This is a genomic window from Saccharothrix tamanrassetensis, from assembly GCF_014203665.1.
In the GTDB taxonomy this organism is placed as follows: domain Bacteria; phylum Actinomycetota; class Actinomycetes; order Mycobacteriales; family Pseudonocardiaceae; genus Actinosynnema; species Actinosynnema tamanrassetense.
In genome coordinates, this window is the sequence record NZ_JACHJN010000003.1 from 169,598 (window position 1) to 227,069 (window position 57,472).

A 57,472-nucleotide genomic window follows, 5' to 3' on the forward strand; every position below is an offset into this window, starting at 1 on the left:
TTGTCGCAGTTGGAGATGCACACGATCGCGTCGGCCTGGTGGGCGTTCACCATGTACTCGACCGAGTCGGCGATGATCTCGCGGGACGGCAGCGAGTACAGCATCCCGCTGTGCCCCATGGCGATGCCGTCGTCCACCGCGATGGTGTGGAACTCGCGCGGCACGCCGCCCGCTTCGCGAATCGCCTCCGCCACGATGTCGCCGAGGTCGCGCAGGTGCACGTGACCCGGCACGAACTGCGTGTAGGAGTTGGCGATGGCCACGATCGGCTTGCCGAAGTCGCTGTCGGTCATGCCGGTCGCGCGCCACAGCGCGCGGGCCCCGGCGGCGTTGCGGCCGTGGGTCGTGGTGCGGGAACGGAGCGGTGGCACGGCTCCTCCAGAGTCTGTTCAGAACAAGGCTGTGTCGCGAGGAGGCGCGGGGGTGGGCGCCGGAGTCCGGGAGCGGTGCCCCAGAGGCTACTCCCGCCGCAGCGCCGCCGTGACCAGCACGCCCGCCAGCGCGAGTGTGATGACGTGCACTGCGGTGCACCACAGGCAGATCTTGCCGATCAGCACGAACTCGGCCGCGATCAGCCACACCACGAACAGCACGCCGACGCCGACCGAGCCGAGCCGCAGCCAGTGCAGCCGCCGGTCGCGCCAGGCGACCGGCAGGCACAGCAGGGTGATGAACGCGAAGAAGGCCAGGCCCAGGACGGCGACCGGGATGCCGAGGAACTCGGACTGCTCGCTGGTGGTCACCGTGCCGCAGTCGACGACCTCGCCCTCCGCGCACAGCAGCGCGTCCGCCGAGAAGTGCGTCACGGTCAGGTAGGCCGACACCGCGAGGCCCGCGATGGACAGCGCGAGGCTGACCGGCGCGACCCAGCGGACCTGGGTGTTCGAAGTCACTCCGGTGACTCTACGGATTCGGGTGTTGCCTTCGGGTCAGGGACGCGGCCCCGGCTGATCGCGGACAGCGCGGGCAGGTGCCCGGCCCGGACGGCGGGCAGCCGGACCAGCGAACCGTCCGCCAGCACGGCGCTCAGCCAGCCCTTCGGCACCACCTTGATGGCCTTCACGTCGTCCCACGCCACGACCCGCTTGCCGAACGTGCCGCGGGCCACCAGCCGCGTCGGGTCGACCGTGGTCCGGTTGCGCACCACCCACCAGCCGAACCCGAGGGGCAGCAGGTAGACGGCCTGCAGGCCGGGTGCCCCCCACGCGAACGGGGTCGCGCAGATGGCGATGGCGGCCGCCGCGATGAGGGCGGGCGCGGGGATCCGGAACACGAGCTTGTCCACGTCACCGATGGTGCCACCGGTCCTCCGGGCGGGTGATGGCAGCCCCGTTCCAGTCGGCTCCGGCGTCCACGATCCGGGAGTGCCGTCCCGCACAGTTGACGCCCGTCGTAGTTGACGGTTAACGTCACGGCCATGCAGCGCAACCTCGTTCTCGTACTTCCCAGGCGCGTCGCCGCCTAGGCTTATCGAGCTTGCGTCGACGCGCGACCCTCGTCCCACCCGTTCGGGTTGGCGAGGGTTTTTTCGTGCCCGGACCGTGCATTCTCCTTTACCCACGAGGCAGACAGATGACCAGCGCAACTTCGCGACCGGCTCCCGGCGAGCCGCCGTCGCCCCGCCCTGGACCGCGGCCGAAACCGGCCCCGCCGAGCGGCGCCCCCATCCGCGTGACCGGCGCCCAGTCCCTCGTCCGCTCCCTCGAAGCGGTCGGCTGCGAGGTGGTCTTCGGCATCCCCGGCGGCACGATCCTGCCCGCGTACGACCCGCTCCTGGACTCCACGAAGGTGCGCCACATCCTGGTGCGCCACGAGCAGGGCGCGGGTCACGCCGCGACCGGCTACGCGCAGGCCACCGGCAAGGTCGGGGTGTGCATGGCGACCTCCGGCCCCGGCGCGACGAACCTGGTCACGCCGCTCGCGGACGCCAACATGGACTCGGTGCCGGTGGTGGCCATCACCGGCCAGCAGTCCCGGCCGCTGATCGGCACGGACGCGTTCCAGGAGGCCGACATCTGCGGCATCACCATGCCGATCACCAAGCACAACTTCCTGGTCACCGACGCCGCCGACATCCCGCGCGCGATCGCCGAGGCGTTCCACCTGGCGTCCACCGGCCGGCCCGGCCCGGTCCTGGTGGACATCCCCAAGGACGTGCTGCAGGAGATGACGTCCTACTCCTGGCCGCCGGAGCTGCGGCTGCCCGGCTACCGGCCGACCACCCGCCCGCACGGCAAGCAGGTGCGCGAGGCGGCGAAGCTGATCGCGGCGGCCAAGCGGCCGGTGCTCTACGTCGGCGGCGGGGTGATCAAGGCCGAGGCGTCGCCCGAGCTGCTGCGGCTGGCCGAGGACACAAACATCCCGGTCGTCACGACCCTGATGGCGCGTGGCGCGTTCCCCGACTCGCACCGCCAGCACCTGGGCATGCCCGGGATGCACGGCACGGTCTCCGCGGTCGCCGCGATGCAGAAGTCCGACCTGCTGGTCGCCCTGGGCGCGCGGTTCGACGACCGGGTGACCGGGCAGCTGTCCACGTTCGCGCCGGACGCGCTGGTCGTGCACGCCGACATCGACCCGGCGGAGATCTCCAAGAACCGGCGCGCGGACGTGCCGATCGTCGGCGACTGCAAGGAGATCATCACCGAGCTGATCGAGGCGGTCCGGGTCGAGCGGGAGAGCCGCTCCGTCGACCTCACCCCGTGGTGGGAGCAGCTGGACGCGCTGCGCTCCACGTTCCCGCTGGGCTACGACTGGCCGGACGACGGCACGCTGTCGCCGCAGTACGTGATCGAGCGGATCGGCGCGCTGACCCCGGCGGGCACCCTGTTCACCGCGGGCGTCGGGCAGCACCAGATGTGGGCGGCGCAGTTCGTGAAGTACGAGTCGCCGCGCACCTGGATCAACTCCGGCGGCCTGGGCACCATGGGCTACGCGGTGCCCGCCGCGATGGGCGCGAAGGCGGGCGTGCCGGACGTCCAGGTGTGGGCGATCGACGGCGACGGCTGCTTCCAGATGACCAACCAGGAACTGGCCACCTGCGCCATCGAGAACATCCCGATCAAGGTCGCGGTGATCAACAACGGCAACCTGGGCATGGTCCGCCAGTGGCAGACCCTGTTCTACGGGGAGCGGTACTCCAGCACCGACCTGGGCACGCACAAGCACCGCATCCCGGACTTCAAGCTGCTCGCCGAGGCGATGGGCTGCGCCGGCCTGCGCGCCGAGTCGAAGGACGAGGTCGACGAGGTCGTCCGGCAGGCGATGGAGATCAACGACCGCCCGGTGGTCGTCGACTTCGTGGTCGGCAAGGACGCCCAGGTGTGGCCGATGGTCGCGGCGGGCACCGGCAACAGCGAGATCATGGCCGCGCGGGGCATCCGCCCGCTGTTCGACGAGGACGAGTGAGCATGGGCGCCCGCGGGCGGGGACCGCGGCCACCAGGACGGGTGACGGTCCCGGGCAGCCGGACCGGCGAGGATCGAAACGACGAGGACGAGTGATGACGAGGCACACCCTGAGCGTTCTGGTCGAGGACAAACCCGGTGTCCTCGCACGGGTGGCGGGCCTGTTCTCCCGCCGCGGCTTCAACATCGAGTCGCTCGCCGTCGGCCGCACCGAGCACCCCGACATCTCCCGGATGACCATCGTGGTGTCCGTGGAGGAACTGCCGCTGGAGCAGGTCACCAAGCAGCTCAACAAGCTGATCAACGTCATCAAGATCGTGGAGCTGGAGACGACCGCGTCGGTCCAGCGCCAGCTCCTCCTGGTGAAGGTGCGCGCCGACGCCACCGTCCGCAGCCAGGTTTTGGAGACGGTGCAGCTGTTCCGCGCGAAGGTCGTCGACGTCTCCCCGGAGGCGGTCACCGTCGAGGCCACCGGCACCTCCGAGAAGCTCGACGCGCTGCTGCGGATGCTGGAGCCCTACGGGCTCCGCGAGATCGTCCAGTCCGGCATGGTCGCCATCGGCCGTGGCGCCCGATCCATCACCGCGACCGCGGTGCGCTGAGAACACGGCTCCAGCGCCCGCCCGCGGGCCGGCGTGGAACGAAACTAGGAAGGGAAGTACCACCAGTGAGCGTCGAGATCTTCTACGACGACGATGCCGACCTGAGCGTCATCCAGGGGCGCAAGGTCGCGGTCATCGGCTACGGCAGCCAGGGCCACGCGCACGCGCTGAGCCTGCGCGACTCCGGCGTCGACGTCCGGATCGGCCTCCCCGAGGGCTCCAAGTCCCGGGCGAAGGCCGAGGAGGAGGGTCTGCCGGTCGGCACGCCCGCCGAGGTCTCCGCCGAGGCGGACCTGATCATGATCCTGGCGCCGGACACCGCGCAGCGGCACATCTACGCGCAGGACATCGCGCCGAACCTGAAGGACGGCGACGCGGTCTTCTTCGGCCACGGCTTCAACATCCGCTACGGCCTGATCACGGTTCCGTCCAACGTGGACGTCGCCATGGTCGCGCCGAAGGGCCCCGGCCACCTGGTGCGCCGGCAGTTCGTGGACGGCAAGGGCGTGCCCGCGCTGATCGCGGTCGAGCAGGACGCGACCGGCAACGCGCAGGCGCTCGCGCTGTCCTACGCCAAGGGCATCGGCGGCACCCGGGCGGGCGTCATCAAGACGACGTTCAAGGAGGAGACCGAGACCGACCTGTTCGGTGAGCAGGCGGTGCTCTGCGGTGGCGCGTCGGCGCTGGTGCAGGCGGGCTTCGAGGTGCTGACCGAGGCGGGCTACGCCCCCGAGGTGGCCTACTTCGAGTGCCTGCACGAGCTGAAGCTGATCGTCGACCTCATGTACGAGGGCGGCATCGCGCGGATGCGCTACTCCATCTCGGACACCGCCGAGTACGGCGACCTCACCCGCGGCCCGCGCGTCGTCACGCCCGCGGTCAAGGAGGAGATGCGCAAGATCCTGGGCGAGATCCAGGACGGCACCTTCGCCACCGAGTGGGTGAACGAGGACGACGCCGGCCGCGGCAACTACAAGAAGTTGCAGCAGGAGGGCGAGCAGCACCCGATCGAGGAGGTCGGCAAGAAGCTGCGCGGCCTGATGTCCTGGGTCGACCGGCCGATCACCGAGACCGCCTGAGTCCGGGCCCGAGTCCTGGCCCGGGTCTCCTCTCCCCGGACGGAGCCCGCGGTGTTCACCGACGCCGCGGGCTCCGGTATATCTAGGCGCCATGAGCGACAGCGCGCCGATCTACGACGACAAGGCCCACGTGCGGGGCAACCTCGACCTCACGGGCGCCGCCTGGATCCGCAGCGACGAAGGCGCCGAGGACGAGGAGGAGCACGTCGAGATCGCGTTCGTCGAGCACACCGACGGCGTGACCTACACGGCGATGCGCAACTCCGCCCACCCCGAGGGGCCGGTGCTGGTGTTCACCCCCGCCGAGTGGGAGGCGTTCATCCTGGGCGTCAAGGACGGGGAGTTCGACGAACCCTGGTAGGTCGACGAACCCCCTTTGTAGGGTCTCAGGCCCTGTGACCGATTCCCGGTTCTGAGGGCCACCGGATGGCCGATTGGACATCCGGTGGAGACGGCATCGTCGATTCAGCGCCCTGTCCACTCGATTGAGTGAACAGGGCGCGGAGCGCGTGTGGGCGGTCTGACGGTCCCTATGGTGAGGACACGGCAGGGCGACGACGGCGATCATGATGGGCGTCCCTGGCCGCGGGCGGACCGTTCCTGTTGTGTTTAAGGCCAGTGGGACGTCGAATCTCCCAGCGCGTAATCAGTCCTCCTGTCGCGCGTCGGCGTGGCCGGCGAGCCGGCTGGCCAGTGCTCGCACCAGGTCGCGGAGGGCGTCGGGTTGTTCAACGACGAACGGCCGATCGAGCGCGGCGAGCAGGGGTGGTATCCATTCGAGCCGTTGTGCCCGTATCCGGGCCCGCACCCAGGAAGTGCCGGGATCGATCTCCTCCAGCTGGGCGACCGACGGCGGGAGGACGGAGCGGATCTGTTCGGGCGTCGATCGAATCCGCACGGATACCTCGTGCTGGTACGGCGTCTCGGCGATCGCGGTCAGCACCCGCTGGGCCGGGTCGAATCCGACTGGTACGTCGAACGTTCCGACGTGCATCTCGACGGTCGTGATCCGGTCGACGCGGAACGTTCGCACCTGCCCGCTGGCGGAGTCGAAGCCGGTCACGTACCAACGCCCGGAGTGGGCCACGACCCCGTACGGATGGACGACGCGTTCGCTGGCACCGCCGTGGCCGGCGATGTAGCCAAGATCGACCGGGTGACGATCCCGCGCCGCCTCCGCGACGGTGAGCAGGACCTCGGCCTCCGCCGTGAGCGCCGATCGTGCGGGCGCGGTGAAGTCGGCGACCTCCAGCAGCGCGTCGAGCCGGCGGCCAAGAGCTTCGGGCAGCACTCGACGGACTTTCGCGACCGCGCTCTCGGCGGCCGCGGCCGAGGTGCTGAGCAACCCGGCGCGCCGGCCTGCGACCAGACCGAGCAGGACAGCGAGTGCCTCCTCGTCGGTGAGCATCAGCGGAGGCATCCGATAGCCCGGGGACAGGCTGTACCCGCCGTGCCGCCCGCGCACCGAGCGGACCGGGATGTCCAGGTCGAGGAGGTGACCGACGTAGCGGCGGACGGTGCGCTCGTCCACGTCGAGTCGCTCGGCGAGCTCGGCGACGGTCCGGGTACCTCCGCGCTGGAGGATCTCCAGCAAGGCCAGTACACGGGCGATTGGCCGAGTCACGCACAAGATCCTCCCAATACCGGGCGGATCCTGTCCACTATTGCCTCTAACGTGCCGGTGTCCCCTCGGAGGACGGGGTCAGAAGCGTCCTCCAGCGCAGAAAGGATCCACCGTGCAGCTTGTCTCTGTCCGCGTCATCACCAACGACGTCGCCCGTCTTGTCGAGTTCTACGAGCAGGTGACCGGCCTCGATGCGCGGCGGCCCGCCGAGCAGTTCGCCGAGCTCGTAGGTCCGTCGTGCACGTTGGCCATCGGCAGTGCCGAGACGATGGCGCTGTTCAGTGCCGGGGCGGCCGTACCCGAGTCGAACCGGACCGCGATCCTCGAATTCCTCGTCGAGGACGTCGACCGGGAGCACGAACGGCTGACGAGCCTGGCTGTCGCCCCCGAGATCGTGCAGAAGCCGACCACGATGCCGTGGGGAAACCGCTCCCTGCTGTTCCGGGATCCCGACGGCAACCTGGTCAACTTCTTCACCCCGCTTACCGACGAGGCCCGCGCGAGGCTCGCCCGCTGACCGGCTCTGTCAGCGGCCGGGCGATCGACGCCGAGGAAATGCCACGAGTCTGAGACTGATCATGGTGACAACGCGGTGAGACAACTGAGAAAGCCCAGCTCACACAAGATCGACATGTGATTCGACGGTGAGGACCTGCACCCGGTAGGTCATCCGCCGTTCCAGAACCGCCGGGCCTCACCGACCAGGCAGTCGCACGTGGCGTGCGTCAGGCCGCACCACCAGCAGGTCGGCTGCGGTTGGCTCAGCGGGGCGGGCGCGGTCGGCACGGCGCGTGCGGTCCACGTGTCCGGTGTGCCGGGCCGGACCCGCGGCGGCCGGCAGTTCACCCAGGTGACCGGGTGCAGCCGTCCGCAGCGCGGGCACTGCCGCACCCGGAAGCCGCCCGCCGGCGGGGTGGCGAGGAGTCCGGCCGCGGGCGGACCGCCCGGCGCCGGCAGGCGTTGTGCGGCCGTCGGCCGGGGTGTCGTCAGCGACAGGTCGATGCTGCCGCGCCCGCCCAGCGTGATCGTGCGTCCGTCCACCGTCGTGAACGGGTGGGGCGTGGCGAACAACCGGTCCCGCCGTCCCGCGAACGCCCCCAGCGAGTAGGTGCCGCGCGGGACCGTGAGCGAGACCTGGTCACCGATCCGCGCCGGCACCACCAGGCCGCTGCGGGTGCGCACGTCCTGCCCGGTCAGCACCAGGCCCACCGGATCGCCTTCGCGCAACCCGAGGGCGCGGGCCGACGCGGTGAGCCCCGGTCGCACCGACACGACGCTCTGCGCGCCGCCCGCCCGCGCCGACGCGAGGGTCGCCAACCGCACCGCCGCGCCGTACTCGTCGAACGCCTGCACCGGAGCGCCCGCGCGGTCGAAGATCGCGTCGCGCCGGTCGTAGAGGTAGCGGGCCGCGAACACCGTGAGCGGGCCGATCGGGCCCAGCACCACGGACGCGGCGAGTTGCGCGAGCAGGGTGTAGCCCTCCCGGCGCTCCTCGGCGGTCGGATGGAACCGGTTGTAGGTCATACCTTTCCGATGCCGGTGGTGCCCCCGGCGATACAGGCCGGAGGGGTCACGGCGGAGCCGACTGGCCGGCGCTGGGGTTTCCCGCCGGCGACGTTCACCGGACTCGTCAGGACCACGCGCTGACCGCCGTTCCCGGACCGGGGTGGAGACCGCCCGCTGATCGCGCCGCCCGGCCGGCCCGCCACGCCCGGCATTTAGGACGCTCGTACCGGAAACCAGCAGGTGAGACAGGCCACCCGGCTGTCGGGACGCGCGCACCCGCCGGCTATGCTCGTCGACAACCCGGACACATCGCCGTGGCCGGCCGGCGCGGGTCTCGGCTGGCTCAGACGGCCCCGCGCTCCCCACCCGCCTTGCACACCACCGGGAGCACGTCCGTGACCAAGCCCGTTGTCCTGATCGCCGAGAAGCTCGCCCCGTCCGTTCTCGACGTCTTCGGCGAAGGCATCGAGGTGCGCCACGTGGACGGCACCGACCGCCCCGCGCTGCTCGAGGCCGTGGCCGACGCCGACGCGCTGCTGGTCCGCTCAGCGACCAAGGTGGACCGGGAGGTCTTCGCCGCCACCACCAAGCTCAAGGTCGTCGCCCGCGCGGGCGTGGGCCTGGACAACGTGGAGGTCCCGGCGGCCACCGAGCGCGGCGTGATGGTGGTGAACGCGCCGACGTCCAACATCGTCAGCGCCGCCGAGCACGCCGTCGCCCTGCTGCTGGCCACCGCCCGGCAGATCCCGGCCGCGCACGCCACCCTCCAGAACCACGAGTGGAAGCGCAGCAAGTTCAACGGCGTCGAGATCAACGGCAAGACCGTCGGCGTGGTCGGCCTGGGCAAGATCGGCCAGCTGTTCGCCGCGCGCCTGGCCGCGTTCGGCACCGAGCTGATCGCCTACGACCCGTACGTGAGCCGGCAGCGCGCCGCCCAGCTCGGCATCGAGCTGGTGACGCTGGAAGAGTTGCTGGAGCGCGCCGACGCGATCTCCATCCACCTGCCGAAGACCCCGGAGACCAAGGGCCTGATCGGTGCCGAGCAGCTCGCCAAGGCCAAGCGCGGCGTGATCATCGTGAACGCGGCGCGCGGCGGCTTGGTCGACGAGGAGGCGCTGGCCGAGGCGATCAAGGAGGGCCAGGTCGGCGGCGCGGGCATCGACGTGTTCAGCACCGAGCCCACCACCGAGAGCCCGCTGTTCGGCCTGCCGAACGTGGTCGTCACGCCGCACCTGGGCGCGTCCACCTCGGAAGCCCAGGACCGGGCGGGCACGGACGTCGCCAAGTCGGTGCTGCTCGCGCTCCAGGGCGAGTTCGTGCCGGACGCGGTGAACGTGCAGGGCGGCGGCGTGGTCGGCGAGGAGGTCCGCCCGTACCTGCCGCTGGTGCAGAAGCTCGGCACGGTCGTCGCGGCGCTGTCCGCCAAGGCGCCCACCAGCGTCACCGTCGAGGTGCGCGGCGAACTGTCCAACGAGGACGTGTCGGTGCTGCCGCTGGCCGCGCTGCGCGGCGTGTTCTCCAGCGTGGTGGAGGAGCAGGTCACCTTCGTCAACGCGCCGAGCCTGGCGGCCAGCCTCGGCGTGTCGGTCGATGTGACCAAGGAGCCGGAGAGCGCCAACCACCGCAGCCTGGTGACGGTGCGCGCGGTGCAGGCGGACGGCGCGGTCATCACCGTGTCGGGCACGCTCACCGGCCTGGACCAGGTGGAGAAGCTGGTCGGCATCAACGGCCGCAGCTTCGACCTGCGCGCCGAGGGCAACGTGCTGCTGCTGGAGTACCCGGACCGGCCCGGCGTGATGGGCACCGTCGGCACCCTGCTCGGCGAGGCCGGCGTGAACGTCGAAGCCGCGCAGATCAGCCAGACCAAGGACGGCGCGGACGCCTTCATGCTGCTCCGCGTGGACCGCCCGGTGGACACCGCCGTGCTGAACCCCATCGGCGCCTCCGTCGGCGCGCACACGGCCCGGGCTGTGTTTTTTGCCGCTGCTTCGCAGGCGGCGGGCTCGGCCGCCTGAAAGTCGGCAGGCCGACCCCGATTTCCGGCGATCGGAAAGCGTGATCGCCGGAAATCGGGGTCGGCCTGCCGACGCGGCCTCGCGTGGCGGGTACCAGGGGAGGTACTGGAGGCGGGGGAGTGTGGGGCGTGGGGCGGGGGCGAGTGTGAGGGGGCGGGTGTGGGGGGTGGGGGTGTGAGGGGGCGAGGGGGTCGAACTTACGTACGGTGATGGTGGGGGTGTGTTCGGGTCGTCCTGTGGTGTTGGGGCTGGTCGTGGCGGCGGGTGGGTTGACCGTTGATTGTCAAATCTGTGGGTGCCGTCACTCTTTCGGTCTAATTGATCGGGTGAGTGGACCGATTAGGTTCCACCCACGAGGTTGACCCGGTGCCGTAGAGGGCACGGCACCACGCGGGCAGCTCCACCCCCTACCGGACGCATGCGACGCTGCCTGCCGGGTCGTATCAGGCCTCGGTTGGGGCAAGTTGTGAGCCGATCTCGCGTTGTCGCCAGATCAGCCGTACCGGTGTTGGCCGCGATACTCGTCGCGGGCGCCACGGCAGGCACCGCGCAGGGCGCGGAAGATCCACTGGCGCCGTCCGTCGCCGCCGCGAACGGGCTGGACGCCAGGAACCTCCAGCTGAAGGTGGGCAAGCGGCTGTCCGCCGCGCAGGGCAAGGTCACCGCGTTCGTGGAGTTGGAGGCCAAGCCGGCCGTCGACACCTACGCCGAGAAGACCGGCCAGGGCGCGACGAAGCAGCAGGCCAAGGACGCCGCCAAGGCCACGAAGAACGACACCGCCAAGGTCGTCGACTCCGTGGTGACGGACCTCAGGGGCAAGGACTCCTCCACCAAGGAGGTCTACCGGACCACCAACGGCGTGCCCGGTGTGGTCGTCACGGCCGACGCCACGAAGGTGCGCGAACTCGCGCAGCGCGCGGACGTCAAGTCGGTGCGCACGGTGGTGCCGAAGTCGCGGCAGAACTCCTCCGCGGTGCAGCTGACGAACACGCTCAAGGCGTGGCAGCAGTACGGCAGGCTCGGTGACGACACCCGGATCGGCATCATCGACACGGGCATCGACTACACCCACGCCGACTTCGGCGGTCCGGGCACCATCGAGGCGTTCCGGGCGATCGACGAGACCAAGGTCGACGCCTCGTACTTCCCGACCGCCAAGGTCGTCGGCGGCTACGACTTCGTGGGCAACGCCTACGACGGCGCGAGCACCGACCCGGCGGTCAACACCCCGAAGCCGGACCCGAACCCGATCGACTGCAACGGCCACGGCTCGCACGTCGCCGGCACCTCCGCGGGCTTCGGCGTCAACGCCGACGGCTCCACCTTCAAGGGCGACTACACCAAGCTCACCCCGGAGACGCTCAACGCGATGCGCATCGGCCCCGGCACCGCGCCGAAGGCCCTGCTGTACGCGCTGAAGGTGTTCGGCTGCGACGGCTCGACCAACGTCACCGCGCAGGCCCTCGACTGGTCGCTCGACCCGGACGGCGACGGCGACTTCTCCGACCACCTCGACGTGGTGAACCTGTCGCTGGGCTCCGACTACGGCGCCCCGGACGACCCGGACTCGCTGTTCGTGCGCAAGGTCAACGCCTCCGGCGTGGTCACCGTGTTCGCCGCGGGCAACGGCGGCGACCTGTACGACATCGGCGGCGCGCCGGGCAGCACCCCCGAGTCGCTGACCGTGGCGTCCACCCGCGACGCGTACGTGCTGCGCGACGCGGCCGAGGTGACCGCCCCGGCCACCGCGGCGGGCCGGAAGTCCGGCCAGTACAGCCAGAACTACGACTACGAGGGCAAGTCCGTCACCGGCCTGGTCGTGCCGTTGGGCGACCCGGCCAACAAGGACGGCTGCCAGCCGCTGTCGGCCGCCGACTCGGCCGCCGTCGCCGGCAAGATCGCCTGGCTGGAGTGGGACGACAACGACGCCAGTCGGCGTTGCGGTTCCGGTGGCCGGGCGAACAACGTGACCGCCGCCGGTGCCGTGGGCGCGGTGTTCAGCTCCACCCTCGAGCACTTCAGCGCGGGCATCGCGGGCAACGCGGCCATCCCGGTCATCCAGCTCACCGGCGGGGCGACCGCCTCGGTGCGCCCGGCGCTGGCCGCCGGCACGCTGACCGTGCGCCTCGCGGGCGACCTGCGCACCGTGCTGCCCACCTACGACCAGGCGATCACCGACACGCCCAGCTCGTTCACCTCGCGCGGCGTGCGCGGCCCGGTCGTGAAGCCGGACGTGGCCGCCCCCGGTGACACCATCGCCTCCGCCCAGGTCGGCTCGGGCAACAAGACGTCGGTCAGCAGCGGCACCTCGATGGCGGCCCCGCACACCTCGGGCATCGCCGCGCTGGTCCGCCAGGCCCACCCGGACTGGACGCCGGAAGAGGTCAAGGCCGCGATCATGAACAGCGCGTCCGCCGACGTGAAGGCCGACGGCAAGACCTACGCGCCCAACCGCGTCGGTGCCGGCCGGATCGACGGCAGGGCGGCCCTGGACAACCAGGTGCTGGCCTACGTGCAGGACGACCCGGGCGCGGTCAGCGCCTCGTTCGGCGTGGTCGAGGTGACCAAGCCGGTGGCGCTGTCCAAGACGATCAAGGTGGTCAACAAGTCCACGAAGTGGGTCGACTACACCGTCGACTACCAGGCCCTGACCACCATCCCGGGCGTGCGCTACGAGCTCTCGCAGAGCACGGTGCGGCTCAGCCCGCGCGGCGTGGCGAAGGTCAAGGTCACGCTGAAGATCGACAAGCCGGGCGACCTGCGCAAGACGGTCGACCCGACGGTCGAGGCGACCCACCTGGACCTGCCGCGCCAGTTCCTGGCCGACGCGTCGGGCCGGGTCGTGTTCACGCCCAAGAGCGGCTCCGCGGTCGCCCTGCGGGTGCCGGTGTACTCGGCGCCGAAGCCGGCCGCCGACATCAACACGCCGGACCGGGTGACCTTCCGCGGCGACGCGGCCCAGTCGGTGCTCAACCTCAGCGGCCGGGGCGTCAACCAGGGTGCGTACAAGTCGCTGGTCAGCGTGCTGGAGTTGCAGCAGTCCTCGCCGAAGCTGCGCGAGTGCCGCCGCAACGTGACGACGAACTGCACGCTCAACGACACCGCCAAGGGCGGCGACCTGCGGTACGTGGGCGTCACGTCCACCGCGCCGCTGGCCAAGGCCCAGGGCGAGCCGGAGAAGGCGCTGCTCGCGTTCGGCATCGCCACCTGGGGCAACTGGTACAACCTCGGCAACAACACGATCCCGTTCGTCGACATCGACACCACGGGTGACGGCGTGCCGGACTACGAGGTCTACGCGAACAAGCTGACCGACACCGACTTGCTGGTGGCCGTCACGGTGAACCTGGCCAACGGCCAGACCGTGGACGTCCAGGCGGTCAACGGCCAGTTCGGCGACGTGGACACCAACGTGTTCGACACCAACGTGGTCGTCCTGCCGGTGCTGCTCAGCGCGCTCGACATCGACCCGGCGGCGGACACGCGGCGCATCTCGTACACGACCGGTGTGTCGGGCTTCTACGTCGCGCCCGGCGCGTCGAACGGCCTGATCGACTCCATCGACACGCCGTCGTCGTTCGACCCGCTCAAGCCGGGCCTGTGGGTGCAGGGCGGCGGCGACGCCGCGCTGTCCTACCAGGCCCGACCGGGCACCGCGCTGGTGGTCAACCGGGACGCCGCGGCCCTGGCCGCGGACGGCTCGGACAGCCTGCTGGTGCTCAACCACCACAACGCCACCGGCGACAGGGCCGACGTGGTCAAGGTGAAGGCGGGCAGGAGCGGCCGCTCGGCGGACTGACGCCACGGCGGTTCACCACTCTGGCCGGTCGGGGGTTGCCCCGGCCGGCCAGCTCCGTTAAGCGGAACGGGTGACGGCCGAACGGGGGTACTGAACCGTTCGGGTGTCCCGCAGACCGGGACAACTGGCCACTGAAGTGTGTTCCGGGTGCGGTGAACGGGTCCGCGACCGGTAGCCTTTCGCAAAGGAAACTAGTCCCGCGCAATGGGACTGATACCTGGGAGGTGTGTGGATGCGGCTCGCAGTGATCCCAGGAGACGGGATCGGGCCCGAGGTCGTCGCCGAGGCCCTGAAGGTGCTCGGTGAGGTCGTTCCAGCGGCTGAGATCACCCGCTATGACCTCGGCGCGGCGCGCTGGCACGCCACAGGTGAGCTCTTGCCGGAGTCGGTGCTGGGCGAACTGCGCCAGCACGACGCCATCCTGCTCGGCGCCGTGGGTGACCCCTCGGTGCCCAGCGGCATCCTGGAGCGCGGCCTTCTGCTCCGCCTGAGGTTCGAACTGGACCACCACGTCAACCTGCGCCCGGCGCGGTTGTACCCCGGTGTGCGCAGCCCGATCTCGGATCCGCCGGAGATCGACATGGTGGTCGTGCGGGAGGGCACCGAAGGGCTGTACGCCGGCAACGGCGGCCTGCTGCGCAAGGACACCCCGCACGAGATCGCGACCGAGGTCTCGATCAACACCTCGTTCGGGGTGGAGCGGGTGGTCCGCGACGCGTTCGCGCGGGCGGCCAACCGGCCCCGCAAGCACCTGACGCTGGTGCACAAGACCAACGTGCTCACCCACGCCGGGTCGCTGTGGTCGCGGGTGGTGGAGGAGGTCTCGCTCCAGCACCCGGACGTGACGGTGGCCTACCAGCACGTGGACGCGGCGACGATCCACCTGGTGACCGACCCGGCACGGTACGACGTGATCGTCACCGACAACCTGTTCGGCGACATCCTGACGGACCTGGCCGCCGCGGTGACCGGCGGCATCGGGCTGGCCGCGTCCGGGAACCTGGACGTGACCCGGCGCAACCCGAGCATGTTCGAGCCGGTGCACGGCAGCGCGCCCGACATCGCCGGCCAGGGGATCGCCGATCCCACGGCGGCGGTGCTGTCGGTGGCGCTGATGCTGGACCACCTGGGCGAGCACGAGCCCGCCCGGCGGATCGAGGCTTCGGTGGCGTTCGACCTCGCCACCCGGGACCACGCCTCGCCCGGTGCCACCTACGCGGTGGGCGACCGGTTGGCGGCGCTGGTGAGCTCGAACGTCCGGACCGGCTGACAGGTCGGAGCACTCGTCGGAGGCCGTCTCGCTCGCGAGGCGGCCTCCGACGCGTTCCGGGGTTGTCCTTCGGGGCGCGCGGGGGCTGGACCGGGTGCCGGCGGCGGTGTGGAGGGTGAGCAGAGCCACGAAGGTGGCTTTGGGTTTGCCCGGCACGTAGGGTCACCATCGCCACCCGCGGGGGAAGTCCGGTCTGAGTCCGGCGCTGACCCGCAACGGTAGGTCCCGATCCCAGGGGCGAGCCCGATCACCCGCAGGCGGCGGAAGTTGCTCCACTCCTGCCGTGGTCTGCGGGACGGATGCGCCGGTCCCCCGGGCTGCGTGCCGCACGGCCACCCGTCCGAGAGGTGACCGGTGACCAAACGGCTGTGCGCCGGGCTGGCTGTGCTCCTGGGTCTTTCCGTTGTGTGCGGCGTGGCGCTCGGGCCGGTGAGCGTTCCGTTCGGGGACGTCCTGCGGCTGCTGAAGGCGGCCGTCACCGGGGGAGTCCTCCAGCCCGTCGATGCCGGGCCGTATCGGATCGTGTGGGACATCCGGTTGCCGCGGGTGCTGCTGGCCGCGGTGGTCGGGGCCGGGCTGGCGGTGGTCGGGGTGGCCATCCAGGCGATGGTGCGCAACGCGCTGGCCGACCCGTACGTGCTGGGGATCTCCTCCGGGGCGAGCGTGGGGGCCACGGCGGTGGCCACGATGGGGCTGTTCGCCTCGTTGGGGATCTACGCGCTGTCCACGGCCGCGTTCCTGTCGGCGTTGGCCGCGATGGGGCTGGTGTACCTGGCCGCGAGCCGGGGCGGGTTGACGCCGCTCCGGTTGGTGCTGACCGGGACCGCGATGGCGTACGGCTTCTCCGCGGTGGCGATGCTCCTGGTCTTCCAGTCGCCGCGGGGCGAAGCGGCCAGGGCGGCGATGTTCTGGCTCCTCGGCAGCCTGGGCGGGGTCACCTGGGCGTCGTTGCCGGTGGCCGCGGTCACCGTCGTGGCGGGCACGGTCTGGTTGCAGACCAGGGCCAAGCAGCTGAACGCGATGTCCATGGGGGACGAGACCGCGACGACGCTGGGCGTGGACGTCGCCCGGCTGCGCAAGGCCCTGTTCGTGGCGACCGCCGCGATGACCGGTGTCCTGGTCGCGGTCAGCGGCGCGGTCGGGTTCGTCGGGTTGATGCTGCCGCACCTGGTCCGCCTGCTGGTGGGCGCCGACCACCGGAAGGTGCTGGCCGTCGCGCCGCTGGCCGGGGCCTGTTTCCTGATCTGGGTCGATGTGGCGGCCCGGTTGCTGGCCGCGCCGGAGGAACTGCCGCTGGGGGTCATCACGGCGGCGTTGGGCGTGCCGTGCTTCGTCTTCCTCATGCGTGGGCGCGGCTACGTGTTCGGGGGCAGGTGATGGACGTCGAGCTCCAGGACGTGACCGTGCGGAAGATCCTGCACGGGATCACGCTGGCGGTCGGCAGCGGCGAGGTGCACGGGATCGTCGGGCCCAACGGCAGCGGCAAGTCGACGACCCTGCGGTGCGTGTACCGGGCGCTGGAACCGTCCGGCGGCGTGGTGCGGCTGGCCGGCAGACCGCTGGCCGGCCTGCCGGTGCGCGAGAGTGCGCGCGCCATGGCCGCGCTGACCCAGGACAGCCACGTGGAGTTCGACTTCACGGTGGCCGAGGTCGTGGCGATGGGGCGGCTGCCGCACCAGACCGGGTTCGACCGGGAGACCGCCGAGGACCGCGGGATCTGCGCGGACGCACTGTCCCGGATGGACGCCTCCTACTTGGCCGGTCGCAGCTTCCTGAGCCTCTCCGGCGGTGAGCGGCAGCGGGTGCTGATCGCCCGCGCCCTCGCCCAGCGACCGGAGGTGCTGGTGCTGGACGAACCCACCAACCACCTGGACATCAACCACCAGATCGCAGTCCTCCGGCTGGTGCGCGGCCTGGGGATCACCGTGTTGACGGTGCTGCACGACCTGAACCTCGCCGCCGCGTACTGCGATCGCATCCACGTGCTGGACGCGGGACGGGTGGTGGCCGCGGGGAAGCCGGCGGACGTGCTCACCCCGCAGGTGCTCGAAGAAGTGTTCCGGGTGCGGGCGCACGTCGTGCCCCACCCGACCAGCGGCGTACCGCAACTGTTGTTCGAACACCAGGAGGTCAACCCGTGAGAAGGCTCGTCGCCCTCGCCCTCGTCCTGTCCACGACCGGCTGCGGCGCGACCATCGCGCAGGAGGAGTCGGCGGGCCGGGCGGTGACGGTGCAGAACTGCGGGCAGCAGGTCACCTACGACAAGGTGCCGAGCAAGGTCGTCACGAACGACACGGGCATCGCGGAGCTGATGTTCGCGCTGGGGCTGGCCGACCGGATGGCCGGCTACGTCATCGGGACCAGCCAGCAGGGCGACGTGGCGAGTTCGCCGTGGAAGGCCGACTTCGCGAAGGTGCCGAAACTGGCGGAGGAGATCAACAAGGAGGTCGTGCAGGGCGCCGGGGCGGACCTGGTCTTCGCGGGGTGGAACTACGGGTTCTCGGAGAGCACGGGGTTCACGCCGGAGGCGTTGAAGGGCATGGGGGTCGCCACCTACCAGCTGACCGAGGCGTGCCTGAACGGGGTGGGGAAGCAGCGCGGGATCATGCCGCCGCTGGAGGCGCTCTACACCGACCTGCGCAACCTCGGGACCATCTTCGGGGTTTCGGAGAAGGCCGAGGAGTTGATCGCCGGGTACCGGGAGCAGGTGGCCGGCGCGGAGGAGTTGATGCGGGGCAAGGCCCGGCCGAAGGTCTTCCTGTACGACAGCGGGTTGGACCAGCCCTTCACCGCCGCCCGCAACGCCGCCGCGCAGGACGTCATCGGGAAGGCCGGTGGTGACAACGTCTTCGGGGACCTGGACGACAGCTGGACCACGGTGGGGTGGGAGGCCGTGGTGGCGCGCAACCCGGAAGTCATCGTGATCAACGACTACGCGGACGGGGACGCGAGCACGCCGGAGCAGAAGCGGGCGTTCCTGGAGTCGTACCCGCCGCTGCGCGAAGTCCCCGCCGTGAAGGACAAGCGGTTCTTCGTGCTGCCCTACGCGGCGCTGGTCGAGAGCCCGCGCAACCCCGCCGCCATCGAGTCCTTCGCGCGGTTCCTGGCGTCCGGCTGAGCGTTCGCGAGCGTTGCCGGGCGCTCAGAGTGTGGGACAACCCGTCCGTGGCTTGGTCGGCGCGGACGGGCTGTGGCAGTATCGGGCTCGTGGCTCTCCACGCCGTGATCATTATTTCCGAGCGCGCCGGGTAGTGCATCCCAAGCACCCGGCGCGCCGACCTCTCGCATCCTGCGGGGGGTCTTTTTGTTTTCCGAGTTCTTCTAGGAGACCCTCGTGACCACCCTCGGCGATACCTTCCACGTCTACGACACGACCTTGCGGGACGGTGCCCAGCGCGAGGGCATCTCCTACTCGGTGACCGACAAGCTGGCTGTCGCACGGCTGTTGGACGGGTTGGGCGTGGGGTTCATCGAGGGCGGGTGGCCGGGGGCGTTGCCCAAGGACACGGAGTTCTTCGCACGGGCCGCGGCGGGCGACCTGACGTTGAAGCACGCGCAGCTGGTGGCGTTCGGGTCCACCCGCAAGGCCGGTGTGAAGGTCGCGGAGGACGCGCAGGTCAGGGCGTTGCTGGCGTCCCAGGCGCCGGTCGTGACGCTGGTCGCCAAGTCCGACCGCCGGCACATCGAGCGGGCGCTGCGGACCGACGTGGCGGAGAACTGCGCCATGGTCCGGGACACCGTCCGGTTCCTGGTGGACGAAGGCCGCCGGGTGTTCCTCGACGCCGAGCACTTCTTCGACGGCTTCGCGTTCGACCCGGACACCGCGCTGCGCACCCTGGAGTCCGCTGTGGAGGGTGGGGCGGACGTCGTCGTCCTCTGCGACACCAACGGCGGCCGGCTCCCCCTGGGACTGGCCGAGACCGTGGCCGACGTGGTGGCCCGCACGGGCTTCCGGGTCGGTATCCACTGCCAGGACGACACGTCCTGCGCGGTGGCCAACACCGTCGCGGCGGTGCAGGCGGGGGCCACCCACGTCCAGTGCACCGCGAACGGCTACGGCGAGCGAGCGGGCAACGCGGACCTGTTCGCCGTCGTCGGGAACCTCGTGACCAAACTCGGCCTGGCGGTGCTACCGCACGAATCGCTGGCCGAGCTCACCCGCGTCTCCCATGCGCTTGCCGAGATCGCGAACATCGCACCCGACTCCCACCAGGCCTACGTCGGGTCGTCGGCCTTCGCCCACAAGGCGGGGCTGCACGCGAGCGCGATCAAGGTCGATCCGGAGCTGTACAACCACATCGATCCGGACACCGTCGGCAACGACATGCGGGTGCTGGTCACCGAGATGGCGGGTCGGGCCAGCCTCGAGCTCAAGGGACGTGAGCTCGGGATTGACCTGGCCCGCCGGCCCGACGCGCTGACCAGCGCGGTGCGGAAGGTCAAGGAGCTGGAGGCGGGCGGCTGGTCGTTCGAGGCGGCCGACGCCTCGCTGGAGCTGCTGCTGAAGGACGAGCTGTCCGAGTCGGACACCCCGCCGTTCACCCTGGAGTCCTACCGGGTCGTGCTCGACCACACCCGGGACGGCGCGATCGTGTCCGAGGCCACGGTGAAGGTGCACGTGGCCGGTGAACGGGTGATCGCCACCGCCGAGGGCAACGGGCCGGTGCACGCGCTGGACGCGGCGTTGCGCAAGGCGTTGCTGCCGCACCTGTCCTGGTTGGACAGTGTGCACCTGAACGACTACAAGGTGCGCATCCTGACCGATCAGCACGGCACCGACGCCGTCACCCGCGTGCTGGTGGAGTCCACCGACGGCGAGCGCGAGTGGACCACCGTCGGTGTGCACGGGAACATCGTCGAAGCCAGTTGGCTGGCGCTGTGCGACGCCTTGGTGCACAAGGCGTCGCGGGCCGCCGCTACGCCGTCACGAGGGTGAGCCGCTCGGCCGCCAGGATGCGGCTGAGCGGGTAGAAGTAGGACGAGCACGAGCCGGACCCGGAGCCGCCGATCAGGTGGCCCTGGGCCTGGCCGCCGGCCACCACCGGCACCCAGTCCTCGCCGGGGTGCACGCACAGGCTCGTCCGGGTCAGACCGGTCACCGTGCCGCCGGGGAACGTGATCGAGGCGTTCTTGGCCTGGATGACGCCGCAGCGGGTGCCGCCGACCCGGCTGATCCCGCACACCGACGACCCGACCGTGCCCTCCAGGGATCCGGTGACGGCGGTCGGGTGGCCGGCCACCCGGGGCAGCTGGTCCCACTTGTCGGGGTCGGACAGCCGCACCACGGCGTAGGTGGCCCGGATGGCGACCACCGGCCCGATCCCCGGCAGGGTGGGGTTGGCGCGGGCGCACGCGACCGACACGAGCAGGTGGCCGGCGGTGTTGAAGCCGTTGACGCAGCGGGCGCCGGCGCTCTGGTTCAACGGGGTGCCGGCTTCCAGCGGGATCGCCGCGGCGGCCGGGGTCGCCGTGGCGACGAGCAGCAGGAGTACCACGAGCAGGGTTCGCATGGTTCGACGCTAGGCACGGCGGGTGCGTCCGCAAGCCGCCGGTTAGGGTGATTGTCGTGCGCATTGCCCGTATCGCCCAGCCGGATGGCCTCGCTTTCGCCGCGATCGAAGGCGACGGCGACGACCTGACCGCGGTCGAGATCGCCGACGACCCGTTCGCGAACCCGACCTTCACCGGGCGCAGGTGGCCGCTGGCCGACGTCCGGCTGCTGGCCCCGTTCCTGCCGCCCAAGATCATCGGCATCGGCCGCAACTACGCCGAGCACGCCGCCGAACTCGGCAACGAGGTGCCCGCGAACCCGTTGATGTTCCTCAAGCCGAACACGGCGGTGATCGGTCCGAACGCGGAGATCAAGCTCCCCGAGGTGTCCGAGCGGGTCGACTTCGAGGGCGAGCTGGCCGTCGTCGTCGGCGTGGGCGGCCGGGACATCCCGGCGTCGCGGGCCCGGCAGTCGGTCCTCGGCTACACGATCGCCAACGACGTGACGGCGCGGGACCTGCAGCAGGCGGACGGTCAGTGGACGCGGGCCAAGGGGTTCGACACGTTCTGCCCGCTGGGGCCGTGGGTGGAGACCTCGTTCGACCCGTCCGACGTGGCCATCCGCACGGAGGTCGACGGCGAGGTCAGGCAGGACGCGCGGACCTCGTTGCTGATCCACGACATCGGCGAGCTGATCGAGTACATCTCGGGCGTCATGACGTTGCGGCCGTTGGACGTCATCCTGACCGGGACGCCCGCCGGGGTGGGGCCGCTGACGGCCGGCCAGGCGGTCTCGGTGACGGTGGAAGGGCTCGGCACGCTGACCAACACGGTCGCGAAGCGGTAGCACCGGCACGCGCCGGGGCGGCTCCCGGCTCGGGAGTCGCCCCGGTCCTCCGCCGGGCCTGGTCGCCCGGCGTCAGCCGCGCTCGATCCTCTCCGGGGCGCGACGGGCGAAGTCGGGCGCGTGTTCCGGCCGCAGCCCGATCGCGACCAGGTAGGCCGGAACGGTCTGGAGCCACGGGAAGCGCTGCATCAGGGCCACCGGCTTCGGCATCCGACCGGTGGTGCCGGCGGACGCGCCCTCCAGCGTGGGCTTGAGGAACGAGTCCTGGATGCGGCGCTGGAACGCCTGCGTGACCACGGTCGGGAACCAGCGCCTGCGGCGGACCTTCGCCAGCACGTCGGACGTGATCAGGCCGCGGCGGGCGGGTGCGGCGACGATCGCGGCCGCGGCCACCGCGTCCTGCACGGCCAGGTTGATGCCGACGCCGCCGATCGGGGACATGGCGTGGGCGGCGTCACCGATGCACAGCACGCCCTCGCCGTGCCACCGCCGGAGGCGGTCGAGCTTCACGTCGAGCAGCTTCACCTCGTCCAGCGACCCCAGGCCCGCCATGCGGTCCTCCAGCCACGGCACCAGCTCCACCACGCGGGCGCGGAACGCCTCGATGCCCTCGGCGCGGAGCTGGGCGTCGGTCCCCTTCCGGATCAGGAAGGCGCACTGGAAGTAGTCGCCGCGCGGGATCATGGCCAGCGCGGTGCCCCGCGCGAACCGGCCGAAGCCCCCGTTGGGCTCGTCCTCGTGACGGGCGATCCGGAACCACCAGACGTCCATCGGCGCGCCGAACGCGTGGACGGGCAGGCCGGCTTCCTCGCGCACCAGGGAACTGCGCCCGTCGGCGGCCACCACCAGGTCGGCACCGAGCTCGGTTTCCCCTTCGGGCGTGCGGTAGCGCAGGCCGGTGACCCGGTCGCCCGACTTGAGCAGGCCGGTGAACTCGGCGTTCATCCGGAGCGTGAACGTCGGCTCCCGCCTGCCCGCGTCGGCCAGCAGGTCCAGGAAGTCCCACTGCGGCACGAACGCGATGTGCTTGTGCGGGCCGGGCAGCCGGGACAGGTCGGCCATCGTCGCCAGGCCGCCGTCGGTCAGCACCTGCACCTTGTCCACCAGCTGGTGCGGCACCTCCGCGAACGACGGCCCCAGCCCCAGTTCGTCCAGCAGCGTCAGCGTGGACGCGTGCACCGTGTCGCCCCGGAAGTCGCGCAGGAAGTCGCCGTGCTTCTCCAGCACCGTCACCCCGACGCCCGCACGGGCGAGCAGCAACGCGAACACCATGCCCGCCGGACCTCCGCCGACGACCGCGACCGCGGTCCTCTCCATGATCCCCACCTCGTTTTCAACGGTAGTTGAATAACATCAGGATGCTCCTGTCGGCGACCCCGGTCAAGGCGGATACGCTGATCGGGTCATGAGCGCATCCGCAGTCACCCCAGAGGTCCGCGTCCGCTTCTGCCCGTCGCCGACCGGCACGCCGCACGTGGGCTTGATCCGCACCGCCCTGTTCAACTGGGCGTACGCCCGCCACACCGGCGGCTCGATGGTGTTCCGGATCGAGGACACCGACGCGGCCCGGGACTCCCTGGAGTCCTACGAACAGCTGCTGGACGCCATGCGCTGGCTCGGCCTGGACTGGGACGAGGGCCCCGAGGTGGGCGGCCCGCACGGCCCGTACCGGCAGAGCGAGCGCCGCGACGTCTACGCCGACATCGCGCGGAGGCTGCTCGCGGCGGGGGAGCTCTACGAGTCCTTCTCCACTCCCGAGGAGACCGAGGCGCGGCGCAAGGCGGCGGGCCAGGACCCGAAGCTGGGCTACGACGGGTACGACCGCGACCTCACCGACGAGCAGAAGGCCGCGTTCCGCGCCGATGGCCGGGAACCGGTGCTGCGGCTGCGGCTGCCGGACGAGGACTTCACCTGGGACGACCTGATCCGGGGCGAGATCACGTTCAAGGCGGGCGCCACGCCCGACCCGGTCCTGGTGCGCGCCAACGGCGACCCGCTCTACGCGTTCACCAACCCGGTGGACGACGCGCTCATGCGGGTGACCCACGTGCTGCGCGGTGAAGACCTGCTGCCGTCCACCCCGCGCCAGCTCGGCCTTTATGCCGCGCTCCGGCGAATCGGCGTGACCGATTCCACCCCGCGCTTCGGGCACCTGCCCTACGTGATGGGCGAAGGCAACAAGAAGCTGTCCAAGCGCGATCCCCAGTCGAACCTATTCCGCTACCGGGAACGCGGATTCCTGCCCGAGGGATTGCTCAACTACCTCGCGCTGCTCGGCTGGTCCATCGCGGACGACCGGGACATCTTCTCGGTCGGCGAACTGGTCGAGGCGTTCACCCTGGAGAAGGTCAGCGCCAACCCGGCCCGGTTCGACCTGAAGAAGGCCGAGGCGATCAACGCCACGCACCTGCGCGCGCTGCCGGTGGAGGAGTTCGTCAGCCGGGTGCTGCCGTACCTGGCGGCCGACGGCCTGCTGGTGGAACCCACCGAGGAGCAGTTGACCACGTTGCGCGGAGTGGCCCCCCTCGTGCAGGAGCGTCTGGTCGTGCTGTCCGAGGCGTCCGGCATGGTCCGGTTCCTCTTCACGGACGAGGAGTCGTTCGTGCCGGAGGAGGAGTCGGCGGCCAAGGCGCTGGGCGAGGACGCCCGGCCGGTGCTGACGGCGAGTATCACCGCTCTGGAGGCGTTGGAGCAGTGGACCGCGGGCGCGATCGAGGAGGCGCTGAAGGCGTCCCTTGTGGACGGTCTCGGCCTCAAACCCCGCAAGGCGTACGCGCCGGTGCGGGTTGCCGTGACGGGTCGTACCGTCTCGCCACCTCTGTACGAATCGATGGAGTTGGTCGGTCGGGATCGCTCGATCGGCCGATTGCGTCGTGCGCTCGGGGCAAGCTGACTGGTGCGTTCGGACGGTTCAGCGGTGCTTGACCGTGCAAGAACCCCCAGATATCACCTCTCTGGTCGAGTCGGACGAGGGCTGCTCGCACCTAGCCTCACTGGGTGACAACCGCAGCCCCGACTTTCACCCTCCGGAGAACCGGCGAGATCCGCGCGGTGAGCCTCGATGTGGACGACACGCTCGTCGACTACAGCACCTCGTCGCGGGCCGCGCTCGCCGCGATGGTCGGCAACGCCGACAACTGGACGCTGTGGCAGCGCATCACGGACGAACACTGTTCGCGGCTGCTCGCCGGCGAGTTGCAGTACGAGTCGATGCGCAACATCCGCACCCGTGCGTTCTTCGCGGCCCTCGGCGAGGAACTCGACCTGGCCGAGGCGACCCGGCGCGAGCTGCACCGGCAGGAAGTGCTGGCGGCCGGCTGGCGGCTGTTCCCGGACGTCGTGCCGTGCCTGGAGTGGCTGCGCGCCACCGGGCTGCCGCTGGCCGCGGTGAGCAACGCCTCCGGCAGGCACCAGCGCGTGAAGATCGCCACCCTCGGCTTGGCGCAGTACTTCGACACCGTGCTCATCGCGGGTGAGGTCGGCGCGGCCAAACCGGACCGCGTGATCTTCGACACCGCGTGCGCCGACCTCGGCGTGCCCCAGGGCGACACCGTGCACATCGGCGACCGCCTCCACGCCGACGCCATCGGCGCCCGCGACGCCGGGATGAAGGGCGTGTGGCTCAACCGCCAGGGACCGCGGGAAGGAACGCTGCCCGCCGGCATCGCCGCCATCAGCAGCCTCGCTGAGCTGCCCGAACTGCTCGTCTGCGAGCTGTCGGCGGCGTCTGCCTGACCCCGATTTCCGTTCCGCCGGGGACTTGGTCTACTATTCCTCCCGGCGGAACGGACAGCCCCCCGGAGCTCGGATCTCGGGGAAGTTGATCGCAAAGCCAATGGGGTATGGTGTAATTGGCAGCACGACTGATTCTGGTTCAGTTAGTCTAGGTTCGAGTCCTGGTACCCCAGCTGCCGGCGGTAGGAAATAGATGTGGTAAGCTACTGCGGCGCAGAAAACAACTGAATGACTCGATCCGCGGATCGAGTACCTAGGGCCCCGTCGTCTAGCGGCCTAGGACGCCGCCCTCTCAAGGCGGTAGCGTGGGTTCGAATCCCATCGGGGCTACAGATTGGGGGATCCCTGTGTCGCGTTGCGACACGGGGATCTTTCGCATTCTGCGTCGGGGGTCCGACCCCCGAACCCCGGCCGGAGGGGCGGAGCCCCCCGGACCCCCCGGAGGGGTGGTGGGGGTGTGGGGCGAGAGCCCCCGGAGGGGTGTGGGGCGGGAGCCCTAAGGAGGTGTGGGGCGGGAGCCCCGGAGGGGTGTGGGGGCGAGAGCCCCCGCAGGGGTGTGGGGCGGGAGCCCTAAGGGGGCGTGGGGCGGGAGCCCTAAGGGGGCGTGGGGCGGGAGCCCTAAGGGGGCGTGGGGCGGGAGCCTCGGAGGGGTGCGGGGGCGGAAGCCCTGTAAGGGGGGCGGGGGCGGAAGACCCTGGAGGGTTTAGGTGTGGGCGAGAGGCCCTGCGAGGTTGAGGTGCGGGAGCCGGAGGCGGTGGGGCGAGAGCCCCTGCGGGGTGAGCCTGACTTGGCCCGGAGGGTTGGGTGAGTGTCCCCGCAGGGGGCGACGGTCGGGTTTCTGTTGTCCGGTGGAGGCGTCAGAGGCGGGACTGTAGGGCTTCGGCGGCGGCCAGCAGGTCGGCTGCCCAACGTGCGCCCGGGCGGCGGCCCATGCGGTCGATGGGGCCTGAGACGGACACAGCGGCCACGACGGCGCCGCTGCTGTCCCTGACCGGCGCGGCGACCGAAGCGACGCCAGGCTCGCGTTCAGCCACGCTCTGCGCCCAGCCCCGACGGCGGACCTCCAGCAGGGTGCGCTCGCCGTAGACCGCGTCCACCAGCACGGAGCGCTGGGTGCCCGGATCGGACCACGCGGCGAGGACCTTCGCGCCGGAACCGGCGGTCATCGGCAGCCTCGCTCCCACCGGGACGGTGTCGCGCAGACCGCTCGGAGGTTCCGCGGCGGACACGCAGATCCGCTGCATTCCATCCCGCCGGTACAGCTGCACGCTCTCCCCGGTGATGTCGCGCAGCCTCGGCAGCACCGAGGACGCCGCGTCGAGCAACGGGTCCGTGGCCCCGCCCGCCAATTCCGCCAGTGCCGCGCCCGGACGCCACCGGCCGTCCGAACCCCGTCGCAGCAACCGGTGCACCTCCAGCCCCACTGCCAACCGGTGCGCGGTTGCGCGAGGCAACCCCGTCCGGTTGCACAGCTCGGCGAGCCCACACGGATCCTTTGCGACGGCGTTCAAGACAGCCACTGCCTTGTCCAGCACGCCGATCCCGCTATGCTGTCCCACAAGCCGATACTAACTTCCCACTGTCTGGGAAGTCCAGATCTATCGACCGTCCAGATCTTGGGAGTTGCGATGAGCCGCACGCTCGCGGAGAAGGTGTGGGAAGCGCACGTGGTGCGCCACGGGACCGGTGCGGAGCCCGATCTGCTCTACATCGACCTCCACCTGCTGCACGAAGTCACCAGCCCGCAGGCGTTCGACGGGCTGCGCCAGGCGGGCCGCCCGCTGCGCCGCCCGGACCTGACGATCGCCACCGAGGACCACAACGTCCCCACGGTCGACATCGAACTCCCGATCGCCGACCCGGTGTCGCGCACGCAGGTCGAGACGCTGCGCAAGAACTGCGCCGACTTCGGCGTGCGGCTGCACCCGATGGGCGACGCGGAGCAGGGCATCGTGCACGTGGTCGGCCCCCAGCTGGGCCTGACCCAGCCGGGCATGACCGTGGTGTGCGGCGACAGCCACACCTCCACGCACGGCGCGTTCGGCGCACTGGCCTTCGGCATCGGCACCTCCGAGGTCGAGCACGTGATGGCCACCCAGACGCTGCCGCTGAAACCGTTCAAGACCATGGCGATCACGGTGGACGGCACGCTCCGGCCCGGCGTCACCGCCAAGGACGTCATCCTCGCCGTCATCGCCCGCATCGGCACCGGCGGCGGTCAGGGCTACGTGCTGGAGTACCGGGGCAGCGCGATCGAGGCGCTGTCCATGGAAGCCCGCATGACGGTCTGCAACATGTCGATCGAGGCCGGCGCCCGCGCCGGGATGATCGCGCCGGACCAGACCACGTTCGACTACCTCCGGGGCCGCCCGCACGCGCCGTCCGGCGCCGACTGGGACACCGCGGTGGAGTACTGGAAGTCGCTGCGGACCGACGAGGGCGCCGAGTTCGACGCCGAGGTCCACCTGGACGCGGACGACCTCACGCCGTTCGTCACCTGGGGCACCAACCCCGGCCAGGGCCTGCCGCTGTCCGCGAGCGTGCCGGACCCGGAGGCGATCGTCGACGAGAACGAGCGCGTCGCCGCCGAGAAGGCGCTGTCGTACATGGGGCTGACGGCCGGCACCCCGCTGCGCGACATCCACGTGGACACCGTCTTCCTCGGCTCCTGCACGAACGGGCGCATCGAGGACCTGCGCGCGGCGGCGGACGTCCTGCGCGGACACCGGGTGGCCGAAGGCGTGCGGATGCTGGTCGTGCCCGGTTCGATGCGGGTGCGCGCCCAGGCCGAAGCCGAGGGGCTGCACGAGGTGTTCCTCGCGGCGGGCGCCGAATGGCGGCAGGCCGGGTGCTCGATGTGCCTGGGCATGAACCCGGACCAGCTCAAGCCGGGCGAGCGCAGCGCGTCCACCTCCAACCGCAACTTCGAGGGCAGGCAGGGCAAGGGTGGCCGCACCCACCTGGTCTCGCCACTCGTGGCCGCCGCCACCGCCGTGCGCGGCACCCTGTCGTCCCCCGCCGACCTGGTCTGAGGAGCTAGTCAGATGGAAGCGTTCACCACGCACACCGGCGTCGGCGTGCCCCTGCGGCGGTCCAACGTGGACACCGACCAGATCATCCCCGCCGTCTACCTCAAGCGCGTCACCCGCTCGGGTTTCGAGGACGGGCTGTTCGCGGCCTGGCGCGGCGACGAGCAGTTCGTGCTCAACCGGGAACCGTTCCGGGCGGGCAGCGTGCTGGTCGCCGGACCGGACTTCGGCACCGGGTCGTCCCGCGAGCACGCCGTCTGGGCGTTGATGGACTACGGCTTCCGGGTGGTCATCTCCTCCCGGTTCGCCGACATCTTCCGCGGCAACTCCGGCAAGCAGGGCCTCGTGGCCGCCCAGTGCGAGCAGTCCGATGTCGAATTGCTCTGGAAGCTGCTGGAGAACGAGCCCGGCACCGAGGTGACCGTGGACCTCACCCGCAACACTGTTGTGGCGAAGGACTTCACCGCGCCCTTCACCATCGACGAGTACACCCGCTGGCGGCTGCTGGAGGGTTTGGACGACATCGCGCTGACCCTGCGGCACGCCGACGACATCGCCACGTTCGAGCGGAACCGCCCGGGTTGGTTGCCGAACACCGAACCGGTGCCGGTGAGCTAGTCCGAAGGGGCCGGATTCCCCCTCTGCCAGCGGGAATCCGGTCCCGACCGGGGGTCGGAGGGCCCTTCCGGCGTCCCTCGACAGGTCGTAATTGCCCACGCCACAACGAAAAATCTGGCGTGGCGATTGGTATTTCCTTGCATATGGGCTTACCGTGGCCTTCAGTCGGCCCGACTAGGGCCGTGAGCGTCCTGGGAGGGACTGAAGGTGAACAAGGCCCAGCTCATCGAGGCGCTCGCCGAGCGCCTTGGCGACAAGAAGAACGCCGCTGCCGCCGTCGATGGTCTCGTCGATGTCATCGTCCGCAGCGTCCACAAGGGCGAGAAGGTCAACATCACCGGTTTCGGTGTCTTCGAGAAGCGTGCCCGTGCGGCCCGCACCGCTCGCAACCCGCGCACCGGTGAGACCGTGAAGGTCAAGAAGACCAACGTGCCCGCGTTCCGCGCGGGTTCGACGTTCAAGGACGTCATCAGCGGCACCAAGAAGCTGCCGAAGGCCACCGCCGCCAAGCCGGCTGCCGCGGCCGCGAAGCCCGCCGCCGCTGCGAAGTCCGCCGCGTCCACCAAGGCCCCGGCGACCCGCAGCACCACCGCGCGCACCACGACGACGCGCACCGCGCGCAGCACCACCGCGCGCACGGCGGCAGCCGCGACCAAGGCCCCGGCCACCCGCCGGACCACCGCGGCCGCGAAGCCCGCTGCCACCGCTGCCAAGGCCCCCGCCGCGAAGGCGACCACGGCCAAGGCATCGACGGCGAAGGCCACCACGGCCGCTCCGAAGGCGGCAGCGGCCAAGAAGCCGGCCGCCGCCAAGGCGACCGCGGCGAAGGCCCCTGCGGCCAAGAAGCCGGCGGCGAAGAAGCCTGCGGCCAAGAAGTGAACTCCGGCCGGGTGAAGGCCCGGTAGGAGGAGAGTCGAACCAGGCTCAGGGCCCGGTGCGGACGCGCACCGGGCCCTAGGCATGTCCGGAGGACGTTCCTGGGACGTGGTCGGGGGAGTCCTGGGACGTGGGTCGGGGATGTCCTGGGGCGTGGTCGGGGGATGTTCCGAGGACGTGGTGTGAGGACGTTCCGAGGACGCGGCGCGAGGCGCCCAGAGGACAGCGTGGGACGTTCGTGAGGCTCACTACGGATTGCGCGGCTGTGGGGTTCCTGAAGGAATTCCCGTGGTCGGCGCGCGCCGGCTGGGCTTGGTGCGACGTTCCTGCGGTTAGGGCGGTTATGCGCTCCACAGGCCCTCAGGTGCCTTCTGACGGCCTGACTCCGGTTTCTGGCCCCGCAGAGCCCGTGCCACCCTCCACGTCGGATGAACGGCCACTGAGTCGGTCCCGCGCGAGGCCTTGTGAGAACCCTTGTGCGTAGCCGTGCGAACTCGGCGTTGGGCCGGTGAGGACTTCCGCAGGGGCGGCGCGGTGTCGCTCGAAGCGGAGGCGGAGGGAAGGCGGAGGGAAGGCGGAGCGAAGGCGGAAGGGGAGGCATTCCGTGGCCTCCGGCCCCCACTTTCGATTGTCCCACGCCCCACCGACATTCCGGCCGAAGCGCCCCCTGGGGCTCATCGTCCCACCCGTCGCCGACAATCCCGGCGCGCAATCCCGGCGCGCATTCCACCCCGGCGGGTTCGGGGGCGCACGGGCCCGCGGCGCACGGGTCTGCGACGCAGCGGGATCCGCTGCCGTCCGGCGGGATCCCCATCTGTCCGGTGCTATACCCGGCTGTCCGGTGCTATACCCCCTGCCCGGCGCAATCTTCCCGCCGTGACACCGGCGATCCGGTCCCGCGCGGTAGCGCCCGCCGGACGACCGGCACTCGAACGGCCCAGCGATTCGCCGGGCCGGAGCAGGCGTGACGCCGTTACGGTTTCGGCGCGCCCAAAGGGGTGGGGAGGTAGTGCGCCGACACCAGGCGCGGCCAGGTGCCGGTCGTGTCCGAAGTGGACCACCCCGGCTCCGGGCGTCGGAAGGCCAGCAGCCAGGCGCTGCCCTTCTTGCACGGCACGTCGCCCGCCGGCAGTCCCGACAGGGACGCCAGGGTGGCCACCACGTCCGGGATGACGCCGCCCTGGCTGCACACCACCGGCACGCCCGGCCCGTCGACGATCTCCAGCAGTCGCACCAGCGCCGCCTCGCGGTCGGGCCAGTAGCCCTCCTCGGACAGCCTGGGCTCCAGCAGCACACCGCTGCCGAGGTCCTCCGCCACGCCCTGCACGGTCTGCACGCACCGCACGCGCGGTGCGGAGTGGACGCGGGAGGGGGACCACAGGGGCAGCAGGGCGCGCAGGCCCGCGGCCTGCCGCCAACCCGCCGAGCTCAACGGGCGCAGGTCGTCCTCGCCCGGCCAGTTGTCCCGCTTGCCCGCCTTGGCGTGCCGCACGAGAAGCACGGTCGCCAGGTCGACCGGGGCGGCCGCGAACGCCGCCAGCACCTCGCGGTCGGTGTCGCGGGTGACCAGGTCGGCCGCCTGCCCGACGGGCAGCCAGCGCAGCTCGTCGACCTCGTCGTTGGGCGCGAAAGCGCCGCCCGCGACGCGGGCGCTGAAGAAGTCGACGGTCTTCGGCTTGCCGAACGCGGTGTACTCCACGGTCTTCAGGTGCCGGCCGAGCACGGCGGTGTACCCGGTCTCCTCCAGCACCTCGCGCACGGCCGCCGCCGGCACGGTCTCGCCGGGGTCCACCTTGCCCTTGGGCAGGGACCAGTCGTCGTAGCGCGGCCGGTGGACGACGGCGACCGCTCCGTCGCGCCACAGGACGGCGCCGGCTGCCCGGATCACCCTAGTGCGCGGTGCGCGCGCAGCAGGTCGGTCTGGTGGTCGCGCACCCGGCTGCCGTCGGACGGGGACGCCTCCCACTCGCCGTCGGGTTGCAGCACCCAGCAGCGGGTGGTCGGCTCCAGCGCCGAGTCCAGGATGTCCTCCAGCTGGGTGACGAGCTTCGGGTCGGTCACCCGCACCTGCACCTCCACCCGGCGGTCCAGGTTGCGGTGCATCATGTCCGCGCTGCCGATCCAGTGCTCGCCGCAGCCGACGAAGTGGAACACCCGGGAGTGCTCCAGGAACCGGCCCAGGATCGAGCGCACGTGGATGTTCTCCGACAGGCCCTTGATGCCCGGCTTCAGCGCGCACACCCCGCGCACCACCACCTCCACCTTCACGCCCGCCTGCGACGCCCGGTAGAGCGAGTCGATGACCTGTTCGTCCACCAGCGAGTTCACCTTGATCCGCACACCCGCGGGCTCGCCCGCCCGCGCGAACTCGATCTCCCGCTCGATCCGCTCCACGATGCCGCGCCGCACGCCGTAGGGCGCGACCAGCAGGCTGCGGTAGTGGTCCTGCCGGGCGTAGCCGGTGAGCACGTTGAACAGGTCGGTCAGGTCGGCGCCGATGGTCGGCTCGGCGGTGAGCAGGCCGATGTCCTCGTACAGCCGGGCGGTCTTGGGGTTGTAGTTGCCGGTGCCGATGTGGCAGTACCGCTGGATCCGGGAGCCCTCCTGGCGCACCACGAGCGACGTCTTGCAGTGCGTCTTCAGCCCCATCAGGCCGTAGACGACGTGCACCCCCGCCTTCTCCAGCGCCCGCGCCCACTTGATGTTGGCCTGCTCGTCGAACCGCGCCTTGATCTCCACCAGGGCCACGACCTGCTTGCCCGCCTCGGCCGCGTCGATCAGCGCGTCCACTATCGGCGAGTCGCCCGAGGTGCGGTACAGCGTCTGCTTGATCGCCAGCACGCGCGGATCGGCCGCCGCCTGCTCGATGAACCGCTGCACGGACGTGGAGAACGAGTCGTAGGGGTGGTGCACCAGCACGTCGCCCTCGCGCAGCGTCGCGAAGATGCTCTTGGGCGTCTCGCGCTCACCGAACGCCGGGTGCGTGGCGGGCACGAACGGGGCGTCCTTGAGCTGCTTGCGGTCCACGCTGTAGAGCTGCCACAGGCTGCTCAGGTCCAGCAGCCCCGGCACCTGGACGACGTCGTGCGGGTCGACCTCCAGCTCCCGCAGCAGCCGCTCCAGCATGTGCTCGGTCATGTCGTCGGCGATCTCCAGCCGCACCGGCGGGCCGAACCGGCGCCGCACCAGCTCCCGCTCCAACGACTTGAGCAGGTCCTCGTCCTGGTCCTCCTCCACCTCCAGGTCCGCGTTGCGGGTCACCCGGAAGGCGTGGCACTCCATGACCTCCATGCCGGTGAACAGCTCGCCCAGGTGCGCGGCGATGAGTTCCTCCAACGGCAGGAACGTCGCGGTGGGGATGGTGCGGTCCTGCTCCACGCGCACCAGGCGCGGCACGTTGTCCGGCACCTTGATGCGGGCGAACCGCTCCGCGCCGCCCTCCGGGTCGCGCACCGTCACGGCCAGGTTCAGCGACAGGCCGGAGATGTAGGGGAACGGGTGCGCGGCGTCCACCGCGAGCGGCGTGAGGACCGGGAACACCTGGTCGCTGAAGTAGTTGGACAGCCGCAGCTTCTCGAAGTCGGTCAGCTGCGACCAGGACACGATGCTGATCGCGTGCTTCTCCAGCTCCGGCTGCACGTGGTCGAGGAACGCGCGGGCGTGCTGCTCGACCAGTTCCTGGGTGCGCTTGGCGATCGCGGCCAGCTGCTCGCGCGGGGTGAGGCCGTCGGCGCTGCGCACGGACAGGCCGGTCTCGTCGCGGCGCTTCAGGCCCGCCACCCGCACCATGTAGAACTCGTCCAGGTTCGAGGCGAAGATGGCCAGGAACTTGGCCCGCTCCAGCAGCGGCTGGGAGGCGTCCTCGGCGAGCGCGAGCACCCGCGCGTTGAAGTCCAGCCAGGACAGTTCCCGGTTGAAGTAGCGGTCGTCGGGCAGGTCGGCCTGCGCCGCGGTGGCGGTGACGGCGGGCGGTGAACTCGGGAACGAGCGGGGCGGCGTCTCGGGCTGGGTCTCGGCGCTGGTGCCGCCGCGTCGGACGGCCGGACGCGGACGACGGCGGGGCGCGCTCGCGGCGGGTTGCGTCCGCGGGGTCCTCGTGCGTCGCTTGGGCGCGGGCTGCTCGGGGGTGTTGTCCGTGCTCACGAATGCATTGTTCCCCACAACGCGCGGGCTCGCGCTGATCGCAGCCGACGACGAGATGAACTCCGCGTCACACCGGACGCGGCGGCCCGCCGAACTCTTCGTGACGCCGAAGCCCACGCACACCCGGCGCGGTCAGGCGGGACGGCAAGGCCGTTCCGGTGCGGCGCGGCGAGTCGAGAGTCACGCGCGCGCCGTGCGTCACACCGGGCGTCGCGCGGCGCGGACGGTGCCGTCGGGGTCGCGGTCGAGCGTGACGCGCTGGCCGGGCCGCAGCGTCCGCCAGCCACCCTCGGCCACGGCGGCGGCGGGCACGTCGACGAGCAACCCGTCGTCGCGCAGCACGGTCGCCGAACCGTCGGGGTGGTGCGCGCTCACCGTCGCCTGCTCTGCCACGGCGGGCAACGCTAGCCGATCGGGGGTGGTGGCTCCGGCTGCGGACCTGACACGCTCCGCAATAGTCCCATTACCGTGTGGATTGGTGGGCGTGAAGGAGGAGTGGCGGGCATGAGGTTTCTGGCAGGGGTGGTCGCGGGGGTGCTGTTCGCCTTCCTGGGCCTGGGCAGCGCTACGGCGGCACCCGTTCCCGACGCACCCGTCGGGCAGGGCGAAGCGGCGACGGCCCGTGCTCCGGGCAACGGCCTCGCGCCGGCCGCGAAGAACGTGGAGCTGCGCAAGACGATCCCGGACACCGTGGGCGCGATCTCCATCAACTTCGTGCAGTACCGGCACCGCGACGTGATGTTCGTCAGCGGGACGTTCGGCCTCAAGACCTACGACGTGACCGACCAGGACGACCCCAAGCTGCTGGACCACCTGACCAAGCAGGAGCTGGCGCTGCCCGGCGACGACCCGGAGCAGCGGTTCTGGGAGAACGAGGACGTCACCGTCGACCCGAAGCGCAAGCTGGTGTTCCTGGCCCGGGAGCGCAACGCGTTCGGCCGCAAGCCCGGCAACGAGCGGCCGACCGGCGTCTACGTCATCTCGGCGGCCGACCCGGCGAAGCTGGACCTGCTGAACTTCGCCTCGATGGGCACCGGCCACATCACCACGTGCATCAACGACTGCACCTACCTGTGGACGACGGGCTACGACGGCACGCCGTCCACCGACCCGGACTCCTACCGCCGTTCCGGCAAGGTGTTCGTGACCGACCTGCGCGACCCGCGCAACCCCAAGACCCTGGCCACGTACGTGGACCTGAACCGGAACCAGGGCGAGACGCACATGACCCACGACGTCCAGGTGGACGGCGCGGGCATCGCGTGGGTGGCGGGCACCGGCGGCACCCGCGGCTATTACACGCGGGGCTGGCACCGGGATCCGCTGACCGGCAAGGTGCGCGAGGCTACGCCGTACGACCCGGTGCCGTACGCGGGCGGCGCAGCCCCGAAGCTGGACATGCCGACGTCGTTCTCGCACAACTCGTTCCGACCGGTCGGCCGGACCCTGCACGACGGCCCGAAGCCGACCCGCGAGCACCCGGCGGGCAGCCTGCTGCTGCACACCGAGGAGGCCTACGAGTCCCCGACGTGCAAGGACCAGGGGCGGTTCGTCATCTCGTCCCTGGAGGGCTCGACCAACGGGGAGTCGTGGCGGGCCACGCCGGACAAGCCGTTCACCCTCAAGACCGTCGGCATCTGGAGCCCGGACGACCAGGAGGGCACCCTGCCCGGCCCGGACGTGTTCTGCTCGGCGCACTACTTCGACGTGCAGAAGCGGATCGTGGCGTACTCCTGGTACGAGCAGGGCACCCGGTTCCTGGACATCACCGACCCGAAGAACCCGATCCAGGTCGCCTACTGGCGACCGGAGGGCGCCGTGTCGTGGGCGCCGTACTTCCACCGCGACCGGGTGATCGTGGCGGACTTCGCGCGCGGGGTGGAGGTGCTGAAGCTCACCAAGGCCGCGTACGACGCCCAGGCGACGCACACCAACGTGACGCTGAAGACCGCGCCCGTCGCGGCGTCGTTCAGGTCGACCGACGGCCCGCGCAAGCGCTTGCCGCTGGCTCCGGACCCGGATTACGGGTACGCGTGCCCGATGCTGAGCGGTCGCGGCTGCGGTGACGGTTCGGCCTGCTGCTAGCCGGCCGGCCACGGACCCGCCCGGTCCGCGGACCGGGCGGGCCGACAGATCGGCCCGGTCCGCGGGCCGGGTAGGTCAGCGGGCCGGGTAGGTCGGGGGATCGAGTGGTCAGCAGACCGGGCTGAGGGCCTCGCAGGTGCGGGGCCCCAGTCCCAATCGGGTCGCCAGCTCCAGGTCCGCCGCCGTGTCCACGTCGTTGCGCAGCGTCGGCCACGGTCCGACCAACACCTGCGCGTCCGCCGCGTGGGCCTCCGCCGACCCGACGCCGAACCTCGGCTCCAGGTCCTGTCCGGGCGCCGACAGCAGCAGCGTCGTGCCGGTGCCCTGCCGGTCCGGGCAGAACGCCCGCCCGCCGGCGGCGGCCAGCGCGAGTTCCAGCTCGTCGGTCCGGAGCGCGGGCAGGTCGGCCTGCAGGGCGCCCACCACGCGGTGCCGGTCGCGGCGTCGGAGGACGGCCGCGCCGAACCGCAGCGCCTCGTTGAGCCCCTCCGGGCCGGGGATCGAGCCCACGCCCATCGCCCGCAGCTCCGCGGCCACCGCCGGGTCCTCGGTGATCGCCAGCACGCTGCGCACGGCGGGGAGCGCGGCGGCGATGGTGTCCAGGGCGAACGCCAGCGCCAGCGCCGGCCGGTCGTCGGTCACGCCCACCAGCCGCGTCTTCGCCCGTTGCAGGGTCTTGACCGGCACCACCAGGTCCACATCCGCGCGCATACAGCCATACTCTCCCACGAGGCCGCGTCGGCAGGTCGAGGCGGATTTCCGGCGATCGAAGAGCGTGACCACCGGAAATCCGGCTCGACGTGCCGACTTGCCGGGCGGCCGAGTCCGCGACGCCGGAGGCGGCGCAATCCGATGGGGAGTGCAGTGGCGAAGGAGAAGGGCGGGTTCTGGGTCGGGGTCGCGGCGGCGGTCTTCTACCCGGCCACCGCGTTGATGGCGCGGCGGCGCAACGAAGGCGTGGAGCACATCCCGAAGACGGGTGGCGCGCTCATCGTGATGAACCACGTGTCCCACCTGGACCCGGTCTACGACGCGGTGTTCACCCACAAGCAGGGGCGCGTGCCGCACTTCCTGGCCAAGCACAGCCTGTGGAAGGTCCCCGTGCTCGGCACGGTCGTCAAGGGCGCGCGGCAGATCCCGGTCTACCGGGGCACCGCCGACGCCCAGCAGAGCCTCCGGGCGGCGCACGAGGCGCTGGAGGAAGGCCTGCTGGTGATCATCTACCCGGAGGGGACGATCACCCGCGACCCGGACGGCTGGCCGATGAACTCGCGGACCGGCGTGGCCCGGCTGGCGCTGGAGCACGACGTGCCGGTCATCCCGGCCGCCCGCTGGGGCACCCGCGACGTGTACGACCACTACCGCGGGAAGTTCCGGCCGCTCCCGCGCAAGACCGTGGTGACGAAGGTCGGTGCTCCGGTCGACCTGTCCGCCCACCGCGCCAAGCCCCAGTCGATCTCGTTGCTGCGCGAGGTGACCGACGTGCTCATGGGCGAGGTGAAGGACCTGCTGGCGGACATCCGCCAGGAGCCCGCGCCCGACGGCTTCTACTCGAAGAAGAACTGACGTGGAGCGCGTCGCGGTGATGGGTGCGGGGTCGTGGGGCACGGCCTTCGCGAAGGTGCTGGCCGACTCGGGCACGGACGTGGTGCTGTGGGCGCGGCGCGCGGAGGTGGCGGACGAGATCACCCGGTCGCGGGTCAACTCGGGCTACCTGCCGACGACCGTGCTGCCGCCGAACCTGGTGGCGACCGCCGACGCCGGGAAGGCGTTGGACGGGGCGCGGGCCGTGGTGCTGGGCGTGCCGAGCCAGACGCTGCGGGCGAACCTCGGGCAGTGGCGTTCCGCCCTGCCGGCCGGTGCGACGCTGGTCAGCCTCGCCAAGGGCGTGGAGCTGGGCACGCTCAAGCGGATGAGCGAGGTCATCCGCGAGGTGGCGGACGTGCCGGAGGACCGGGTCGCGGTGGTGTCCGGGCCGAACCTGGCCAAGGAGATCGCGGCCGAGCAGCCGACCGCGACGGTCATCGCGTGCACCGACCACGACCGGGCGGTGGACCTCCAGCAGGCGTGCTCCAACTCCTACTTCCGGCCTTACACCAACGTGGACGTGGTGGGCTGCGAGCTGGGCGGCGCGTGCAAGAACGTCATCGCGCTGGCGTGCGGCATGGCGGCCGGGCTCGGGTTCGGCGACAACACGATGGCGTCGATCATCACGCGCGGCCTGGCCGAGACGGCGCGGCTGGGCGCGGCGCTGGGCGCGGACCCGTTGACGTTCGCCGGGCTGGCCGGGTTGGGCGACCTGGTGGCCACGTGCGCGTCGCCGTTGTCGCGCAACCGGTCGTTCGGCGAACGGCTCGGCCGCGGCGACACCGTGACGCAGGCGCAGGACGCCGCGCACGGACAGGTCGCCGAGGGGGTGAAGTCGTGCTCGTCGATCCGGGAGCTGGCCGCGCGGCTGGGCGTGGACATGCCGATCACGGACGGCGTGCACGGGGTGTGCCACGACGGGTTGGACCCGCGTGCGCTGACGGCGGCGTTGCTGGGTCGGGAACGTAAGGCGGAACGGCAGTGAGCGGGTACGGCAGCGGGTCGGGTGGTGCGTGCGGTGGCGGGCGCGTCAGCGCGTGCGTCAGCAGTGCGTGCGTCACTGCGTGCGGCACCGGGCGGGGTCTTGCGATGGGTCGGGTGTGGTGGTGAGCGAGTGGGGTGACGGCACGCGGGTGGTGCACTCGGTGTCGGCCGCGGCGGGCGAGCCGTTCATGGCGGGCCCGGTGTTCGCGTCGGCCTACCACCTGGGCGGCTCCGACACGTACGGGCGTTCGCACAACCCGACCTGGCGGGCGCTGGAAGCGGCGCTGGGGGAGTTGGACGGCGGCGAGGCGGTGCTGTTCCCGTCCGGGATGGCGGCGATCTCCACGTTGCTGGGGGTGGTCCTGGCGCCCGGTGACACCGTCGTGGTTCCCGCCGACGGGTACTACCTGAGCCGGACGCTGGTCGCCGGAATGCCGGTCAACGTGGTGGAAGCGCCCACCGTGGGGCCGTACCCGTCGTTCGACGGGGTGCGGTTGGTGCTGCTGGAGTCGCCGTCGAACCCCGGGCTGGACGTGTGCGACATCGCCGCCCTGGCCGCGCGGGCACACGCGGCGGGGGCACTGGTGGCGGTGGACAACACCACCGCGACGCCGTTGGGGCAGCGACCACTGGCGTTGGGCGCGGACATCGTGGTGAGCAGCGACACCAAGGCCGTCGCCGGGCACAGCGACGTCCTGCTCGGGCACGTGTCCACTGTGGATCAAGAGCTGGCGGAGCGGGTCCGTTCGGCGCGGACGGTGGGTGGCGCCATCCCGGGGCCGTTCGAGGCCTGGTTGGCGCATCGCGGGCTGGGCACGCTGGACCTGCGGCTGGCGCGGCAGGCGCAGAACGCGGCGGCCCTGCACGAGGCGTTGAAGGTGCGGCCGGAGGTGTCCGGGCTGCGCTGGCCGGGTGCGCCGGAGGACCCGGCGTTCGAGGTGGCGGCACGGCAGATGCGGCGGTTCGGCGGGGTGCTGACGTTCGTGCTGCGGGACGCCGCCGCGGTGGCTTCGTTCCTGGAGCGGTCGCGGCTGGTGGCCGCGTCGACCAGCTTCGGCGGGCTGCACACGACGCTGGACCGGCGGGCGCAGTGGGGCGATCCGGTGCCGGAGGGGCTGGTCCGGCTGTCGGCGGGGTGCGAGGACACGGCGGATCTCGTGGCGGACGTGCTGCGATCGCTCTGACGTGCCGACGTGCTCTGGTCGCGCCGACGTGCAGAGGTCGCTTTGACGTGCTGCGGTCGCGCTGACGTGTCGAAGTGCGCTGAGGGCCGGTGTCGCTCCAACGGGTGATAGGGGGTCCAATTCGTGGGATGCGGTTGCTCCGGTGGGGAGGTCCTGCGAGTCTTTCGGCATGTCTTTCCGCGCCATGATCGACGGGCGGGGTCACATCGACCTCGGCCTGGTCGCCAGCGCGCTCTGTCTTCCTCGGTGATCGACCTGCGTCCCGCAGGCCTCTGACGCCTGCACAACCGCACTTCCTCCCGAGAAGGAACCATGTTCGCCGTTCCGGAGAACACGATCGCCCTGCCCCAGTCGCACGCCGCGCTGCACCCCGTGCGGATCGCGCTCGACATGGCGGCACGGCGGGAGCGCTGGGCCCACCTGCTGCGCTACGACCCCGACACCCGCTTCTCCGCCCTGGTCGAGAAGACGCCCGAGCAGGAGGTCTGGCTGATGGGCTGGCTGCCCGGCCAGCACACCGACCTGCACGACCACGGCCCCAGCACCGGGGCCTTCACGCTGGTCAGCGGCTCGCTGACGGAGATCGTCGCGCCCGGCCGGACCCAGGTGCTGCACCACCTGGTGGCGGGCCAGTCCCGGGTGTTCGGCCCGGACTACGTGCACCAGGTGCGCAACGACGGGCCGGACCCCGCCGTCACGATCCACGTGTACCGCGACGGCGGTCGCACCATGCGCCCGTACCGGTTCGACCCGGTGGACGGGGCTACTTCCGTCCGCTGACGTGCGCGGGGACGTCCCAGTCGCCGACCAGCGCCGGGTCGGGCTCCGGCTCGCCCCAGTGGGTGCGCAGCGGCAGCACGCCCGCCCACTTGGCGTTGGCGGCGACGTCCTCGTCCTCGTCGCCGGGCGGGCCGCTGCGGATCTTCACCGACGCCTCGGTGAGGTCCAGCGCGAGCACCGACGTGGCGGCCAGCTCCTTGGCCGTGGGCAGTCGGGCGTAGTCCCAGGAGCCGGGCGCGATGTGCTCGGTGAGCACCTGGAGCGCGTGGGTCTTCCCGGCGGGGTCGGTGACCGGCACGGCGGTGCCGTGGACGACGGCGGCGCGGTAGTTCATGGAGTGGTCGAACACCGAGCGCGCGTAGACCACGCCGTCCAGCAGCGTCACCGCCACGCACACCGGGATGCCGGTCGCCGCCTCGCGCAGGCTGCGCGCGCCCGTGGAACCGTGCAGGAACATGGTGTCGCCGTCCCGGCCGAAGCCGGTGGGCAGGACCAGCGGCGCGTCGTCGACCACCACGGCGAGGTGGCAGACCAGGGCGGCGTCGAGCACGGCGTACAGGGCGTCCCGTTCGGTCACGGCGCGATTGCGGCCGCGCTTGATGGTGCTCCGGGGCGTCGGTGACAACGTCATGACCGCAGCCTCACCGGTAAAGTGGCATTCTTCAAGTGCCAATCCCCGGCAAAGTGAGGAGGCCACTTTGACGGAGACCGCGCTGCCGGTGACCCTGGACCGCTCAGCGGCCGAGCCGTTGGCCGTGCAGCTCGCCGAGGCGTTGCGGGCGGCGGCGGCCGACGGGCGGCTGCGCAGCGGCGACCGGCTGCCGTCGACCCGCGCGCTGGCCGAGCGGCTGGGCGTGAGCCGGACCGTGACGGCAGCAGCATACGAGCAGCTGCACGCCGAGGGCTGGATCGCCGGGCGGCACGGGTCGGGCACCTACGTGACGACGACGCCGCCGGGGTCCTTGAAAGGGCGCCCGCGTCGGGTGTCCGCGCCGGAGCCGGCGGTGGACGTGATCGACTTCGCGCCCGGAGCCCCGTGGGCGGAGGGGTTGGACCGGGCGGCGTGGCGGCGGGCCTGGCGGGCGGCGGCGGACTCGCTGCCGTTGTTCCGGCCCCAGCGGGGCGGGCTGCCCGAGTACCGGGAAGTGGTGGCCGAACACCTGTTGCGGCACCGGGGGTTGGCGGTGCGGGGCGGGTTGCGCGAGGAGTCGGTGCTGGCGACCGGCGGGACCACGGCGGCGCTGGTGGAGTTGGCGTCGGCGGTGTTGCGGCCCGGCGACGTGGTCGCCGTGGAGGAGCCCGGGTACCAGCGGGCCGTGGGCGCGTTGCGGTCGGCGCGGATCAAGGTCGTGCAGGCTCCGGTGGACTCCGAGGGGTTGTTGGTCGAGGGCGTGCCGGAGGGTGTCCGGGGCGTCTACTGCTCGCCGGCGCACCAGTACCCGATGGGCGGGCGGATGTCGGCCGGCCGGCGGGTGGCGTTGGTGGAGCGCGCCCGTCGTGAGGGCTGGCTGGTGATCGAGGACGACTACGACGGCGAGCTGCGCTACGACGTGGCTCCGCTGCCGTTGTTGGCGGCGCTCGCCCCGGACGTCGTGGTGCACCTGGGCACCACGAGCAAGATCCTGACGCCGACGTTGGGCGCGGGGTGGATGGTCGCGCCCGAGCCGATCGCCGCCGAGGTGCTGGCGCACCGGGACCGGACGGGCACCAGTCCGTCGGCGGCCGGGCAGCGGGTGCTGGTGGAGCTGGCGCGGACCGGGGACCTGGGCCGGCACCTGCGGAAGCTGCGGCGGGAGCTGTCCGAGCGGCGGGCGCTGGTGGCGTCCACATTGGCCTCGGCGGGGGTCGAGGTGCTCGGGGACGACGCCGGCGCGCACGTGGTGGTCCTGCTGGGGGATGCGGCCGAGGAGCGGGAGCTGCTGGTCGCCGCCGAGGCGCGCGGGCTGAGGCTGGACGGGTTGGCCCGGCACCACGCGGGGCGGCCGAAGGTGTTCGGGGTCGCGATCGGCTACGGGGCGTGCTCGCGGGAGCAGCTGGTCGACGCCCTGCCGGTGCTGGTGGAGCTGCTGCGTCCGAGCTGAGCGCGGTTGAGCCATCCGGGTAGGGTCGGAAACCATGACTCGACGCAAGACCAAGGTCGCCGTGGTGTTCGGCGGGCGCAGCAGCGAGCACACGGTCTCCTGCCTGTCCGCCGGCAGCATCCTCCCGCACCTGGACCGCGACCGATTCGAGGTCGTGCCGGTCGGCATCACCCACGACGAGGGCCGGTGGGTGATCGGCGCGGACGACACCAGGGCGCTGGAGGTGCGCGACCGCCGGTTGCCGACGGTGAACTCGCTGGTTCCCGCGTCGGGCGGGCAACTCGTGCCGGTGGCGCCGGACGAGGTGCTGGGCGAGGTCGACGTGGTGTTCCCGGTGCTGCACGGGGCGTGGGGCGAGGACGGCACCATCCAGGGCCTGCTGGAACTGGGGTCCGTCCCGTACGTGGGGCCCGGCGTGCTGGCGTCCGCCGTGGCGATGGACAAGGAGTTCACCAAGCGGCTGCTGCACGGCGCCGGGCTGCCGGTGGGCGAGTACGTGGTGCTGCGCCGGGACCAGGAGACGCTGTCGGTGGACGACCGGGACCGGTTGGGGCTGCCGGTGTTCGTGAAGCCGGCGCGGGCGGGTTCGTCGGTCGGCATCTCGAAGGTGGCGGACTGGGCGCACCTGGACAGCGCCATCGCGCTGGCCCGCAAGACGGACCCGAAGGTGATCATCGAGGCCGCGGTGGCCGGTCGCGAGGTCGAGTGCGGGGTGCTGGAGTTCCCGGACGGTCGGGTGGAGGCCTCGGTGCCGGCCGAGCTGCGGATCGTGGGCGGGGAGGTCGACTGGTACGACTTCGACGCCAAGTACCTCGACGACGTGTGCGAGTTCGACATCCCGGCGGCGTTGGAGCCGCGGGTGGCGCAGGAGTTGCGGGCGACGGCCGTCACGGCGTTCCGGGCGTTGGACTGCCAGGGGTTGGCGCGGGTGGACTTCTTCGTCACCGACCACGACGAGCTGGTGATCAACGAGGTGAACACCATGCCGGGGTTCACGCCGATCTCGATGTACCCGCGGATGTGGGCGGAGACGGGGATCGGGTACTCGGCGTTGCTGACGACGTTGATCGAGACGGCGTTGGCCCGGGGGACCGGGTTGCGGTGACGGGGGGCCGGAGGCCACGTCCGCCTGGATCGCGCTTCCGGTGCGGAGAAAGGCGTCCTGGCCGCGGGGTCAGTTGCCCCGGGTGTCCACGGGGGTGGTGGGCAGGGTGTCGCGGACGGTCGTCGAGATGTCCTGCAGTGGCCCTGTGCCGGCGTCGGACGGGATGGTCAACGCGATGTAGGCCGGGCGGTCCACGACGTACCAGGTGGCGGTGGTGCCCTCGGTGATCTCCAGCCACTGCACGTCGGAGACGACGCGCAGGGTGGAGCCGGGGGTCAGGGCGGCCGGTCGGTCCAGGCCGCACCGCAGCACGATGGGGTCGTGGCGGGTGTCGCCCCAGGCGACGGCGCCGGGCGGGGCGGGTGCGGCCAGTTCCCGGCGCGGCAGGGTGGCTCCGTTGGAGACCAGTTGCATGGGCAGTTTGCTCTGCAGCGCCTGGCATTCCTCGCCCTCGGCCTTCGGCGCGGGTACCGGCACCAGCGCCACCGGGCCGGAACGGGCCGAGGTGGGGTCGGCCGGTTCGTCCTGCCCGCCCGTGCCCAGGAACAGGCCCACGGCCGCGACGCCTGCCGCCAGCAGTGCCGGCAGGCCTACGGCCACCGCCAGCAGCGGTCTGGGGAGCAGCGGGGTGGGTTCTGGTTCCGGTGCCACCCCGTTATGACAACACGGGGCTACAGGTGGACCACCGGGCAGGTCAGGGTTCGGGTGATGCCCTCGACGTTCTGGATGCGGGCGACCACCAGTTGGCCCAACTGGTCGACGGTGTCCGCTTCGGCGCGCACGATGACGTCGTACGGGCCGGTGACGTCTTCGGCCGTGGCCACTCCGGGGATGCCGGAGATCTCGGCCGCGACGGCGGCTGCCTTCCCGACCTCGGTCTGGATGAGGATGTATGCGTGCACCACGGCGTGCCCCTTCGTCGCGACAGGTTAGGTCGGGGTAGGAACGTGGTCAGCAACGTACCCCAGTCGGGGTTCCGAATGCTCAGAACGGGAGGCAATCTTGCGTCCGGAGCCGCCGCGGAACGCGGACACGGTCGCTGAAGTGGGTGAGTTCGGTCTCATCCGCCGGGTGACGGCAGGTCGGACGCAGCCGCCCACCACCCTGCTCGGGCCGGGTGACGACGCGGCTGTCGTGGCCGCACCCGACGGGCGGGTGGTGGTGTCCACGGACGTGCTCGTCGAGGGTGTCCACTTCAGACTCGACTGGTCGTCTCCCGAGCAGGTGGGCCGCAAGGCGGCGGCGGTGAACCTGGCCGACGTGGCGGCGATGGGCGCCATGCCCACGGCGCTGCTCATCGGCCTGGCCTGCCCGCCCGACACCCCGTCCTCCCTGGTCGAGGGCATCACCGCCGGGCTGTGGCAGGAGGCGGCCGTCGCGGGTGCCGGCGTGGTGGGCGGGGACATGGTGTCCTCCGCGACACTGGTGATCTCCGTTACCGCGCTGGGCGACATGGGCGGGTTCGAGCCGATCACCCGGTCGGGAGCCCAAGTGGGTGATGTCGTGGCCGTGTGCGGGCGGTTGGGGTGGGCCGCCGGTGGGCTGGCCGTGCTGGGACGCGGGTTCCGGTCGCCGGTGGCCGTCGTCGGGGCACAGCGGAATCCCGAACCTCCTTACGCGGCCGGGCCCCAGGCCGCCGCGGCCGGCGCGACGGCGATGATCGACGTCTCGGACGGGCTGCTGGCCGATCTCGGGCACATCGCGGACGAGTCGGGCATCGGCATCGACATCCGCACGGAGCTGCTGGAGGTCCACCCGCGACTGCTGGACGTGGCTTCCGCGCTGGGGGCCGACGCGCGGCACTGGGTGCTGACCGGAGGGGAGGACCACGCGCTGGCCGCGACGTTCCCGGAGCCGGCGGCGGTCCCCGAGGGGTGGCGCACGATCGGCACCGTGCGGCACGGCAGCGGGGTGACTGTGGACGGTCGGGCGTACGAGAAACCCCCTGGCTGGGAGCACTGGCGGTAGGTAGCCTGACCGGTGTGGAAATATGCACTCGGGCGTATGATCATCCAGACTCGGCGAAGCTGATCGCGGAGCTCCAGCAGGTGTTCGTGGTCCGCTACGGCGAGCAGGACGCCACGCCGGTCGACCCGGCGCAGTTCGCCGCGCCGCTGGGCCACTTCGTCGTCGGGTACCTGGACGGCGTGCCGGTGGCCTGCGGCGGGTGGCGGGCGCACGACGTGGCGGACGGTTCCATCCGGGTCGGCGACGCCGAGATCAAGCGCATGTACACAGCGGACTCGTTGCGGGGCAAGGGATTGGCGCGGGTCGTGCTCGCCGGGCTGGAGACGGCCGCGCGCGTCGCGGGGCGTCGGCGGATGGTGCTGGAGACCGGCCTGCGGCAGCCGGAGGCGATCGGGCTCTACGAGTCGAGTGGCTACCGCCGCATCGACAACTTCGGTGTCTACCGGCATCATCCGGAAAGCCTTTGCTACGCGAAGGATCTCTAGGACCACTGAGGAGGGTCGCGGTGGCGATCTATGCATTGGGCGACTACGAGCCCGTGATCCACGCGGACGCCTACGTGCACCCGGACGCCACGGTGATCGGAGACGTGCACATCAACGCGCACGCGTCCGTGTGGCCGCAGGCCGTGCTGCGCGGTGACTACGGGCGCATCGAGATCGGCGCGCGCACGTCCGTCCAGGACGGCACGGTCGTCCACTGCACCGAAGTGCACCCGGTGCTGATCGGCGAGGAGTGCGTCATCGGCCACAACGTGCACATCGAGGGCGCGACCATCGCCGACCGGTGCCTCATCGCGTCCGGCTCGGTGGTGCTCAACGGTTCCGTTGTGGAGACCGGCGCGATCGTCGGCGCGGGCGCGGTGGTGTCGTTCAACGGCCACGTGCCGACGCGGTCGATGGCGTTGGGCGTGCCTGCGAAGATCCGCGAGGGGTACGTCGTCCCGGACGGCGCGTGGCAGTTCGCGATCGACAAGTACGTGAACAACATCTTGACCTACCGCAAGGATCTCCGTCGTCTCGACTGAGATAAGGTCCGGCCGTGGCACGTCCGCTTGAGGAAGTCGTGGAAGCCGGCTGGGCGCAGGCACTGGCCCCGGTAGCCGATCGGATCGCCGAGATGGGCGAGTTCCTGCGCGCGGAGGTGGCCGCCGGGCGGACCTACCTGCCGGCCGGGGAGAACGTGCTGCGCGCGTTCCAGCAGCCGTTCCACGCCGTGCGCGTGCTCATCGTCGGCCAGGACCCGTACCCGACGCCGGGCCACGCGGTGGGCCTGAGCTTCTCGGTGTCGCCGGAGACCCGGCCGATCCCGAAGAGCCTGATCAACATCTACCGCGAGTACATGGACGACCTGGGCCACCCCAAGCCCTCCAACGGCGACCTGACCCCGTGGACCGAGCAGGGCGTGCTGCTGCTCAACAGGGCGCTCACCGTGCAGCCCGGCAAGTCGAACTCCCACCAGGGCAAGGGCTGGGAGGCCGTCACCGAGCAGGCGATCAAGGCGCTGGCGGCCCGCGACGAGCCGCTGGTGGCGATCCTGTGGGGGCGCAACGCCCGCAACCTCAAGCCGGTGCTCGCGCCGTTCCCGTGCGTGGAGTCGGCCCACCCGTCGCCGCTGTCGGCCGCGGCGGGCTTCTTCGGCTCGCGACCGTTCAGCAAGGCGAACGAACTCCTGGTCGCCCAGGGCGCGGCGCCGATCGACTGGAAGCTGCCGTAGCCAAATCGCCGTAGCCGGGTCGCCGTAGCCGAGTTGCCGCGGCCTGGTTGCCGCAGCCGGGTCGCGGTGGCCGGTCAGCATCGGGTGAGAGCACACGCGAAGGCCCCCGGAACCAGGTTCCGGGGGCCTTCGGCAACGCTTCGAACGCGGTCTCAGCCGCGCACCACCTTGCCCGCCTTCAGGCACGAGGTGCACACGTTCAGCCGCTGGCGCTGCGAAGAGGAGACCTTCGCGCGCACGGTCTGGATGTTCGGGTTCCACCGACGATTGGTGCGCCGGTGGGAGTGCGAGACCGACTTGCCGAAGCCCGGCCCCTTGCCACAGACGTCGCACACGGCAGCCACGTCAGCCACTCCTTAAGGTTCTTAAGCGGTACTCACGCCCCGGCGGGCGCGCAAGCGTGCACAAGCCTCAGCCGGGCATGGCAACCTGGACAGGGTAGCCAATGGCGGGCGTCCCCTCCAAACCGGGTCGAATACCCTCCTCGCCATGCAGGCTCTCGATGCGGTCGCGGTGCGCCAGTGGGCGGACGCCTGTGTCCGTTCCCTGGATGCGAACCGCGACGACATCGACCGCATCAACGTCTTCCCGGTCCCCGACGGCGACACCGGCACCAACCTCTCCCAGACCATGCGGTCGGCGCAGGACTCCCTGCTCAGGACCCCGGTGGACTCCGTCGGGCAGGCGCTGGCCGCGCTCGCGCGGGGCGCGCTGGCGGGCGCGCGGGGCAACTCGGGCGTGATCCTGTCCCAGGTGCTGCGGGGGTTGGCCGAGGCCGCGCAGGACGCCGCCACGGCCGGTGCGCAGGCGATCCGCAGGGCCCTGCACCGCGCCGACGAACTGGCCACGGCCGCCGTCTCCCGGCCGGTGCCCGGCACGGTGCTGACCGTGCTGCACGCCGCTGCGGAAGCCGCTCGCGACTGCCCGTCCGACAACCTGGACGACGTGGTCACGGCCGCCGCGAAGGCCGGTGCGCTGGCGCTGGCGGACACGCCCCGGCAGCTCGCCGTGCTGGCCGAGGCCGGTGTGGTGGACGCGGGCGCGAAGGGCCTGGTCGTGCTATTGGACACGCTGGTCGCGGTGATCACCGGCCGGCCGCTGGACGTGCCGTTCGCCGCCTCGCCGCCGCGGACCCCGGAATCGCTCACCACGGCCCGTGAGGCGGGCTCCGCCGAGTACGAGTACGAGGTCATGTACCTGCTCGACGGCGCCTCCGACACCGACCTGCTCAAGCAGCGGCTCGCCGCGTTGGGCGACTGCGTGTCGGTGGTGGGCGACGGCGCGGACCTGTGGACCGTGCACGTCCACTGCAACGACATCGGCGCGGCCGTCGAGGCCGGTATCGCGCACGGCCGCCCGCACCGGATCACGGTGGCCCGGTTCGCCGACCAGATCACCGCCCAGGCCCCCCGGTTCGTGCGCGACCGGGCGGTCGTGGTGCTGGTGGAGGGCGAGGGCGCGGCGGAGCTGTTCCGGTCCGAGGGCGCGGTGGTGGCCGAGCCGACCGACAACCCGGCGGACCTGCTCGCCGTCGTGGTGAGCACCCGCGCCCGGCACGTGACGCTGCTGCCCGGCGACCCGGACCTGCGCGAACCGCTGGAGGAGGCGGTGGCCCAGGCGGTCGCGTCCGGGCAGGACGTGGTCGTGGTGCCGACGTTCTCGCCGGTGCAGGCGCTGTCGGCGTTGGCCGTGCACGACCCCTCCAGGCGGCCGGGCGACGACGTGGTGGCGATGGCCGAGGCGGCGGCCGCGACCCGGCGGGGCGAGGTGAAGGTCTCCGAGCGGGAGGCGATCACCTGGGTGGGGCGCTGCCAACCGGGTGACCTCCTTGGCATGCTGGACGGCGAGGTCGTGTTGGTCGAGCCCGGTCCGGCGGACGTGCCGGCGTTGTCCTGCCGGCTGGTGGACCGGATGCTCGCGGGCGGAGGGGAACTGGTCACGGTGCTGCTCGGCGAGGAAGCCCCCGAAGGGCTGGACGAGGTGCTCGAGAACCACCTCAGGGTCGCCCATCCGGAGGTTGAACTGGCGGCATATCGGGGTGGACAGCCCGGCGCCGTGCTGAGCGTCGGTGTCGAGTAGTTGAATAGGCCGGGATGACGACCTTCGACGAGAAGCTGGTGTCGGTGCTCGGGAAGAAGAGCGCCGACGCGCTGGAGAGCGGCCTCGGCCTGACCACGGTGGGCGAGCTGCTGCGGCACTACCCGCGCCGGTACGACGAGCGCGGCAAGCTCACCGAGATCAAGGGCCTGGAACTGGGTGAGCACGCCACCGTGCAGGCGCGGGTGAAGAGCGCCCGGCAGCGGCGGATGAAGAGCCGCAACGGCGAGCTGCTGGAGGCGGTGATCACCGACGGCTCCTCCGACCTGCACCTGGTGTTCTTCGGGCGCGGCTCGCGCAAGGTGGAGCGGGAGCTGCTGCCCGGCCGGGAGGCCATGTTCGCGGGCAAGGTCGGCATGTTCAACGGCAAGCTCCAGCTCGCCCACCCCGACTACCAGGTGCTGGACGACGAGACGGACGACGCCGACGCCACCGGCGGCACCGTGGCGAAGTTCGCCGGCGCGTTCATCCCGGTCTACCCGGCGGCGCAGGGCATCCAGTCGTGGAACGTGTCCAACTGCGTCGAGCAGGTGCTCGCGGTGTGGGACGGCGTGGCCGAGGACCCGCTGCCGGCGGAACTGCGCGCGGAACGCGGCCTGGTGCCGTTGGAGAAGGCGCTGCGGGACATCCACCGGCCGGACGGGTGGCCCGCGATCGCGGTGGCGCAGCAGCGGCTCAAGTGGGACGAGGCGATGGCCGTGCAGCTGGCGCTGGCGCAGCGGCGCAAGTCCGCGACGGCGCGCCCGGCGCCCGCGTGCCCGCCCCGGCCGGGCCTGGTGGCCGACGCGTTCGACGCGCGGCTGCCGTTCGAGCTGACCGCCGGGCAGCAGGAGGTGGGCGAGCGGATCGCCCGCGACCTGTCCGGCGAGCACCCGATGAACCGCCTGCTGCAGGGCGAGGTCGGCTCCGGCAAGGCGCAGCCGCTGGACGCGCTGGTGCTCACGCCGGACGGCTTCATCCCGATGGGTGACATCGAGGTCGGCTCCCAGGTCATCGCCGGCGACGGCTCGCCGACCGCCGTGACCGGCGTGTTCCCGCAGGGCGAGCGCGAGGTGTTCCGGGTGGTGCTGTCCGACGGCAAGTCGGTCGAGTGCGACCTGGAGCACCTGTGGGCCACGCACGCCGGCGAGGTGGTGGCGCTGCGGGAGATCCGGGACGACCTGCTGGCCCGGGACGACCCGCGCCGCTGGCGGCTGCCGATGGTCGTGGCGCCGGACGTGGACTGCGTCGAGCTCGCGCCGGTCAAGGAGCGGCACGAGCTGTTGCAGGGACTGCTGACCACCGGCGGGTCGTGCGACGGGACGGACGTGGTGTTCCGCACCGAGTCGACGCACCTGGCCGAGTACGTGAGCGAGCTGGCGGAGTCGTTGGGCGGCACGGGGATCGTGCGCCACGGCTACGAGCAGCACGAGGTGACCGTCCGGCTGCCCGAGGAGTTCCCGCCGTTCCGGGACGCGCTGGACCGGACCGCGACGCCCGTGCGGTACGTCGAGCGGGTCGAGTTCGTCGGCGTGAAGCCGGTGCAGTGCATCTCGGTCGCGCACCCGTCGCGGCTGTACGTGACGGACCACTTCGTCGTCACGCACAACACGATGGTCGCGCTGCGCGCGATGCTCCAGGTCGTGGACGCCGGCAGGCAGGCCGCGATGCTCGCGCCGACGGAGGTCCTGGCGGCCCAGCACGCCCGGTCGCTGCGCGACCTGCTCGGCGACCTGGGCCAGGCGGGCGAGCTGGGCGGGGCGGAGCACGCGACCAGGGTGACCCTGCTGACCGGCTCGATGGCGACGGCGCAGCGCAAGAAGGCGATGCTGGAGATCGTGACCGGCGAGGCCGGCATCGTGGTCGGCACGCACGCGCTGATCCAGGACAAGGTCGAGTTCGCCGACCTGGGCCTGGTCGTCGTGGACGAACAGCACCGGTTCGGCGTCGAGCAGCGGGCGGCCCTCAGCGGACGCGCCGGCGGCTCGACGCCCCACGTGCTGGTGATGACCGCGACCCCGATCCCGCGCACCGTGGCGATGACCGTCTATGGCGACCTCGAAGTGTCCGCGCTGCGCGAGCTGCCGCAGGGCCGATCGCCGATCAGCACGTCCGTCGTGCCGATGGCGGAGAAACCGGCGTGGCTCGACCGGGCGTGGCAGCGGATCCGCGAAGAGGTGGGCAAGGGGCACCAGGTGTACGTGGTGTGCCCGCGGATCGGTGACGGCGAAGGCGAGGAGGGCACCGAGCCCCCGAAGGACGACGGCTCGGACCGCCGCCCGCCGCTGGCGGTGGTGGACGTGGCGCAACGCCTGGCCGAAGGCCCGTTGCAGGGCTTGCGGGTCGACATCCTGCACGGCCGCATGCCGCCGGACGACAAGGACGCGGTGATGCGGGCGTTCGCCGGGAACGAGGTGCAGGTCCTGGTCGCCACGACCGTGGTCGAAGTGGGCGTGAACGTCCCGAACGCGACCGTCATGGTGATCATGGACGCGGACCGCTTCGGCGTCAGCCAGCTGCACCAGCTCAGAGGTCGGGTCGGCCGCGGCAGCGCGCCGGGGCTGTGCCTGCTGGTGACCGAGATGCCCGAGGGCACGTCGACCATGGAGCGGTTGCGGGCGGTCGAGTCCACGTTGGACGGGTTCGAACTCGCGCAACTGGACCTGGAGCTGCGCCGGGAGGGCGACATCCTCGGCGCGGCGCAGTCCGGCAAGCGCTCGGGGTTGAAGATGCTGTCCCTGCTGCGCGACGAGGACGTGATCACCGAGGCGAGGCAGGTGGCGTCCCAGGTGGTCGACACCGATCCGGAGCTGGCCGAGCACCCGGGCCTGGCATCCCTGGTGGCCGGCCTGCTGGATGAGGAACGGGCGGAATACCTGGAGAAGGCCTAGATGCGCGAACCCCCGGCAGTCGACGGACGCACGGCAGTGGACGGACCCACGGCACCGACCCTTGAGCAGACCGACCTCGCCACCGAGTCGGTCGAGCCGGGCACGCTCGGGGGAACCAGGCTCGACCTCGGCGGACCGGCCGAGCCCGAGGCGGTTCGCGCCGAACCGGCCGAGCCCGTGCTGGTCGGCGCCGGGCCGACCGAGGCCGAAGTCATCCAGGCCGAACTGGCCGAGCCTGAGATCCTCGACGCCGAACTGGCCGAGCCCGAGGTGGTCCGCGCCGCGCCGGCCGAGCCCGAAGAGATCCTCGACGCCGAACTGGTCGAGCCCGAGGTGGTCCGCGCCGAACCGGCCGAGCCGGAGGCCGGCGCGGGGCCCGAAGAGTCCGCAGCCGGCACGAAGCCGGGCGAGCCCGAGGCGGGCGACTCCCCGGACGCTGCCGAGCCGCGCGAGCGGTCGGTGGTCGCGGTGAGGATGCTTGGAAGCACTGCTGCGCCTCCGGGTGCCGGGGCGCGGGACGCTGCGGTTGCCCGGGCCCGCGCCGAGGTGCGGGAGTTGATCGCCGGGCGGCCCGCGGTCCGGGACAAGGTGGTGCGGTCGCTGTTGCCGCCGTGGTTGTCGACGTTGCACCTCGGACCGCTGAAGGCGGCCGGCGGGTTCATGGTGCTGGCCGCGGGCGGCTCGATGGTGGCCAACGAGGGGGCGCCGTGGTACTTCCACCTGGTCGACGTGCTGTTGCTGGTGCTGGGCCTGGGCGCGCTGTGGTCGGTGGTGCGGGAGGTCTCGACGCGCCGGCTGGAGGCGACCCGGCTCCGGCTCCACGGGCCCGATGAGGGCGACACCATCGCCGACGCCGGGGTGCGGCTGGTGTCGCGGCCGTGGTGGCGCAACGTGGTGGGCTGGTTGTTCGACCTGGTGGTGCTCGGTCTGCCGGTGCTGGTGGCGGTGCGGGTGTGGGCGGACGGCGGGTGGTTGGCCCGGTTCGCCGCGCTGGTCGCGGTCGGGAGCGTGGTGGCCGCGTCGGTGTACATCGTGCGGTCGGCTCGGCTGGCTCCGCAGTGGCGGCGGGACTTCATGGCGTTCGAGGGGATGCAGTTGCCGCCGGTGCGGGACGGCTGGGACGTCCTGCTGCGCTGAGCGACCGGCGGCGGCTGGAGTATCGTCGCCGCACTGTGCGCCGTTTTCCGCTCGTGCTGACGTCGTTCGCGCTGGTTCCGGTTCTGCTGGCCGGGTGCTCGTCGGGTGAGTCGTCGGCTCCTGTGACGTCGTCGCCGCCCAAGGGCGACCTGGCGGTGGTGGCGGAACGCATCGACCAGCGGCGAACCGAGCTGAAGACGGCCCGGTTCCACACCGAGGGCTTCGCCTCGGACGGCGGCGCGACCGAGGTCCGCAACATCGTGGACGGCACTCTGCGTCAGGACCCCGAAGGGATGACGGGGACGATGGCGATGCAGATGTCCACGGGCGGCCAGGCCCGCAAGATGGACATGGTGATGGCCCGCGACGGTCTGTATGTGCACGTCGACGGAGCCCCCATGCCCGAGGGTAAGCGGTGGGGCTTCTACTCGCGGCAGAACAGCGGCGAGGTCGGCGCCCTGCTGCGCGGCTTCGGTCCCGGCGCGACCGTGGGGGCGGAGCTGGACTACGTGCAGCCGCGCGCGGCGCTCATCGCCGGCCGGGGCGAGGAGCAGTTGGACGGCGTGCCGACGACCCGCTACGAACTCGTGGTCGACCCGATGAAGATGGCGAAGGTCATCGAGGACCCGGACATCCAGCTCCAGCACACCCAGCTCGCCGAGTACGGCGTGAAGATCGCGGCTGCGGTGTGGGTCGACGACACCGGCGCACCGCTCAAGGCGGAGTACCGCTTCGAGCTGGACGGCAAGGTCGTCAAGCAGTCGACCACCCGGTTCACCGACTGGGGCACGCCGATCGAGGTGACCGTGCCCACCCCGGCCGAAGTCGTGCCCGCCGACCAGCTGCCGCAGTAGCGACCTGGCGGCCCGCTCGACCCGGTGACCGACCCGCGGGACCGGGGATGATCGACCTTCAGGGCCAGGGGTGACTGGCCCGCGGAGCCAGGGCTGCCGGTGCGCGCCGGCGGCCCGAGCCCGGTCAGCCCTGAAATCACCTCGCGTGTGCAGCGCCTCGTCCGGTACGGTCCCGGATTGTTTTCGCTGCTGGGAGCCCATGGGGTTCGCGCGTGGCCTTCCCGGCGGTTCCCAGGCTGAGAGCAGGTTTCGCCAATGGCATGTCGTATCAGTGAGCTGGTGCTCGGTTGCCGCGACCCCGAGGCGCTGGCGCGGTTCTGGTGCGAGGTACTGGACTTCGTCGTGCTCGATCGCGAGGACGACGGCTCGGTGGAGATCGGGCCGCGCGAAGGGTTCGGCGGTCCGCAGCCGACGATCATCCTCAGTCGCAGGGATGAGCCGGAGAGGGGGAAGTCCCGGCTGCACATCGACGTCAACGCCACCGACCGCGACCAGGACGCCGAACTCGAACGCCTGCTGGAGCTGGGCGCGCGCCCGGCCGACATCGGCCAGACGGGGGAGGAGCAGTGGCACGTCCTGGCCGACCCCGAAGGCAACGAGTTCTGCCTGCTCAAGGCGCGCCTGGACCCACTCTGACGCTCATCGTTCCCGACCGGTGAGCGGCTCGACCCGACCGACGAGTGCATGACCTGACCGATGAGCAGTGGGTCCGGCTGGAACCGTTGTTGCCCTGTGCGACAGGCTCAGAGCTGCCGGCGTCCCGGCCGCTCTGAGCCCGGTCAGTCCCGTGAGCCCCGCCCTGCGCCCGCGCCCCGTCAGCCTGTGCGGGGCTATAGCCGGTGCGTCCCGTCAGCCGGCGCGGTGCGGTGCGGGAGTCGGTGCGGGGCGGGGGTTGGTGCGGGGCGGGAGTCGGTGCGGGGCGGAGCCGGTCAGTTGCGGGGCAGGGGGAGCTGCTTGGTGGGCTGCTCGGACTCCCGGACCTCTTCGGAGGCCGGTTCGGCTTCCGCGTCCAAGGGCTTGAGAGCGGTCATGGCCTGGCTGACGGCGGCTTGGGCTTCGGCGAACTTCTCGGACAAGGTCCGGTGCGCGCTGTGCAGCTCGGTGAGCTTCTGGTCGGCGGCGGCGGTGCGGCGGTCCGCGTGGGCGTCCGCTTCGGTGATGGTCTTGTCGGCCTTCGCCTTGGCCTCGGCGACGGTCTTCTCGGCCAGAGCGTTCGCCTCGGTGACGGTCTTGTCCGCGGTGGCCTTGGCGTCCGCGACCGTCTTCTCGGCGAGCGTGTTCGCGTCGGTGACCGTCTTGTCGGCCTGGGCCTTGGCCTCGGCGGTGGTCTTCTCGGCGAACGCCTTGGCGTCCGCCACCGTCTTCTCGGCTTCGGCGGTGGCTTCGGCGGTGGTCTTCTCGGCGTAGGCGTTCGCGTCCGCCACCGCCTTCTCGGCCTTGCCCAGCGCCTCGTGCTCCAGCTCGGCGATCTGCTTCGCCGACTCGGCGCGCAGGGCACCGACCTCGGTGCGGGCCTCTTCGAGCAGGCGCGCGGCCTCGGCCTTGGCCTCGACGACGTGCGCCTCGTGCTCCTTGCGGAGCGTCGTGCGCAGCTCGTCGTACTCCTTGTCCAACTCGTCGTGGTAGCCCTTGTACTTCGCGTCCAGCTCCACCCGGCGGGCGTCCAGGGCGGCGCTCTTGGCGTCGTGGTCGGCCGCGAGGCGCTCGCGCTCGGCCCGAGCCTCGGCCATCAGCGACTCGTGCTCGGCGTTCAGCTTGGTGCGCAGCTCCTCGTGCGAGCGCTCCAGCTCGTTGAGCCGGTCCTGGTACTGCTTCTCCAGCTCGGCCGTGCGCTGCTGGTGAGTGGCGTCCAGCTCGGCGGCGCGCTGCTGGTGCGAGGCCTCCAGCTGCTTGCGGCGCTCTTCGAGCTCGCCCATCGCGCGCTGGTGGTTGGCCCGACCCTCGGCGGCGAACCGCTCGGCTTCGGCGCGGGTGGCGTTGGCCTGGTCGATCGCCCCCTTGCGGATGTCGGCGATCTCCTCCTCGGCCAGCGTCATCATCACGCGCACACGCTCGGTGACGTTCGTGGCACTGACCGGGCTGTTGGCGAGGTTGCCGAGTTGGGCCTTGACCTTGTCCAGCTCGGCGCGGGTGGTGCCGAGGAGCTTGCTCAGCTCGGCCACCTGGGACGCGGCGGCGTCGCGTGATCTGTTGGAGTTCTTGAGGTCGTACTCCAGACGTGTCACGCGCTCGTTGACCTGTCGCTGGTTGTACCCGCGCAGAACAACGTCGAAATGGGTGCGGGCAGCAGGCTGCCCAGTCCCTTCAGCCCCGGCCATATGTCCAACCCTACCGAGAAGTCGACACCGTCTGTCACCCGATACAGCGAACGCACTGTAACGGCTCGGTGATCGAGCGCTCACAAAGCCGACACAGCCGCCCTGTCCGTGGTGGTTATCCGACGTTCACCATCGGCCACCGGGACGATGTCCGCGAATGCGAGTGGTGTTCACGGCCCGTGATGATCACAACGGGAGTCGGCGCCGCGCTTCCGACCGGCACGCCCTGACCGGTCGTCGGCGCGGCGGCACACCCACTGGCCGCGAGTGGATCGGGTACTCCTGCCCGAGGATCGGCTCAGTGAGGTGGGTACGACCCTCGGGGCGTTCGAGGGGGTCACCACCGCTCTGACACCACTTGGCACACGGACCTCCTTCCTTCGTTGTGGTCGCTGGTGCGGTTCGTGGGCTTGCCGGTCAATTGTCGAACAGGCGTTCGAGGGGGTCAAGATCACCATCGGGTGAACCGGGTGGGCGCGGCGGTGGGCCGACCGCCGGCGGTGTGACCCGTCCGGCAGGGGGCTGCGCCGGGCCTGCGCGCAAGGGACAATCCACGGGCCGTGCCCCCACCGGACAGCCCCTTGACCGCGTGAGTGAACGATCACGATGACGTCCGTCACGTGGGATGGAACTCCCGAGGGGCGGGATCTGCACGGTAACGTGCCTTGA

51 protein-coding genes, 2 tRNA genes and 1 riboswitch (1 of these 54 only partly in view) are annotated in these 57,472 nt (G+C 71.4%); of the genes, 36 read left to right on the plus strand and 17 right to left on the minus strand.

Annotation, left to right across the window (positions count from 1 at the left end; translation table 11 throughout):
- The 3 genes from ilvD to FHS29_RS38080 form a co-directional block, all read right to left on the minus strand.
- Positions 1 to 371, minus strand: the 5' portion of a protein-coding gene (ilvD, locus tag FHS29_RS09870; protein ID WP_184690272.1) for a dihydroxy-acid dehydratase. Its footprint begins 1,474 nt before the window's first position; 371 of the gene's 1,845 nt are visible here — the first part of the coding sequence; the start codon lies at positions 369 to 371; the stop codon falls past the left edge of the window.
- An 87-nt stretch (positions 372 to 458) separates the two neighbouring features.
- The gene (locus tag FHS29_RS09875; protein ID WP_184690273.1) at positions 459 to 893 is read right to left on the minus strand and encodes a vitamin K epoxide reductase family protein; all 435 of its coding nucleotides are present in this window, start codon (positions 891 to 893) and stop codon (positions 459 to 461) included.
- Entirely contained in the window at positions 890 to 1,285 is a 396-nt protein-coding gene (locus FHS29_RS38080; protein ID WP_184690274.1) for a PH domain-containing protein, read from the minus strand. Before FHS29_RS38080 ends, FHS29_RS09875 begins: the two co-directional genes overlap by 4 nt.
- A 287-nt stretch (positions 1,286 to 1,572) precedes the next feature.
- Here FHS29_RS38080 and FHS29_RS09885 point away from each other — a divergent pair, with 287 nt between their 5' ends.
- The 4 genes from FHS29_RS09885 (at position 1,573) to FHS29_RS09900 (ending at position 5,446) form a co-directional block, all read left to right on the plus strand.
- Entirely contained in the window at positions 1,573 to 3,405 is a 1,833-nt protein-coding gene (locus tag FHS29_RS09885) for an acetolactate synthase large subunit (RefSeq protein WP_184690275.1), read from the plus strand.
- A gap of 94 nt (positions 3,406 to 3,499) precedes the next feature.
- The gene (gene ilvN, locus FHS29_RS09890) at positions 3,500 to 4,006 is read left to right on the plus strand and encodes an acetolactate synthase small subunit (protein WP_015104554.1); all 507 of its coding nucleotides are present in this window, start codon (positions 3,500 to 3,502) and stop codon (positions 4,004 to 4,006) included.
- 65 nt (positions 4,007 to 4,071) lie between these two features.
- Positions 4,072 to 5,085, plus strand: a complete 1,014-nt coding sequence (gene ilvC, locus FHS29_RS09895) for a ketol-acid reductoisomerase (RefSeq protein WP_184690276.1) — start codon at positions 4,072 to 4,074, stop codon at positions 5,083 to 5,085.
- A gap of 91 nt (positions 5,086 to 5,176) precedes the next feature.
- The gene (locus FHS29_RS09900) at positions 5,177 to 5,446 is read left to right on the plus strand and encodes a DUF397 domain-containing protein (protein ID WP_184690277.1); all 270 of its coding nucleotides are present in this window, start codon (positions 5,177 to 5,179) and stop codon (positions 5,444 to 5,446) included.
- A gap of 285 nt (positions 5,447 to 5,731) precedes the next feature.
- Here the strand turns inward: FHS29_RS09900 and FHS29_RS09905 are convergent, their stop codons facing one another.
- Positions 5,732 to 6,709: a helix-turn-helix transcriptional regulator gene (locus FHS29_RS09905; RefSeq protein WP_184690278.1), complete on the minus strand. Its 978-nt coding sequence runs from the start codon at positions 6,707 to 6,709 to the stop codon at positions 5,732 to 5,734.
- Between the two features lie 112 nt (positions 6,710 to 6,821).
- Between FHS29_RS09905 and FHS29_RS09910 the strand changes: the two genes are divergently transcribed.
- Positions 6,822 to 7,226, plus strand: coding sequence for a VOC family protein (locus tag FHS29_RS09910; protein ID WP_184690279.1), 405 nt, complete (start codon positions 6,822 to 6,824; stop codon positions 7,224 to 7,226).
- Between the two features lie 149 nt (positions 7,227 to 7,375).
- On the opposite strand, the gene FHS29_RS09915 is transcribed toward FHS29_RS09910, so the two are convergent.
- Positions 7,376 to 8,233 carry a serine protease family protein gene (locus FHS29_RS09915; protein ID WP_184690280.1) on the minus strand — a complete coding sequence of 286 codons (858 nt, stop codon included), beginning with the start codon at positions 8,231 to 8,233 and terminating at the stop codon, positions 7,376 to 7,378.
- A gap of 377 nt (positions 8,234 to 8,610) precedes the next feature.
- Between FHS29_RS09915 and serA the strand changes: the two genes are divergently transcribed.
- From serA to cimA, 7 genes are all read left to right on the plus strand, one after another.
- On the plus strand, positions 8,611 to 10,230 hold the full coding sequence (gene serA / locus FHS29_RS09920) for a phosphoglycerate dehydrogenase (protein WP_184690281.1): 1,620 nt from the start codon (positions 8,611 to 8,613) through the stop codon (positions 10,228 to 10,230).
- A 466-nt stretch (positions 10,231 to 10,696) separates the two neighbouring features.
- On the plus strand, positions 10,697 to 14,029 hold the full coding sequence (locus tag FHS29_RS09925) for a S8 family peptidase (RefSeq protein ID WP_184690282.1): 3,333 nt from the start codon (positions 10,697 to 10,699) through the stop codon (positions 14,027 to 14,029).
- 232 nt (positions 14,030 to 14,261) lie between these two features.
- Positions 14,262 to 15,299: a 3-isopropylmalate dehydrogenase gene (locus FHS29_RS09930; protein WP_184690283.1), complete on the plus strand. Its 1,038-nt coding sequence runs from the start codon at positions 14,262 to 14,264 to the stop codon at positions 15,297 to 15,299.
- A 137-nt stretch (positions 15,300 to 15,436) separates the two neighbouring features.
- A riboswitch (cobalamin riboswitch) is annotated at positions 15,437 to 15,572 on the plus strand.
- 81 nt (positions 15,573 to 15,653) lie between these two features.
- On the plus strand, positions 15,654 to 16,676 hold the full coding sequence (locus FHS29_RS09935) for a FecCD family ABC transporter permease (protein WP_312864846.1): 1,023 nt from the start codon (positions 15,654 to 15,656) through the stop codon (positions 16,674 to 16,676).
- Positions 16,676 to 17,440, plus strand: coding sequence for a heme ABC transporter ATP-binding protein (locus FHS29_RS09940; protein WP_184690284.1), 765 nt, complete (start codon positions 16,676 to 16,678; stop codon positions 17,438 to 17,440). Before FHS29_RS09935 ends, FHS29_RS09940 begins: the two co-directional genes overlap by 1 nt.
- On the plus strand, positions 17,437 to 18,417 hold the full coding sequence (locus FHS29_RS09945; RefSeq protein ID WP_184690285.1) for an ABC transporter substrate-binding protein: 981 nt from the start codon (positions 17,437 to 17,439) through the stop codon (positions 18,415 to 18,417). Before FHS29_RS09940 ends, FHS29_RS09945 begins: the two co-directional genes overlap by 4 nt.
- A gap of 216 nt (positions 18,418 to 18,633) precedes the next feature.
- Complete coding sequence (cimA, locus tag FHS29_RS09950) at positions 18,634 to 20,235, plus strand: citramalate synthase (RefSeq protein ID WP_184690286.1); 1,602 nt, start codon at positions 18,634 to 18,636, stop codon at positions 20,233 to 20,235.
- On the opposite strand, the gene FHS29_RS09955 is transcribed toward cimA, so the two are convergent.
- Positions 20,216 to 20,809: a S1 family peptidase gene (locus FHS29_RS09955; RefSeq protein ID WP_184690287.1), complete on the minus strand. Its 594-nt coding sequence runs from the start codon at positions 20,807 to 20,809 to the stop codon at positions 20,216 to 20,218. The two genes, cimA and FHS29_RS09955, sit on opposite strands and share 20 nt — an antisense overlap.
- A 56-nt stretch (positions 20,810 to 20,865) precedes the next feature.
- Here FHS29_RS09955 and FHS29_RS09960 point away from each other — a divergent pair, with 56 nt between their 5' ends.
- A complete protein-coding gene (locus FHS29_RS09960; protein WP_184690288.1) occupies positions 20,866 to 21,636 on the plus strand; it encodes a fumarylacetoacetate hydrolase family protein in 771 nt (256 codons plus the stop codon).
- Positions 21,637 to 21,708: 72 nt separating this feature from the next.
- Here the strand turns inward: FHS29_RS09960 and FHS29_RS09965 are convergent, their stop codons facing one another.
- Positions 21,709 to 22,953: an FAD-dependent oxidoreductase gene (locus tag FHS29_RS09965; RefSeq protein WP_184690289.1), complete on the minus strand. Its 1,245-nt coding sequence runs from the start codon at positions 22,951 to 22,953 to the stop codon at positions 21,709 to 21,711.
- Between the two features lie 88 nt (positions 22,954 to 23,041).
- On the opposite strand from FHS29_RS09965, the gene gltX reads away from it, so the two are divergent.
- From gltX to FHS29_RS09985, 4 genes are all read left to right on the plus strand, one after another.
- On the plus strand, positions 23,042 to 24,529 hold the full coding sequence (gltX, locus tag FHS29_RS09970; protein ID WP_184690290.1) for a glutamate--tRNA ligase: 1,488 nt from the start codon (positions 23,042 to 23,044) through the stop codon (positions 24,527 to 24,529).
- A gap of 104 nt (positions 24,530 to 24,633) precedes the next feature.
- On the plus strand, positions 24,634 to 25,371 hold the full coding sequence (locus tag FHS29_RS09975; protein WP_312864847.1) for an HAD family hydrolase: 738 nt from the start codon (positions 24,634 to 24,636) through the stop codon (positions 25,369 to 25,371).
- A 101-nt stretch (positions 25,372 to 25,472) separates the two neighbouring features.
- Positions 25,473 to 25,544, plus strand: a tRNA-Gln gene (locus FHS29_RS09980).
- Positions 25,545 to 25,628: 84 nt separating this feature from the next.
- Positions 25,629 to 25,701 (plus strand) — tRNA-Glu (locus tag FHS29_RS09985).
- Positions 25,702 to 26,228: 527 nt separating this feature from the next.
- On the opposite strand, the gene FHS29_RS09990 is transcribed toward FHS29_RS09985, so the two are convergent.
- A complete protein-coding gene (locus FHS29_RS09990; RefSeq protein WP_184690291.1) occupies positions 26,229 to 26,930 on the minus strand; it encodes an IclR family transcriptional regulator in 702 nt (233 codons plus the stop codon).
- 69 nt (positions 26,931 to 26,999) lie between these two features.
- Between FHS29_RS09990 and leuC the strand changes: the two genes are divergently transcribed.
- The 3 genes from leuC to FHS29_RS10005 all read left to right on the plus strand — a co-directional run bounded on the left by leuC (position 27,000) and on the right by FHS29_RS10005 (position 29,897).
- Positions 27,000 to 28,403: a 3-isopropylmalate dehydratase large subunit gene (leuC, locus tag FHS29_RS09995; protein WP_184690292.1), complete on the plus strand. Its 1,404-nt coding sequence runs from the start codon at positions 27,000 to 27,002 to the stop codon at positions 28,401 to 28,403.
- 12 nt (positions 28,404 to 28,415) lie between these two features.
- A complete protein-coding gene (gene leuD, locus FHS29_RS10000; protein WP_184690293.1) occupies positions 28,416 to 29,018 on the plus strand; it encodes a 3-isopropylmalate dehydratase small subunit in 603 nt (200 codons plus the stop codon).
- Between the two features lie 207 nt (positions 29,019 to 29,225).
- Entirely contained in the window at positions 29,226 to 29,897 is a 672-nt protein-coding gene (locus tag FHS29_RS10005; protein WP_184690294.1) for an HU family DNA-binding protein, read from the plus strand.
- A 970-nt stretch (positions 29,898 to 30,867) separates the two neighbouring features.
- On the opposite strand, the gene FHS29_RS10010 is transcribed toward FHS29_RS10005, so the two are convergent.
- From FHS29_RS10010 to FHS29_RS10020, 3 genes are all read right to left on the minus strand, one after another.
- Positions 30,868 to 31,779 (minus strand): NUDIX hydrolase, encoded by a 912-nt coding sequence (locus FHS29_RS10010; protein WP_312864893.1) that lies wholly within the window; start codon positions 31,777 to 31,779, stop codon positions 30,868 to 30,870.
- Positions 31,779 to 34,037, minus strand: a complete 2,259-nt coding sequence (locus FHS29_RS10015; protein WP_312864848.1) for an RNA degradosome polyphosphate kinase — start codon at positions 34,035 to 34,037, stop codon at positions 31,779 to 31,781. The genes FHS29_RS10010 and FHS29_RS10015 overlap by 1 nt, the downstream gene beginning before the upstream one ends.
- Before the next feature lie 198 nt (positions 34,038 to 34,235).
- Positions 34,236 to 34,430, minus strand: a complete 195-nt coding sequence (locus FHS29_RS10020; RefSeq protein WP_221455737.1) for a hypothetical protein — start codon at positions 34,428 to 34,430, stop codon at positions 34,236 to 34,238.
- A gap of 111 nt (positions 34,431 to 34,541) precedes the next feature.
- Between FHS29_RS10020 and FHS29_RS10025 the strand changes: the two genes are divergently transcribed.
- On the plus strand, positions 34,542 to 36,122 hold the full coding sequence (locus FHS29_RS10025; protein ID WP_184690296.1) for an LVIVD repeat-containing protein: 1,581 nt from the start codon (positions 34,542 to 34,544) through the stop codon (positions 36,120 to 36,122).
- Positions 36,123 to 36,230: 108 nt separating this feature from the next.
- Here the strand turns inward: FHS29_RS10025 and cofC are convergent, their stop codons facing one another.
- Entirely contained in the window at positions 36,231 to 36,833 is a 603-nt protein-coding gene (gene cofC, locus FHS29_RS10030) for a 2-phospho-L-lactate guanylyltransferase (RefSeq protein ID WP_184690297.1), read from the minus strand.
- Positions 36,834 to 36,986: 153 nt separating this feature from the next.
- Between cofC and FHS29_RS10035 the strand changes: the two genes are divergently transcribed.
- From FHS29_RS10035 to FHS29_RS10050, 4 genes are all read left to right on the plus strand, one after another.
- On the plus strand, positions 36,987 to 37,688 hold the full coding sequence (locus FHS29_RS10035; RefSeq protein ID WP_312864849.1) for a lysophospholipid acyltransferase family protein: 702 nt from the start codon (positions 36,987 to 36,989) through the stop codon (positions 37,686 to 37,688).
- Positions 37,689 to 37,707: 19 nt separating this feature from the next.
- Positions 37,708 to 38,694, plus strand: a complete 987-nt coding sequence (locus FHS29_RS10040) for an NAD(P)H-dependent glycerol-3-phosphate dehydrogenase (protein ID WP_184690839.1) — start codon at positions 37,708 to 37,710, stop codon at positions 38,692 to 38,694.
- 118 nt (positions 38,695 to 38,812) lie between these two features.
- Positions 38,813 to 39,877: a cystathionine gamma-lyase gene (locus tag FHS29_RS10045; protein ID WP_184690840.1), complete on the plus strand. Its 1,065-nt coding sequence runs from the start codon at positions 38,813 to 38,815 to the stop codon at positions 39,875 to 39,877.
- Between the two features lie 312 nt (positions 39,878 to 40,189).
- On the plus strand, positions 40,190 to 40,657 hold the full coding sequence (locus tag FHS29_RS10050) for a cysteine dioxygenase (protein WP_184690299.1): 468 nt from the start codon (positions 40,190 to 40,192) through the stop codon (positions 40,655 to 40,657).
- Here the strand turns inward: FHS29_RS10050 and FHS29_RS10055 are convergent.
- The gene (locus FHS29_RS10055) at positions 40,641 to 41,288 is read right to left on the minus strand and encodes a pyridoxamine 5'-phosphate oxidase family protein (RefSeq protein WP_184690300.1); all 648 of its coding nucleotides are present in this window, start codon (positions 41,286 to 41,288) and stop codon (positions 40,641 to 40,643) included. The genes FHS29_RS10050 and FHS29_RS10055 overlap by 17 nt on opposite strands.
- A 67-nt stretch (positions 41,289 to 41,355) precedes the next feature.
- Between FHS29_RS10055 and pdxR the strand changes: the two genes are divergently transcribed.
- Positions 41,356 to 42,738 carry a MocR-like pyridoxine biosynthesis transcription factor PdxR gene (gene pdxR / locus FHS29_RS10060; protein WP_246440160.1) on the plus strand — a complete coding sequence of 461 codons (1,383 nt, stop codon included), beginning with the start codon at positions 41,356 to 41,358 and terminating at the stop codon, positions 42,736 to 42,738.
- 34 nt (positions 42,739 to 42,772) lie between these two features.
- Positions 42,773 to 43,843 carry a D-alanine--D-alanine ligase family protein gene (locus tag FHS29_RS10065; protein ID WP_184690302.1) on the plus strand — a complete coding sequence of 357 codons (1,071 nt, stop codon included), beginning with the start codon at positions 42,773 to 42,775 and terminating at the stop codon, positions 43,841 to 43,843.
- Positions 43,844 to 43,912: 69 nt separating this feature from the next.
- Here the strand turns inward: FHS29_RS10065 and FHS29_RS10070 are convergent, their stop codons facing one another.
- Together FHS29_RS10070 and FHS29_RS10075 are read right to left on the minus strand one after the other, a co-directional pair.
- Positions 43,913 to 44,494, minus strand: coding sequence for a DUF3515 domain-containing protein (locus FHS29_RS10070; RefSeq protein ID WP_184690303.1), 582 nt, complete (start codon positions 44,492 to 44,494; stop codon positions 43,913 to 43,915).
- Between the two features lie 20 nt (positions 44,495 to 44,514).
- On the minus strand, positions 44,515 to 44,748 hold the full coding sequence (locus tag FHS29_RS10075; protein WP_015104517.1) for an Lrp/AsnC family transcriptional regulator: 234 nt from the start codon (positions 44,746 to 44,748) through the stop codon (positions 44,515 to 44,517).
- Positions 44,749 to 44,845: 97 nt separating this feature from the next.
- Here FHS29_RS10075 and FHS29_RS10080 point away from each other — a divergent pair, with 97 nt between their 5' ends.
- From FHS29_RS10080 to FHS29_RS10095, 4 genes are read left to right on the plus strand one after another with little or no spacing between them, the layout of a single operon-like run.
- On the plus strand, positions 44,846 to 45,811 hold the full coding sequence (locus FHS29_RS10080; RefSeq protein WP_184690304.1) for a thiamine-phosphate kinase: 966 nt from the start codon (positions 44,846 to 44,848) through the stop codon (positions 45,809 to 45,811).
- A 14-nt stretch (positions 45,812 to 45,825) separates the two neighbouring features.
- Positions 45,826 to 46,296: a GNAT family N-acetyltransferase gene (locus FHS29_RS10085; RefSeq protein WP_184690305.1), complete on the plus strand. Its 471-nt coding sequence runs from the start codon at positions 45,826 to 45,828 to the stop codon at positions 46,294 to 46,296.
- A 20-nt stretch (positions 46,297 to 46,316) separates the two neighbouring features.
- Positions 46,317 to 46,838 carry a gamma carbonic anhydrase family protein gene (locus FHS29_RS10090; protein WP_184690306.1) on the plus strand — a complete coding sequence of 174 codons (522 nt, stop codon included), beginning with the start codon at positions 46,317 to 46,319 and terminating at the stop codon, positions 46,836 to 46,838.
- A 14-nt stretch (positions 46,839 to 46,852) separates the two neighbouring features.
- On the plus strand, positions 46,853 to 47,527 hold the full coding sequence (locus FHS29_RS10095) for a uracil-DNA glycosylase (RefSeq protein ID WP_184690307.1): 675 nt from the start codon (positions 46,853 to 46,855) through the stop codon (positions 47,525 to 47,527).
- A 152-nt stretch (positions 47,528 to 47,679) separates the two neighbouring features.
- Here FHS29_RS10095 and rpmB read toward each other — a convergent pair whose 3' ends face one another.
- Positions 47,680 to 47,871 (minus strand): 50S ribosomal protein L28, encoded by a 192-nt coding sequence (gene rpmB, locus FHS29_RS10100; protein ID WP_015804671.1) that lies wholly within the window; start codon positions 47,869 to 47,871, stop codon positions 47,680 to 47,682.
- 145 nt (positions 47,872 to 48,016) lie between these two features.
- Here rpmB and FHS29_RS10105 point away from each other — a divergent pair, with 145 nt between their 5' ends.
- The 5 genes from FHS29_RS10105 (at position 48,017) to FHS29_RS10125 (ending at position 55,121) form a co-directional block, all read left to right on the plus strand.
- Positions 48,017 to 49,606 (plus strand): fatty acid kinase ATP-binding subunit FakA, encoded by a 1,590-nt coding sequence (locus tag FHS29_RS10105; RefSeq protein ID WP_184690308.1) that lies wholly within the window; start codon positions 48,017 to 48,019, stop codon positions 49,604 to 49,606.
- Between the two features lie 14 nt (positions 49,607 to 49,620).
- Positions 49,621 to 52,494, plus strand: coding sequence for a helicase-related protein (locus FHS29_RS10110; RefSeq protein ID WP_184690309.1), 2,874 nt, complete (start codon positions 49,621 to 49,623; stop codon positions 52,492 to 52,494).
- 36 nt (positions 52,495 to 52,530) lie between these two features.
- Positions 52,531 to 53,631, plus strand: coding sequence for a hypothetical protein (locus tag FHS29_RS10115; RefSeq protein ID WP_184690310.1), 1,101 nt, complete (start codon positions 52,531 to 52,533; stop codon positions 53,629 to 53,631).
- Positions 53,632 to 53,666: 35 nt separating this feature from the next.
- On the plus strand, positions 53,667 to 54,485 hold the full coding sequence (locus FHS29_RS10120; protein ID WP_184690311.1) for an SCO4651 family lipoprotein: 819 nt from the start codon (positions 53,667 to 53,669) through the stop codon (positions 54,483 to 54,485).
- Positions 54,486 to 54,740: 255 nt separating this feature from the next.
- Positions 54,741 to 55,121 (plus strand): VOC family protein, encoded by a 381-nt coding sequence (locus FHS29_RS10125; protein ID WP_184690312.1) that lies wholly within the window; start codon positions 54,741 to 54,743, stop codon positions 55,119 to 55,121.
- Between the two features lie 293 nt (positions 55,122 to 55,414).
- Here the strand turns inward: FHS29_RS10125 and FHS29_RS10130 are convergent, their stop codons facing one another.
- On the minus strand, positions 55,415 to 56,710 hold the full coding sequence (locus tag FHS29_RS10130; protein WP_312864851.1) for a hypothetical protein: 1,296 nt from the start codon (positions 56,708 to 56,710) through the stop codon (positions 55,415 to 55,417).
- Positions 56,711 to 57,472 lie beyond the last annotated feature (762 nt).

What these genes read in the sequence shown, in the direction of transcription:
- FHS29_RS10025 (WP_184690296.1), top strand. Translation starts at nt 34,542, where the DNA reads ATGAGGTTTCTGGCAGGGGTGGTCGCGGGGGTGCTGTTCGCCTTCCTG.
- leuC (WP_184690292.1), top strand. Translation starts at nt 27,000, where the DNA reads ATGAGCCGCACGCTCGCGGAGAAGGTGTGGGAAGCGCACGTGGTGCGC.
- FHS29_RS09900 (WP_184690277.1), top strand. Translation starts at nt 5,177, where the DNA reads ATGAGCGACAGCGCGCCGATCTACGACGACAAGGCCCACGTGCGGGGC.
- FHS29_RS09930 (WP_184690283.1), top strand. Translation starts at nt 14,262, where the DNA reads ATGCGGCTCGCAGTGATCCCAGGAGACGGGATCGGGCCCGAGGTCGTC.
- FHS29_RS10125 (WP_184690312.1), top strand. Translation starts at nt 54,741, where the DNA reads ATGGCATGTCGTATCAGTGAGCTGGTGCTCGGTTGCCGCGACCCCGAG.
- FHS29_RS10055 (WP_184690300.1), bottom strand. Translation starts at nt 41,288, where the DNA reads ATGACGTTGTCACCGACGCCCCGGAGCACCATCAAGCGCGGCCGCAAT.
- FHS29_RS10105 (WP_184690308.1), top strand. Translation starts at nt 48,017, where the DNA reads ATGCAGGCTCTCGATGCGGTCGCGGTGCGCCAGTGGGCGGACGCCTGT.
- ilvN (WP_015104554.1), top strand. Translation starts at nt 3,500, where the DNA reads ATGACGAGGCACACCCTGAGCGTTCTGGTCGAGGACAAACCCGGTGTC.
- leuD (WP_184690293.1), top strand. Translation starts at nt 28,416, where the DNA reads ATGGAAGCGTTCACCACGCACACCGGCGTCGGCGTGCCCCTGCGGCGG.
- FHS29_RS09885 (WP_184690275.1), top strand. Translation starts at nt 1,573, where the DNA reads ATGACCAGCGCAACTTCGCGACCGGCTCCCGGCGAGCCGCCGTCGCCC.
- FHS29_RS09940 (WP_184690284.1), top strand. Translation starts at nt 16,676, where the DNA reads ATGGACGTCGAGCTCCAGGACGTGACCGTGCGGAAGATCCTGCACGGG.
- FHS29_RS09965 (WP_184690289.1), bottom strand. Translation starts at nt 22,953, where the DNA reads ATGGAGAGGACCGCGGTCGCGGTCGTCGGCGGAGGTCCGGCGGGCATG.
- cofC (WP_184690297.1), bottom strand. Translation starts at nt 36,833, where the DNA reads ATGCGCGCGGATGTGGACCTGGTGGTGCCGGTCAAGACCCTGCAACGG.
- FHS29_RS10110 (WP_184690309.1), top strand. Translation starts at nt 49,621, where the DNA reads ATGACGACCTTCGACGAGAAGCTGGTGTCGGTGCTCGGGAAGAAGAGC.
- FHS29_RS10050 (WP_184690299.1), top strand. Translation starts at nt 40,190, where the DNA reads ATGTTCGCCGTTCCGGAGAACACGATCGCCCTGCCCCAGTCGCACGCC.
- FHS29_RS09955 (WP_184690287.1), bottom strand. Translation starts at nt 20,809, where the DNA reads ATGCGAACCCTGCTCGTGGTACTCCTGCTGCTCGTCGCCACGGCGACC.
- FHS29_RS10065 (WP_184690302.1), top strand. Translation starts at nt 42,773, where the DNA reads ATGACTCGACGCAAGACCAAGGTCGCCGTGGTGTTCGGCGGGCGCAGC.
- FHS29_RS10040 (WP_184690839.1), top strand. Translation starts at nt 37,708, where the DNA reads ATGGGTGCGGGGTCGTGGGGCACGGCCTTCGCGAAGGTGCTGGCCGAC.
- FHS29_RS09915 (WP_184690280.1), bottom strand. Translation starts at nt 8,233, where the DNA reads ATGACCTACAACCGGTTCCATCCGACCGCCGAGGAGCGCCGGGAGGGC.
- gltX (WP_184690290.1), top strand. Translation starts at nt 23,042, where the DNA reads ATGAGCGCATCCGCAGTCACCCCAGAGGTCCGCGTCCGCTTCTGCCCG.